Source organism: Geothrix sp. 21YS21S-2 (assembly GCF_030846775.1).
GTDB lineage: Bacteria > Acidobacteriota > Holophagae > Holophagales > Holophagaceae > Mesoterricola.
In genome coordinates this window covers 3698569-3756239 of the sequence record NZ_CP132910.1, presented here as the reverse complement: position 1 = coordinate 3756239, position 57671 = coordinate 3698569, and the positions used below count along the sequence as shown (strand labels likewise).

Below are 57671 nucleotides of genomic sequence, written 5' to 3'. Positions count from 1 at the left end.
GGCGGGCTCACCGCGGGCTGAAGGCAGAGAAAGGAGCACCACCATGAAGGAAATCCGGAACGTGGCCGTCATCGGCTCGGGGCTCATGGGCTGCGGCATCGCCCAGGTGTTCGCCTCCCGCGCGGACCACGCCGTGACGCTCTACGACAGTTTCACCCCCGGCAAGGCCGCCCTGGAGCGCATCCTGGGCAACCTGAACCTCCTGGAGGCCAAGGGCGTCATGACCGAGGAGGAGATCACCGCCATCCTGGCCCGGGTCGCGCCCTGCGAGACCCTGGCGCAGGCGGTGGCCGCAGCCGACCTGGTGGTGGAGTGCATCCCCGAGCAGATGGAACTCAAGCAGGACCTCTTCGCCGAACTGGAGAGGCTCTGCGGCCCGGAGACCATCTTCGCCACCGGAACCTCGGTGATGAGCGTCACCGAGATCGGCGCGAAGGTGCGCTCGCGGCACCGGCTGGTGGGCACCCACTTCTGGAACCCGCCCTACCTGATCCCCCTGGTGGAAGTCGTCCGGTCGGAATACACGGACCCCGCCGTGGTGGACGCCACCATGGAGGTGCTCCGCAGGTGCGGCAAGCACCCCGTGCGCGTCAACCGCGACGTTCCGGGCTTCCTCGCCAACCGCCTCCAGCACGCCCTCTGGCGGGAGGCGATCTCCATCGTCGAGAACGGAATCGCCGACGCGGCCTCCGTGGACGAGGCGATCCGGCTGGGCTTCGGCCTGCGCCTGCCGATCCTGGGCCCCATGGAGAACGCCGACATGGTGGGCACGGACCTCACCCTGGCCATCCACACCTACATCCTCCCCCACCTGGAGAACGCCCCCAGCCCGTCGCCTCTACTCGTGGAGCGGGTGCGGAAGGGGGAACTGGGCTTCAAGTCCGGCCAGGGGTTCCAGACCTGGTCCCCCCAGGACATCGAAGCCTCCCGGAAGCGCCTGATCAACTATCTGATCGACGTGCTGTACCAGAAGAACTAGCCCCCCTCCGCCTGATCAAGTCCTTTACTCCGTTTGAGGTTAACCATGCGTGAAGCAGTCATCGTCAGTGCCGTCCGAACGGCCATCGGAACCTTCGGTGGTTCCCTGGCCGGCCTATCCGCCGTGGAAATGGGCAGCATCGCCGCCAAGGAGGCTCTCCAGAGGGCCGGGGTCGACCCCTCCGCCGTGGATGAAGTGATCATCGGCAACGTCCTGTCCGCCGGCCTGGGCCAGAACGTGGCCCGGCAGGTGGCCCTGAAGGCCGGCCTGCCCGGGACGGTGAGCTGCTTCAGCATCAACAAGGTATGCGGCTCCGGACTGCGGGCCATCAGCCTCGCCGCCCAGCTCATCAAGGCCGGGGACGCCGACGTGGTCCTGGCCGGCGGCACGGAGAGCATGAGCAACTCCCCCTACCTGCTCAACAAGGCCCGTTTCGGCTACAAGATGGGCAACGACACCCTGGTCGATTCCATGATCTGCGACGGCCTGTGGGACATCTACAACGACTACCACATGGGCATCACGGCCGAGAACGTCGCCGCGCAGTACGGCATCAGCCGCGAGGCCCAGGACGCCTTCGCCCTGGTCAGCCAGCAGCGCGCCGAGGCCGCCGTCAAGGAGGGCCGGTTCAAGGACGAGATCGTTCCCGTGGTCATGCCCCAGAAGAAGGGCGAACCCAAGGTCTTCGACACGGACGAATTCCCCCGCTTCGGCTCCTCCCTGGAAGGCTTCGCCAGGCTCCGCCCGGCGTTCAGGAAGGACGGCACCGTCACCGCCGGCAACGCCTCGGGCATCAACGACGGCGCCGCCATGACCCTCGTCATGTCCGCCGAAAAGGCCCGGGAGCTGGGCCTCAAGCCCCTGGCCCGCATCGTCTCCCATGCCTCGGCCGGCGTGGATCCCTCCGTCATGGGCTACGGCCCCGTGCCCGCGTCCCGGAAGGCCCTGGCCAAGGCCGGCCTCACCGTAAAGGACCTGGGCCTCGTGGAGGCCAACGAGGCCTTCGCGGCCCAGGCCCTGGCCGTCAGCGCCGGACTGGACCTGGACCCCGCCTTCACCAACGTCAACGGCGGCGCCATCGCCCTGGGCCACCCCATCGGGGCCTCGGGCGCGCGCATCGCCACCACCCTCATCCATGAACTGAAGCGCAGGAACGCCCGGTTCGGCCTGGCCACCCTCTGCATCGGCGGCGGCATGGGCACGGCCCTGATCGTAGAGAACCTGCAGTAGCCCCGGAGGACGCCATGTCCGATCTCAGCAGCAAGGTCATCCTGACCGTCGCCCCCACCGGCGCCTGGCCCTCCAAGGAGGACACGCCCCACGTCCCGCTCCAGCCCGGGGAGATCGCCGAGGAGGTCTACGCCTGCTGGAAGGCCGGCGCCTCCATCGCCCACATCCACGTGCGGGATGACAACAACAAGTCCTCCATGAGCTTCGAGAAGTTCACCGAGACCGTGAACCTCATCCGGGCCACGGACTGCGACATCGTCCTGAACCTGACCACCTCGGGCCAGCTGGGACTGGCCGACGAGGACCGCATGAGGCACCTCATCGCCCTGAAGCCCGAGCTGGCCTCCTACGACTGCGGTTCCATGAACTGGCTGCACACCTCGGTCTTCGAGAACAGCCCCCGCTTCCTTGAGAAGCTGGGCACCTGCATGCAGGAGAACGGGGTCAAGCCGGAGATCGAGATCTTCGACGCCGGCATGATCAGCAACGCCGTCCACTACCTCAAGAAGGGCTTCCTGAAGGCCCCCCTGCACTTCCAGTTCGTGCTGGGCGCCGCCGGCGGCATGGACGCCACGGTCGAGAACCTCGTGTTCCTCAAGAGCCTGCTCCCCGCCGGCTGCACCTGGGGCGCCCTGGGCATCGGCAAGGGCCACCTGCCCATCATGTACGCCGCCCTCGCCCTGGGCGGGCACGTCCGGGTGGGCATGGAGGACAACATCCTCTACTCCAAGGGCGTGCTGGCCAGGTCCAACGTGGAGTTCGTCGACCGCACCAGGCGCATCGTCGCCGAGCTCAACAAGGAGATCGCCACCCCCGCCGAGGCGCGGGCCATTCTTGGCCTGCCCGCCAAGGCCTAGCAAGGCGAACGTTCCGCCCCGGGGATGGGAAGGCTGGCGCCGTCCGCGCCGCCCCTTCCCATCCCCGATCCATTCCAACGACCGGAGCCCCGAATGCCCCTTTCCCCCTTCGACGAAACCAGCATGGCCCCGTGGCATGCCTTCCATGCCGCGGCCCTGGACCGCCTGGATCACCTGGAGGAGGCCCTGGCCTCCCGGGACTGGCCGAACCTGACCGGCCTCCTGCGCTGGGTGGCCACCGACCTGTGCGCCCACAACCGGGCCGAGGAGCTGGAGCTCCTGCCCCTCCTGGAGGAGGTGGGGGCCGAGGCCCTGTGCGAGCAGCTCCTGTCCGACCACCAGGAGATCCGGGAGCGCGCGGAAAGCCTCCTGGCCACCGGCGGCGCCCGCATTTTCCCGGAGCTCGCGCGCGAACTGCTGGGCCTGATCCGGCAGCACATCGGCACCGAGGAGCACCTCATGCTCCCCCTGCTGCGGGGGAAATCCCTCAACGGGCGCGCCGACGTGGACGCCGAGGGCTACCGGATCCTGGAGAAGCGCCTCCTGGCCCCGGAGACCTGGAGCTTCATCGTCCAGGCCCCCATGGTGGCGCGGGGCCGCAGGCCCGGCCAGTTCCTCATGGTGGCCCCCTTCGAGAAGAGCGAGCGCATCCCCCTGACCCTGGCCGACGGCGATGCCCGCGAGGGCTGGATCCGCTTCATCATGGTGGAGGTGGGCGCCACCACCCGGGCCATGGGCAGGCTGAGCGCCGGCGACCTTCTGTACGCGGTGGCGGGCCCCATGGGGGAGCCCAGCGAGCTGGTCGAGGAGGGCACCGTGGTGCTGGTGGCCGGCGGCTACGGCAGCGCGGCCATCCTGCCCGCGGCCAAGGCCCTCAAGGCCAGGGGCCAGCGGGTGATCACCATCCTGGGCGGCAGGTCCAGGGAGCGCGTGCTGCTGGCCAAGGAGCTGGAGCTGGCCTCCGACGAGCTCATCGTCACCACCGACGACGGCACCCTGGGCCGCAAGGGCATCGTCACCCATCCCCTGGCCGAGATCCTGGAGCGCGAACCCGTGGCCGAGGTGGTGGCCGTGGGCCCCATGCCCATGATGCAGGCGGTCTCCGAGGCCACCCGGGAGCGCGGCATCTTCACGCTGGTGAGCCTCAACGCCCTCATGGTCGACGGTACGGGCATGTGCGGCGGCTGCCGAGTGTCGGTGGGCGGCGAGATGAAGTTCGCGTGCTTCGACGGCCCCGACTTCGACGGCCACAAGGTCGACTTCAACATGCTCCGCATGCGCCAGAACTGGTACAAGGAGGACGAGACCGCCGCCCAGGACCACGTGTGCAACCTGGGCCTGTCCAGCCACCCGGTGACGGACGCGGACATGCCCTTCATCGCGCCGGTGGCCGACCTGGACTGGCAGAACCTGGACCTGCCCTCCCTCAAGCCCGCCCAGCGCATGAAGATCTCCCGCCAGGTGGCGGCCTGCCAGGATCCGGCCATCCGCGTGGGCAACTTCTCGGAAGTGACCCTGGCGCTGAACGCCGAGCAGGCCCGGCTGGAGGCCGCGCGCTGCCTGGACTGCAAGGTGCCCAAGTGCATCGAGGGGTGCCCGGTCAACATCGACATCCCGGCCTTCGTCAAGCGCATCGAGGCCGGCGATCCCCTGGGCGCCGCCCGCATCCTCAAGCAGTCCTCGAGCCTGCCCGCCGTGTGCGGCCGGGTGTGCCCGCAGGAGAAGCAGTGCGAGGCCAAGTGCGTGGTGGGCATCAAGGGCGAGGCCGTGGGCATCGGGCGCCTGGAGCGCTTCGCCGCCGACGCGCTGCTGGCCGCCGAGCCCGAGACGCCGCCCATGGCGCCGGCCACGGGCCGCAAGGTGGCCGTGGTGGGCGCGGGCCCCGCGGGCCTCACCGTCGCCGGCGAGCTGGCCGGGAAGGGCCACGACGTCACGGTCTACGACGCCCTGCACCGCCCCGGAGGGGTGCTGCTCTACGGCATTCCCGAGTTCCGCCTGCCCAACGCCATCGTGGAGAAGGAAGTGGACACGCTGCGCCGCATGGGCGTGAAGTTCGTCCTGAACACCCTGGTGGGCCGCTCCATGACCCTGGCCGAGCTCCGGTCCGAAAACGACGCCGTGTTCATGGGCACCGGCGCGGGCCTGCCCGGCATGCTGGGGATCCCGGGCGAGGACTTCAAGGGCATCTACACCGCCAACGAGTTCCTCACCCGCATCAACCTCATGCGCGCCGACCTCTTCCCCGAATCCGGCACGCCGGTGACGGTCGGCAGGCACGTGGTCATCGTGGGCTGCGGCAACACCGCCATGGACGCCTCCCGCGCCGCGCGGCGCCTGGGCCCCGAATCGGTCTCGATCGTCTACCGCCGCACCATCAAGGAATCCACCGCCCGCAAGGAGGAGCTGGAGCACACCGGGGAGGAGGGCGTCCACTTCCACTTCCTCACCAACCCCCTGCGCTGCATCGGCAACGACAAGGGCTGGATCACCCACATCGAGTGCGCCGTCATGGAGCTCACCGAACCCGGCCCCGACGGCCGCCGGGGCGTGCGCGCCACCGCCGGGACCGTGACCCTGCCCTGCGACACCCTGGTGGTGGCCCTGGGCTTCTCCGTGAACCCGCTGATCGCCCAGACCGAGAACCGCCTCGAGACCCTCAAGGGCGGCGTGGTGCGGGTGGACGAGGCCACCGGGGAGACCACGGTGCCGGGCGTCTTCGCCGGCGGCGACGTCATCACGGGCGGGGCGACGGTGATCCTCGCCATGGGCCAGGGCCGCCGTGCGGCCGAGGCCATGCACCGGTATTTGGGCAAGGTGTAACCCTTGTAGTCAATAGGCCAATTCCTGGGTACCTGTTCCTGCCCATGGGCCGCCGGCGGGTGTAATGGTTCCGGGCATAGGTGTCAGGATCCGTGACAGCGTCGGCAGGCCCTCCCGCATCAGGGTCAAACCAATTGTTTGCTTTAGCTTACCCACCGGCCACGGCCCCTCCGGATCCTCGGGGCCGCCGTTGGACGGTGTCCCTTCCGTTACGATCGGGATCCCGGTCCGGGTTCCGGTCGGGCACCTCCTTCCCTGGGATCCCCATGTTTGGGGGGTTCTGGAGCATCCCGACGATCTCCAAAGGAATTGGCCCTTATCTTGCTCTTGCCATGGCCATCCCTCCTGGAGAACCCCATGACCTTGAACCTCGCAACCCGTCTGGACCTGCGCAAGGCAACGCCCGGGGATGTGCCCGCCTGCGGCCGGATCTGCTACGAGGCCTTCGCCGCCCTCAGCCGCGCCCACAACTTTCCCTCCGACTTCCCGAGCCCCGAGGCCGCAATCGGCATGCTCGGCGTGCCGTTCGCGGACCCGGGCTTCCACTGCATGGTCGCGCTCCGGGAGGGACGGATCATCGGCAGCATCTGCTTGGACGAACGCGCACCCGTCGTCTGCCTGGGGCCCATCACCGTCGATCCCGGGGCCCAGAACGCCGGGGCGGGACGCCTGCTGATGGAGGCGGCCCTGGAGCGCGAGCGCGGGCGAGGCGCCGCCGGGGTGCGGCTGGTCCAGGCCGCCTTCCACAACCGCACCATGGCGCTCTACGCGAGTCTGGGCTTCGATGTGCGGGAGCCGCTTTCCTGCATGCAGGGGCGGACCCGGACCCGCAGCCTTCCCGGCTGCACCGTGCGGCCGGCGCGGGCGGAGGACCTGGACGCCTGCTGCGCTGTGGCCCAGCGGGTTCACGGCTTTGAACGCCGGGGTGAGCTGGAGCAGATGATCCGCGCCGGTGAGGCCCGGCTGGTTTCGCGCGCCGGCCGGATCACCGGCTACGCCAGCGCCCTCGCCTTCTTCGGCCACGCGGCGGCGGAGGAGACCACCGACCTGAAGGCCCTGCTCGCATCCGCCGACGGCTTCCAGGGCCCGGGGGTGCTGGTGCCGACCCGGAACGCCGGGCTGTTCCGATGGTGCCTGGCCGAAGGGCTGCGGGTGGTGCAACCCCTGACCCTCATGAGCGTGGGCTTGTACCACGAGCCCAACGGGGCCTGGCTGCCGTCCATCTCATCCTGACCCCACCCGGTGTTCGGATGCGGTGGCGTGGGGGTGGCCATCGAGTCGTTCCGGGCTTTCGGCTTCCGTTTCAGGCGCAGCCAGAGGATCGGGGCGGGCAGGCATGCGCTCGGCCACGGCCAGTGCCCGGATGAAAGCACCCTCATGCCAGAGTTGGAGGTGGGTCCCGCCGATACCCTTCGCCCAGGCCTGGCGCGCCAGGTGCCCCCGGAGGCTCGCGGAGGCTCCGGCTTGATTGCCAAGCACCTCGATCTCGTTCAGGCGGACCCGGTTCCCGTCCATCCCAAGGCACTTGAACACCGCTTCCTTCCCGGCAAACGAAAAGGCGAGCATGAGGACGGGATCCCCATGCTCGCCCGCCTGCACCCGTTCCCCTTCCGTGAAGGTCTTCCGGTAGAACGGGTCGTCCAGGTCCCTCCCCAGGCACCTGAACCGCTCCAGAAGGAGCAGGTCCACGCCCACCCCGGCCACCTTCATGGCCGAGCCGGGGCGGATCAACGTGAGAAGTGGCTCCATACCGGGACACCCGTGTAGGTCTTGGCCTGCTCCTGGCCGGTCATGACGCGGTAGGCGCCGCTGGCCAGGGCCTCCATCTCGAACTCGCCCGGATAGGCGTGGACGGGGGCGATGTAGTTCACCCTACTCCGGATCTCGCCCACGAGGTAGTTCTCACGGGCGATGCCGCCGGTGAGGAGGATGGCGTCCACCTCGCCGCTCAGGACCGTCGCGTAGGCGCCGATGTACTTGGCGATCTGGTAGATCATGGCGTCGTACACCAGCTTCGCGTAGGCGTCCCCCTTCCCGATGCGCTCCAGGATCTCCAGGACGTCCGAGGTGCCGAGGTGGTCCACGAGACCGCCGTTCTTGGTGATGCGGTCGTACATCTCGCGCTCGGTGAACTTCCCGGAGAAGCAGAGCTTCACCACGCCGCTGGCGGGGACGGCGCCGCACCGGGTCGGGGCCATGGGCCCGTCGCCGTTGATCACGTCCACGGTGTCCACCATGCGGCCCTTCCTGTGGGCCGTCACGGAGACCCCGCCGCCGATGTGGGCGATGACGAGGTTGAGGTCCTCGTAGGGGGTTCCCACCCGCTTCCCGTGCCGGATCCCGACCTCCTTCTGGTTGAGCGGGTGGCCCCGGCTCTCCCGGGCCAGGTCGGCGAACCCGCAGACCCGGGCCACCTCGTCCATCTCGTCCACGTCGGGGGGGTTGACCACGAAGGCCCGGCCGCCGTACTGGGTGGCGAAGGCGTGGGCCAGCTGGCTCCCGAGGGTGGCGGGGTGCTTCACGGTGAACCCCACCCGGGCGTGCTCGAGGAGGATGTCGTTCACCGGGTAGGTGCCGCCCTCGAGGCCCACCAGGCCCCCGCCCCGGCCCACGAAGACGTCCACGGACGCCATGGCCAGGCCGCGCCTGGCCATCTCCGCCAGGATGGTGTCCCGGCGATAGTCGAACTGGTCGCTGATCTGGGCGAACTTCTTCAGTTCGGCGGCATCGTGGGTGACGTTGACCGAGAACACCTCGGTCTCGTTCCGGAAGAGGCCGATCTTGGTGGAGGTGGACCCGGGATTGATTACGAAGATGGTGTAGACCTTGTCCATGTCTTCCCCTATTCCCCGGCCCGGACCACGAGGATGGTCAGGTTGCCGACGATTTCGTCGATGGGCGCGCTGCGTGAAAAGTCCGTCACCGGCCTGGCGAACCCCTGCAGGAGGGGCCCGTGGGCCAGGGCGCCGCCGAACATCTGGATCAGCTTGACGCCGATGTTTCCCGCGTTGAGGTCCGGGAACACGATGATGTTGGCGCGGCCCGCGACCCGGCTGGGGCGCCGGACCTTCTTGGCGGCCACGGCCGGCTTGAGGGCCGTGTCGATCTGGAACTCGCCGTCGATGGCCAGGTCCGGCCTGCGCTCGTTGGCGATCCGGACGCCCTCCTTCACCTTGTCGGTGATCTCGTGCTGGCCGCTGCCGTCCGTGGAGAAGCACACCAGGGCCGCGCGGGGTTCCCACCCCAGGAGGCTCTTCATGGTGTCTGCGGTGGTGCAGGCGATGTCCGACAGTTCCGAGGCGGTGGGGTTCTGGCACACCGCGCAGTCCGCGATGGCGAAGAGGTTCCCCTCCGAGGTCTCGAAACCGGGCGCCTCCACGACCCCGAAGCTGGAGACGGTGGAGATGCCGTCCTGGAGCCCGATGAAGAGCTGGCTGGCCAGGACCACGTCGCCCGTGGAGCAGTCGATGCCCGCCGCGAGGCAGTCGGCCCGGCCCAGCTTCACCCAGGCGGCTGCGAAATTGAGCGGGTTCCTGAACTTCCGGTTCAGGGCCTTCTCGGAGAAGTCCTGGTTCACGGCCAGGAAGGCCGGGATGAGGTAGGCCAGGACGGCCTCGTCCTCGTTGTCCACGTAGTCGAAGCCCTTGGTGGACACCTGGAGTTCAGCGGCCCTGGCCTCGATGGCGTCCCTCTTCCCGACGAGGATGGGCCGGGCGATCCCGGCCTTCAGGAGCCGCTCGGAAGCCTGGAGGACCTTCTCGCTTCCGGATTCCGGGAAGATGATGGTCTTCGGATTCTGGACGGCCCGGGCGGTCAATTGGGCGATGAATTCACTGCTCATACCAGGATTCCTTTTCATGAATTTTCCCCGGCGCCTCTGCGTTTGATTTCCTTGCCAATGCATTCCCGACGATGGGGCAATGGACAGGCGCTCTGGCCAATCCAGGCAAGGAGCCAAACGCAGAGGCGCTGGGAAAAGCGGGACTAGCGCCGGGTGTACCCGCTCTTGGTCTTGTAGCGGGCCGGGATGACGGGGGCCTGCAGGTAGGACTCGTATTCCCCGCCGGTGTGGATGATGTGCCTGCCCTTGTTGTCGGTCTCCCAGATCAGGGGCTCGAACCAGCCTTCGCGGATGTAGCGGCCCGCCACCTGGACCCGCAGCTGCTGGCCCTTGTGGTAGAGCTTCGAGACCGGCACGATGGCGATGTCAACGGGGACGATCTGACCCTTGGCGAGCTTTTCTTCCTTCAACTGGGACTGCACGGGCTCGAACTTGGTGGTGAGCTTCTCGTCCAGGGCGCGGCGTGATACCCGCATCTTGCCCCAGGGGCCGGGATGGGGCTCGCCGAGGATGCTGGTGGGCAGCCAGTTGCCGTCCTCGTCGAGCTTCTGGACGTTGACCATGATGTCCATCTCGTCGTGGCCGTCGGCCTCCACCCAGAGGCGCAGCGACAGGTACCCGGTGATCTCGGTGTCCTCGTCGAAGGCCAGGTCGAAATTGGCCTGCTCGGTGGCGGGGTCATAGGAGACGCTGGACTTGACCGGCACGGGCTCCAGGGCTAGGGCGCCCTTGGCGGCATCCAGGTAGAAGCGCTTGTATTCGGTGCGGGCCAGGGGGAATTCCTTCTCCCCGCGGTAGGTCTGGTAGTCGAAGTCGTAGGCGTCCATGACCTCCAGGCGGTAGCGGGGGGTCAGCTCCCAGCCGTTGTGGATGTTCTTCAGGTACCGGTCGAAAAAGCGCTTGAGGTCCTCGATGTTGGCCGGGGTGCTGGCGTCGGGCCATTCCTGTTCCCGGTGGGCGCGCAGCCACTTCCGGGTGGACTTCATCTTGCGGAAGGAGTTGAAGGCGCCGTGCAGGTGGAAGTGGCTCCAGGAGGCGCAGGCGTAGACGGGGATCTTGACGTTGGCGAAGTTGGGAATCTTGTCTTCCCAGTACTTGTTCATGAAGGGGTAGGCCTTGGCGTTGGCCACCATGTCCTCCACCAGGGAAGGCCCGGTCAGGGACGCCACGACGAACTCGTTGAAGCCGAGCGCAGGGATGCCGCCCTCGTAGATGGACTCGCGGAAGATGTCGCAGGTGGCTTCCCAGGGGGCGATGCAGGCGAGGCTGGGGGGTTGCTGGGCGGCGATGCGGATCTGGGTCATGGCCACGAAGGAGTTGCCCGCCATGCCCACCTTGCCGTTGCACCAGTGCTGCTTGGCGACCCACTCGATGAAGTCGTACCCGTCCCGTGCGTCCTGGGTGCCCATGATGCAGATGTCGCCCTGGGAGTGGCCCACGCCGCGGGGGTCCACGTTGGCCACCGCGTAGCCCTGGTGGCACCAGTAGCCGGGATCGGCGGACTCGAACTTGCTCATGGTGGAGATGGTGCCGGGGGGAACGCCCATGACCTGCCATTCCGACATGCCGTCGCCGGGGCGCTTGCCGTAGGCGCTCCAGGACACCAGGACGGGGATGTTATCCTCGCCTTCCTTGCGGTAGATGTCGCAGTAGATCACCGTCCCGTCACGCAGGGTCACGGGGATGTCCTGCTCGCAGAGGATGCCGTCCTCGTTCTTGTAGGTGCGCTGGTTGAACTTGGCGCAGAAGCCGTGGGCCGTGGCGGCCAGGCCCTTCTCCTTGGAGAGGTCGAGGCCCTCGGCGGGGTCGATGGGCTCGCGGGCCTTGCGGTAGAAGACCTCGATCTCCTCGCCGTCGAAGACGATCTTCTTGGAGAACAACTGCGGTGCCGGACGCTGTTCGTGCATGCGGAATGCTCCTGGTTGGGTGGGGGTTTGAATCAGCCTTCGACGAGCTGTTCGACGTAGCCGGCGGCCTCGCCAAACGTCTTCTTGCGCTTGAATTCCATGTAGGGGATCTCCACGTCGAATTCGTCCTCGAGCACGGTGGTGATCTGGACGTAGTTGGCGGATTTGGCCTGCAGGTCGGTCTCGAACGACGTGCCGGCGGAAAGGGTGGCCGGATCGACCTTGAATACGTCGGCGGCGCGCTTGATGATCACGGCCAGTGCTTTGTCTCTAACGTCCATGACGAGTCCCTCGAAGTGGAACCGCGTGGTCATCGCGCGGTCTTATGCCTCAAGTCTCGGTCCCCGCTCCCCAGGGCGGAAATACCGTCTGGACATCAGAATCATTCGTTCCGGTTATCACCCGGGACGCCCGAGACCCTGTTGGTGAACAGCGGCACCACGTGGTTCAGGTTCTCCCGCTTCCAGGCCATGACCACGTCGATGGGCCTCTCGTCCAGCTCGCAGACCCGGAAGTCCTCGCTGTTGTAGATCCGGATCGTGGAGTCGAAAAGGCACACCCCCAGGCCGGATTCCACGCACATCAGCATGGATTCCACGTTGGGCAGCTGCTTGACGATGTTGGGGGTGAAGCCGTGGCGCCGGCACATGTCGATGGTCCCGTCGAAGGCCCTGGGCGATTCCTCCCGGGAGATGGTGACGAAGTTCTCGTCCTTGAGGTCCGCCAGGGTGAGCCGTTCCCGGGAGGCCATGGGGTGGGAGGCCGCCATCAGCACCACGGGCCTGGCCTGCTGGATGAAGTCGGAGAGGATCCCCAGGCAGTCCGCGATCTCGAAGGAGAGGGTGAACACCAGGTCCAGATCCCCGTGGATCAGCTTCTGGCGCAGGGTCTTGAAGGAGTGGCGCTCCAGCACCACCTTGACGCCCGGATAGCTGCTCTTGAAGTCGTTGATGGCCCGGCGCATGAAAACGCCGATCTCCATGGCCTCCAGGCAGCCGATGGTGATGCTGGCGTCCTGGCCCAGGTCCGGGTGCTGGGCCTTGGCCACGGCCGCCTCGATGCGCTCCTGGATGGAGGAGAGCTCCTTCAGGAGCACGATTCCCGCAGGGGTCATGCGCACCGAGCGCTTCGTGCGCAGGAAAAGCGGCACGCCGATGTCGTGCTCGAGCTGCGCCACCTGCTTGCTGATGGCGGGCTGGGACACGTAGAGGCTCTTGGCCGCCTCGGTGAAGTTCAGGTGGCGGGCCACGGCCAGGAAGTAGTCGATCTGCCGCATGCTGATCTGGTTGAGGTTCACGGATTCACCTAGTGCACAAGATACCGCGCCCAGAGGAAGGAAATGGGCATGATCAGCAGCAGGGCCGGCAGCATGTTGGCCACGTGGAAGTGCTTGATGCCGGCGATGCGGAACCCCGTGGCCACCATGATGAGCCCCCCGGCGGCCGAGAAGTCCGCGATCATGGCCGGGGACACCAGGGGCAGGATCCAGATGGACAGGAAGAACAGGGCCACCTGGATGAGGAAGTTGGGGATGGCCACCGCCACCAGGGAATACCCCAGGGCCGTGGCGAAGATCCCCACCGAGAACAGGTCCAGGACCGACTTGACGATGATCAGGGAGGTGTCCCCGGTCATGGCCTCGTTCATGGTCCCGAAGATCCCCGTACCGCTGGAGCAGATGAGCACCAGGATGGCCACGAACTGGTTCAGGAACTCCTCGTGGGAGAGGGCCTGGTTCCTCGGCTTGGCGATGCGGTCCACCAGGGTTCGGGTGTGGGTGGACAGCTTGATGATCCAGTCCTCCAGGTGGAGGAGTTCGCCCAGGGTGGTGCCCACCAGCAGGGCCAGGATGACCGCGGGGAAGTACTTCACGCGGATGATGGTGGCGATGCCCAGGCCCATGGCCGAGAGGCCGAAGACCATGGGAAGGCGGGTGCGCAGGTTCTGGCTGATCCTGTCGCCCAGGAAGGCGCCGGTGGAACTGCCGACGACCACCGTGGCAAGGTTGAGGTAGGGACCTATCATTCGGGACTCCAGTGTCGATTCAGGTTGGTGCCGTTCAACTTCAACTATTCCCAGCGCACGGCGGCGACCCGGAGCCTGTTCGTTGCGGGTCAGACGATGGACATGGCGGCCGTGTAGCCGTCCTGCACCGCCTCGCCCACCTTCCCGGGGCGGACGCAGTCGCCCACCTCGAACACCTGGGCCTTGCCCGCGGCCTCCCTCAGGAGCCGGGCGCTCTCGCTCCTGGCCGTGTAGCCCAGGCCGAGGACCACGGTGTCGGCCGGGAGGAAGGTCTCCCTGCCTTCGGCGTCGACGGCCGCGACACCGTCCTCCCGAATCTCCCTGCAGGTGGTGCGCACCAGGTTGCGGATGCCGACCTCGTCCATGCGGTCCAGGAGGGCCGTGCGGTGGATGCCGATGAACTCGGCCACCAGGCGCTCCTTCATTTCCACGACCACGACCTCGTGGCCCTTGTGGGCCAGTTCCAGGCCCACCTCGCAGCCCACGAGTCCGCCGCCGACCATGACCACGCGCCTGCCGATCCGCTCATCGGGCAGGAAGTAGGTGTCGAAGGCCTTCAGGGCCCGCTCCACCCCCGGGATGGGGGGCACGGCGGCCTCGGCGCCCAGGGCCAGGACCAGGGCGTCGGGGGCCATCTCCCGGACCACCTCGGGGGTGACCCGGGTGTTCAGGCGCACGGAGATGGCGCGCCTGCCCACCTCCCGCACCAGGAGTTCCTTGAAGTGGAAGAGGTCCTTCTTGTAGACGTCGTGGTCGGTGAGGCGCAGGGTCCCGCCCAGGCGGTCCGCCTCGTCCATGAGGATCACCTTGTGGCCGCGGTCGTGGGCGTCGATGGCGGCCTGCATGCCGCCGGGGCCGCCGCCGACCACCAGGAGCCTGCGGGACCCCTCGGGCCGGGGCCGGTCCTCGGGCAGCACCTTGTGGTGGGAGAAGGAATTCACGCTGTAGGGATTGATGGTACAGGAACCCAGGCCGGGGAAGTGGCGGCCCGGAGGGTCCGTCTCGTGCTCGCCGGAGGGGCCGGGGTAGCACACGCAGCAGCGCAGGCACTCGCGGATCTCGTCGCCCTTGCCCTTCACGGCCTTCATGGCGAAGTCGGGGTCGGCGATCATCTGCCGGCCCATGGATACGATGTCCGCCTTGCCTTCGGCGATGATGCGCTCGGCGTCGGCGGCGGTGGTGATGCCCCCCACCACGGCCACGGGGATGGTCACGGCCTTCTTGACGGCCGCGGCGTAGTCCGCGTTCAGGCCGTGGGGCCGGAAGATGGTGGAGAACTCGTTGGAGCGGGCCGGGCTGTAGTAGTGCCCGGCGGAGATGTGGATCAGATCCACCAGGCCCGTGCCTTCCAGCAGCCTGCAGAAGCCCACGGTGTCCTCGAGGGTGATGCCTCCGGGCAGGTTCTCCTGCCCGCTGAGCCGGATCTCGATGAGGAAGTCCGGCCCGCAGCGCTCGCGGATGGCCCGGAGGATGGCCATGGGAAACCGCCCCCGGTTGGCGATGCTGCCGCCGAATTCGTCGGTGCGGGTGTTGTTCCGGGGGGACAGGAACTGCCCGATCATCCAGCCGTGGCCGCAGTGCACGAAGACGCCGTCGAACCCGGCGGCCTGCATGAAGGCCGCGGCGGTGGCGAAGTCGTCCTGGACCTTGGCCATGGTCCCGGCGTCGAAGGCCCGCACCGGGGTGCCGTCGGGCCGGGTGAAGGCCACAGGCCCCAGGGGCTGGATGCCGTCCTCCAGGAGCGGCTTCTCGATGCCGAAGTGGGAGAACTCGGCCATGGCCACCGCGCCGTGGCGCTTGATGACGTCGGCGTTCTTCCGGAAGGTGGCGAAGGCCGGGGCCTCATGGTCCTTGAAATCGACCGTGAGGCGGATCATCTTCCCCTCGCCGGCCACGATGGGCCGGAGGGAGTCGTCGAAGTTCACGGAGATCTCCCCGTGCACCACGCTGGCGCACCCGCCCCTGGCGCGGTCCTCGATCATGCGGAGCACGCGCGCCGACAGGAACGGCACCAGGGTCAGGGACGAGAAGATCGTCGGCGCGGACTCGATGCGGTTGCGGAACGTGTGCTTGCCGATCCTGATGGGACTCGTGAGGTGCGGGTACGTCGTCATGGTGTCGGTCCTAGGCGTTGGCGGCGACGGCCGCGTTCTCGCCGGCGATGCGGCCGGAATTGAGGCAGAAGCCCATGGTGTTGCCGGGGAGGATGAAGGGGTAGCTCTGGCCGTAGATGGCGCAGGCGTCCACGCCCACGGCGTAGAGGCCGGGGATCACCTTGTGGTCGTCGGTCATGACTTCGGTCCGGTGGTTGATCCTGATGCCGCCCAGGGTGCCGTAGGCGCCCACGAACTGCCGGCAGGCATAGTACTTCGGCGAACCGATGGGCTGCATGAACTGCCGGTCCTTGTCGAAGAGGGGGTCGAAGTTCTTGGCGCATGAGGCGTTGTACTCTTCGACCGTCCGGGCCAGGCCCGCGGGGTCGATGCCCATCTTCTCCGCCAGCTCCTCGATGGAGTCCGCCTCGCAGACGTGGCTGTAGCCCTCGTCGGCCGCGGCCTTCATGGCGTTGTCGAACTGCTTGTAGAGGTCGTGGGGATGGACGTGGGACTGGATGTCCGGACCGTCCTTCTTGTAGTGCTTGAGCAGTTTGGCGTCGAAGATGGAATAGGCGATGTGGTCGGGCTGGGTGGCGATGGCGTTGCCGGTGAAGGTGGTGTTGGGGATGCCGTCCTCGTTCATGAAGCGCTCGCCCAGCTTGTTCACCCAGAGGCAGGGCTGGCGGAAGGCGCCGTCCAGGACGAAGTGGTTCATGTTGTCGGGAATCTGGTACATCAGCTCCAGGTTCATGTCCGTCCTGCCCGCGCCGGCTTCCCAGGCCATGCGGATGCCCTCGCCCACCATGCCCGGAACGGCGAAGGAGAAGAGGTTCTTGCCCCACTCGTAGCCCGTGGCCTCCTGGATCATCCTGGGGTTGGCGCCGAAGCCGCCGGTGGCGACGATGACGGCCCTGCCCCTGGCCTCGATCTCCTCGCCGTTCTTGTCCACGCCGAGGACGCCCACGATCCTGCCGTCCTCCACGAGGATCTTCTTCGCGGGGGTCTCCAGCAGGATCTCGACGCCCAGTTCCCTGGCCCGCTCCGTCATGCACTTGATCATGGCGCCGGCGGCGCGGGGGCCCGGCATGCCGCCGCCGATGGGCTTCACGAGGTGCCACACGGCCTCGGAGGTCGCGTAGCCCTTCACGGTCTCGGGCGCGGCGTAGGCGGGGGACACCCCCACGAACTCGACGCCCATCTCCTGCAGCCAGCCGATGGTCTCGCCGGACTTCATGTAGTAGTCCCGCACCAGGCGCGCGTCCACCTTCCAGTGGGTGAAGTTCATGTGCTTGCGGAAGGCCTCGAAGGGCGTGATGCTCACCATCTGGTGCTTCTGGACGCTGGAGCCGATGCCCAGGGGGCCCATGCCCATGTTGGCCGCGCCGCCGGTGGTGCCGGCCTTCTCGAAGGCGACGACCCTGGCGCCGTTCTCGGCGGCGGAGATGGCCGCAGCCAGGCCCGAGAGGCCCGCGGCGACGACGATGACGTCCGTTTCGATCTGCTTCATGGGGTTGCTCCTTGGAGGTGTGCGTTAACGCTTCTTCCAGGTGCCCACGGGAATGGGCTCCCTGGGGGTTCGGGGTTTCAGTGCGCCGGCCTTGGCCACGGCGGCCGCCTCCGGGGGACAGACGTCGAGGCAGAGACCGCACCTGGTGCAGGCCCCCGGGTCGATGACATGGATGTAGTCCTCCTCGCCTTCGATGGCGCCCTCGGGGCAGACCGCCAGGCACTTGCCGCAGCCCGTGCAGGTCTCGCCCAGGATGTGGAAGGTGACGTAGGCCCTGCAGACGAGGGCCGGGCAGCGCTTGCGCTTCAGGTGCGCGTCGAAGTCCCCGGCGAAGTGCCGGAGGCCGGAGAGGAGCGGATCGGGGGCCCGGCGCCCGATGGCGCAGAGGGACCCCTCCCGCAGGGCGGCGCCGAGTTCCTGGATCAGGGCCTCGTCGGTGCCCCGGGTCTCCCCCGAGGACGCGTCGGCCAGGAGTTCCTCGAGCTGGTGGCTCCCCTCCCGGCAGATGGTGCAGATCCCGCAGTTCTCGTAGGCGGTGAGGGCGAGGGCGCGGCGGGCCTGGTCCACCACGCAGTCCCCTTCATCCCCCACGGTGATCAGGCCGGTGGCCGGAACATCCAGGCCGTCCGCGGGGATGAAGCTTCCCTCCGCCAGCGCGAACTTGAAGGCCTTGGCGCCCCTCATCCCGCCGCACCGTTCGAAGATCACCGAACGCAGCGTCGTTCCGGGCGGAACCTCCAGCAGGCCGGGCCGGTTCACGGCGCCCCGCACCTGCACCAGCGAACCGGCCTCCCTCCCGGCGAAGCGGTGCGAGAGCGCGACCAGGTCCTCGATGGAGAAGACGGCCGCGGCCTTGCCGCCCAGTTCCACCCGGGGCGCCGACGCCAGGGCGGGCCGCCCTTCCAGGAGGCGAATCAGCGCCGTGTCCTCTGAGGCCATGAAGGCGCGCGGCACCACCGCCACCCGCAGGGCGGGCCCCCCGAGGCGCTCCAGGGCGGCGATCCCTTCCGCCAGTCCGGCTTCCGTCTCCACGGCAGCCACGGCCTCGGCGGCCCCCGCGGCGAAGGCGGCGAGCCACAGGCCCTCCAGGAACGCCAGGGGCGCGCGCTCCAGCAGCGCGGAGCGCACGGCGGCGCCCGGCAGGGTGTCCAGGGCCCGGGCCACCACGATGTCCGCGGCCCCGCCGCCCACCCGCGTCCGGGTGGCTTCGGGCCCCAGGGCCAGGGCCGCCAGGGCGCCGGGGAACTCCAGGCTCTCCCCGGAGAAGAGGGTCGAGCCGGAGCCCGGGATGCTTATTTCCAGCGACACGTCCATACCTCGATCAGTGGTGGGGATAGGAGCTCCAGAACCGGGGCTCGGAGAGGGTCAGGCGGAGGTCGCACTGGAGGCACCGCCCGGATTCCTCCAGGGCCTCCTCGCAGCGCCCCGCCGGGGCGAAGCCGTCCTTGTGGCCCAGGACGGATCCGGCCTCGGCCACGGGCGCGAGGACCTCCTCGATGCGCCCGTCGCCTCCCAGGAAGCGGTCCATGGACGCCGCGGCGGCGCGGCCCGCCGCTATGGCGGCGATGACGGACCTCGTGCCGTAGACCACGTCGCCCGCCGCGAAGACGCCGGGCCTGGCGGTGGCCAGGGTGGCGTCGTCCACCTTGATCCGGTTGCCATGCTCCAGGGGCAGGCCGAAGCCCTCGGAAAGGTCGGGGCGCTGGCCCACGGCCGTGATGAGGGTGTCGGCGGCCAGGACGAACCCGGACTCCGGCAGGACGTCCACCTCCACCTGGCCGCCGGGGCCGAAGCGGAAGGCGCTGATCGCCTCGCAGCGCACGCCGGCGATCCGGCCGTTCTGCCCCACGAGTTCGCGGACGTTCACCGACGTGTGGATCTCCGTGCCCTCCTCCAGGGCCTCGATGATCTCCTCGGCGCTGGCGCGCATGGCTTCGCGGGCCTCCAGGCACACGATGCGCACCTCCTTCGCTCCCAGGCGCCGCGCGACGCCGGCGCAGTCGAAGGCCACGTTGCCGCCGCCCAGGACCACCACCTTCTCGCCCACGGGCAGCGGTCCGCCCAGGGCGGCGGCCCGCAGGAAGTCGGTGTTCAGGAGGATGCCCTCCAGGCCGGAACGGGTGATGGGGAGCTGGATGCCCTGGTGGGCGCCGGCGGCGACCAGTACGGCGTCGTAGTCGTCCAGGAGCCCATCCACGGACTCGACCCTGCAGCCGGTGCGGATGTCCACCCCGGCGGCGCGGATCTCCTCGATCTCGGCGTCCAGGACGCCCGGGGTCAGCCTGTAGGCCGGGATCCCCACCCGCATCATGCCCCCCGCCTCCGGCAGGGCCTCCAGCACCGTGACGGCGTGGCCCTGCTTGGCCAGGTAGTACGCGGCGGTGAGGCCCGCGGGGCCGGAACCCACCACGGCGGCCTTCCGGCCTGTGGGCGGAAGGTGGCGGGAGCCGGCCTTCCAGCCGTCGTCGCCGTGCTCGACGGCGTAGCGCTTGAGGGCGCGGATGGAGATGGACTCGCTCAGCTCGCTGCGCCGGCAGGCGCCCTCGCAGAGGTGGTCGCAGATGAGGCCCAGCACGCCCGGGAAGGGCACCTTCTCCCGAATGACCGCCAGGGCCTCTCCGGGCTTGCCCTCGTGCACCAGGCGCACGTAGCGGGGGATGTCGATGCCCGCGGGACACGCCGTGCGGCAGGGGACGATGGCCAGCTTGCGGTTCACGTGTCCGTCCAGGAGGCCCTCCTGGTCCCGGATGGCGCCCGTGGGGCACACTTCGATGCAGCTTCCGCAGAAGCGGCAGTTCGCGTCCACCAGCGACAGGCCGTCCCGCACGCCCACCCGGAGGCGGCCGTCCTTCTTCACGAAGGTGAGGGCCCCGACGCCGCGGACGTCCTCGCAGACCCGCACGCAGCGGGCGCACAGGATGCAGCGGGTCATGTCGTGCATGACCAGGGGATTGGCCTTGTTGGCGGCCACGAGGTTGGGGCGCCTGCGCAGGCGCTGGTCGGAGACTTCCAGATACTGGATGAGGGACTGCAGCTCGCAGCTTCCGTATACGGGGCAACCGGTGCAGTCCGCGGGGTGCCCCGAGAGCATCAGCTCGATGGAGAGGCGGCGCTTTTGCTTCAGGCCCTCGGAGCGGGTGGTCACGACCATTCCCTCCCGGACCGGGGTGGTGCAGGAGGCGCATTGGGCGCCGCCCTCCTCCACGATGCACAGGCCGCAGGCCCCCAGCGGTTCGAGATCCGGGTGGGAGCACAGGTGGGGGATGTAGATGCCGGCGTCGAGGGAGGCCTTGAGGAGGGACGTGCCCGCCTCGGCTTCCACGCGAAGTCCGTCAATGGTGAGTTCGATCATGGTTCACACGCGCCGGAAGATTGAAAGGGGGGGAGCGGGCCCGGAGGCCCGCTCCCGGAAGTGCTAGTGACCGCCCAGGGCGAGGCCCCGTTCGCCCTTGACCGAGTTCCTGAAGATCTCGGGGGGGTTGAGGAACAGCGAGAAGAGGAAGCCGCAGAGGGCCACCAGGGAGACCGCGGCGATGGAGGCGTGGTAGAGGCCGGTCTTGTGGAGCAGGGTGGCGCCGACCACGACGCCGGCGGTGCCGCCGAAGATGCCCACGCCCATCCAGATGCCCGTCATCTTGCCCACGATGTTGCTGGGGAAGTGCATGGCGATGAAGGCGAGGGTGGTGGGGATGACCATGCCCTGGAAGAAGCCCACCAGCACGAGGCAGACGGGAAGGATGCCGAGGTTCCCGTAGACCAGGGGCGAGCGCACCGAAATGGAGAACACGGCGGCGCCGATGAAGCCCAGGCCGACCACGAGCTTGTTCTTCTCCTTGAAGACCTTGGTCAGCAGGAAGCCGCTGGCCACGGAGCCGATCATGAAGGAAACCTGCACCAGGCCCATGAACTTGCCGGCCAGGAGCACGCCGTGCCCGGCGCCCAGGGGCGACGGAGCGGAAAGGTACACCGGCGTCAGGTCATTGAAGGCCTGCATGACCCAGCTGAGGAAGAAGACGCAAAGGAGGCCCATGTAGAACACGGGGAGCTTGGCCGCGACGGCGAACTCGTGGCCGCCCCCGGCGGCTTCCGCGGCGACCTGCCGGGCGGCTTTGACGGGGGGCTTCCGGCCGAAGGCGATCACGGCCAGGAGGAGCACGCCCACGATGGGGAAGGCCGACATCCAGGAGGCCGCGGCCAGGAAGGAACCGGTCTTGACGAAGGCCATGGGCACGAAGACGAAGCCCAGGGCGATGCCCAGGGAGACGCCCATGCCCTGCACGCCCATGACGATGCCGCGTTCCTCGTGGGAGAACCACTCGACGCTCACCGCGCCCACCGAGGCCATGATGGGCCCGGCGCCGGCGCCTTCGAGGATGCGGGCCAGCACCAGCGTCCCGAAGCCGTTGCCGAACAGGGGCACCAGCAGGGTGGAGAGGGACAGGAGCACCACGCTCACGATCAGGGTCGGCACCCAGCCGAACCGGTCGCAGCAGAAGCCGCCGACGACGGCGCCGAGGGTGACGAAGAGCGTGAAGGCCACCATGAGCGCGCCCGTGGCCGCGCCCAGGCTCATGGCGTAGTGCTTGGCGATCTGCTCGAGGAGGGGGGCGGGCCAGATGAGCACCACGCCCTGGGCGACGGTCACGAAGACCAGTACGAAGAGGACGAACCAGCGGTATGCGGGATACGCGCGATCGGACATGTTTCTTCCTTTCTCGGAAGGAGGTTCGGGGAGTCCAGGGAAAGGGCGCCCGCAGGGGAGGGTTCCTCCCCGCGCAGGCGCCCGCGTTTCCCTAGAAGATGTAGAACGCGGCGCAGGTGAAGTACTTCTGGCTTTCCCTGTTCTTGGCCCCGGTCACCATCTCGACCACCGGAGCGGCGTTGGTGGGGGTCACGGAGGCGACCGCCATCAGGGCCGGCGACCCCAGGTCCAGGGTGGACCTCATGTTCACGAGCTTCATGTAGCCGGCCTGGGCCTTGAGGATGAGGCGGGGGAGCACGCAGATCTCGGCGCCCACTTCGATGCCCTTGTGGTTGTCGGCGCTGCCGCCGCCGGCGGGGGTGGTCCAGTTGAAGGGGGCGTTCCAGGTCGTGGGGGAGGCCATGCCCATGGCGTCGAAGCCCGCGTCGGCCTTGCGGAACTGCACGTAGAGGCCGCCGGTGCCGGGCATGAAGGGATTGGCGCCGAGCACCTGGGCCTTGACGAAGTAGGCCTTGGGGGCGTCGCCCTCGATGGTGGGGCTCAAGGGGTTGCCCACGCCCGCGACGGGGGTGTAGGTGCAGTTGATCTTCTTGGCCATGGCGCCGTTGTTGGTGGCGTACTCGCCGGTGAGCGTGAACCAGGGGGTGTGGTTCGTCTCGTACTTGTACTGGAACCCGAAGGCGGTGGACTTGTAGAGCGCGCCGCCCAGGTGGTCGGAGGCCACGGTCTGGTCGCTGGTCTCTCCGAAGTAGGCGGCGGACAGGGTCAGGCCGGCCACGGGCGTGAGCTTGACGTCGCCGGCGAGGTACGTGTAGGAGCTCTTGTCGGCCACGGCGGTGGTGCGCTCGCCGGGGTTGCCGAAGCGGGTGAGGAACGCCTGGGCCTTGACGTATTTGTTGCCGGTGGAGAGGTGCACGCCGTCCATGAAGGGCGCGCCGCCCAGGGTGCCCAGACCCACGTCGAAGAAGAACCGGCCCAGGGCGATCTCGGATGCGCCGAACTTGGCGGCCACGTACCCTTCCTTGATCTGGAGGTCGGTCTTGGTGGTGCGGCCGCCCAGGTGCTCGGCTGCGACGATGGCGTGGAAGCGGGTCTTGCCGTCGAACTGGTTGTCGACGTTGAACCACACCAGCTCGCGGGTCTCGCTCTTGTTGTAGGCCGGGCCGTAGTTGGCGACCTGGGCGAGGCCGGCCTCGGAAGCCGTCACGCGGGGATTCTCGATGGACTCGTAGCGGAACTGCATGAAGCCCGTGAACTTGAGACCGGGCGCTTCCGCGGGGGGAGCCTGGGCCATGCCGATGGCGGCGAAGCCGAGCGCGGTCAGGGCAGTGAGGGTTCTGTTCATTACAACCTCGTTGGTTGAAATTGAGTGGGGAGGGCCGGACAGGCTGTCCGGATGAGTTGGGAAGGGTGCGGGGATTCCAAGGCGGACTGGGGTGGTGCTCCTCCCGAGGCCGGAAGGCCATAGCCGGCAGGGCTACGCCGAATCGAGGGCGGCAGGCCTTCGAATTCCTGGGTCTTGAGGAGGGGTTGACAATCCCCGTGTTCAGATTTCACATTGACAATGCAGCAACTATGCCAAGTGTTTGCATATCCAAAAATCAATCAAAATCAATATTTACAAATTGGATGGGCCCACACGCGAATCGGCCGCCGGACCAACAGTGGACAATCGTTCACCGCACGTGTTCACATTCTTTACCATCTCATCGTCTTATCGGCGTGAGCGGATGGCAGCCCCCATGGAGAGACGCATCCGATGGCCCTTGAACTGTCCCTCAACGACCTCAAGACCCGCGGCGGCGTGCTGGACGAGCTCCTGGAGGAGGCCTTCGACGGGGCCGTGGTCCTGGACGCCAAGGGCATCATCCTCCACCAGACCCGCAAGTCGGTGGATCTCACGGGCGACCCGCTGGAGAACACCATCGGCAGCCACATCAGCATCAAGCACCCCGCCAGCCCCTTCGACAAGGTGCTGGCCACGGGGCGGCCGGAGCTGGGCATCCTGGTGGTGATCAACGGGCGCAAGTGCATGACCGACCTCCACCCCGTCTTCTGGAAGGGCGAGGTCACCGGCGCCATCGGCACCCTCCTCTTCCGGTCCATGAGCCGGCTGAAGAAGATCATCACGAGCCTCTCCGAAAGCAGCGACGCCGAGGGCCTGGACATCTACAACGCCGTGGCCCGCATCGACTCCAACTACACCTTCGACGACTTCATCGGGGAGAGCCCGGCCGCCCAGAAGCTCCTGACCCACTGCCGCAACGTGGCCCGCAAGCGGGTCCACCCCATCCTCATCCTCGGCGAGACCGGCACCGGCAAGGAGATCCTGGCCAGCGCCTTCCACTCCGGGAGCCTGGACCGGTCCTTCAGCCCCTTCGTGAAGATCAACTGCACCGCCATCCCCAACGACCTCCTGGAGTCCGAGCTCTTCGGCCACGAGAAGGGCGCCTTCACCGGGGCCGTGGCGGCCAAGAAGGGCAAGTTCGAGCTGGCGTCGGGCGGCTCCATCCTCCTGGACGAGATCGGCGACATGGACCTGCGGCTCCAGGGCAAGCTCCTGCGCGTCCTGGAGGAGGGCGAGTACGAGCGCATCGGCGGCACCCGGGTGATGCCCCTCAACGCCCGGATCATCGCGTCCACCAACCACGAGCTCAAGGAGGCCTGCCGGAGCGGCAAGTTCAGGCCCGACCTCTACTACCGCCTCAGCTCCGCCGAGATCCGCATTCCCCCCCTGCGGGCCCGGCGGGAGGACATCCCCCTTATCGCCCGCCACCTCATCGCCAAGGCCGGCCTGAACCTGTCCCTGTCCCCCGGGGCCATGGAGGTGCTCATGGGCTACCACTGGCCCGGCAACGTGCGGGAACTGCGCAACGTCGTGCGCTGGTGCAGCTTCCTGGAATCCGAGGCCCCCATCACCGCCGAGGAGGTCCTCCAGGTCCTGGCCGACCCCGACGACGACGAGGCCCAGGCCCCCCTGCCCCGGCCCGCCCAGGTCTCCCTGGGCGGATCGGAGCGGCGCGCCCTCATGGAGGCGCTGGAGCTGGACCGGTTCAACCTGACCCTGGCGGCCAAGCGGCTTGGAATCAGCCGCACGACCCTGTACAACAAGATCCGCAAGCACGGCATCCAGATCAAGAAGACCCAGCGCTAAACCTTGGCCTTCACCCGCTCGGGCTTGTAGTCCACGTACTTCTTGCGCCTCCCGTTGATGGTCTCCATGTTCATGAAGAACTTCTGCATGGTTTCCTTGATCTCGAAGAAGTGGTCCTTGGCGCCCATGCCGTTGAGCATGGAGCGCTCGCGCCCGTTGGCCTGCAGCACGAAGGTCCAGCGTCCGTCGGCGCCCTTCTCCAGGTCCCCGCCGCAGTGGCAGATGGGGCACTCGATGGGGAAGCCGCCGCCGTTCCAGAGCGGCTGGCCCAGGGACAGCACGTTGGAGTGGCACTCGGGGCACCAGCCCAGGCCGGGATCGCCCAAAAAGCCCGTGCCCTCGTAGTCCTTGATCCCCTTCACGACGTTCTCGCCCAGCTGGCGGGCCCGGAGGAGGGCCTCGTCGTCCAGCAGGATCTGGCCGGGGCGGGGCGCGCGGTTGGCCATCATCTGGTCCACCACCTTGATGTCCTGGCTCAGCATGTTGATGTTGATGCACTCCAGGGTCAGGGACATCCAGCTGCGGGTGGAACCGCCGTTGCCGATGATGGCGCCCACCCGGTGCCGGAAGTAGGCCTGGTTGCCCACCTGCTTATGGAAGTTGGGCTCATAGGCCAGGAAGCGGTCCGAGAAGACCCGCCAGATGCCCGCGGGCATGAAGGAGTACGCGGGCACGGCGACGATGACGCCGTCGGCCTCCAGCCACTCCTTCATGATCGCGTCCATGTCGTCCTTGTCCTTGTTCACGCACTCGGGGGCCTCGTGCTTCTGGGTGAACTTCACCGTGCAGGACTCGCACCCGGTGCAGGGGCGAATGTCGTAGTCGTGCAGGTTGAGGATCTTGACCTCCGCGCCGAGCTCCTCGGCCCGCATCAGGGCCTCCTTGGCGAGGATCTCGCCGTTGCCGCCGCGCCGTCCTGCCAGGACCGCCAGTACTTTCATGGGTCACTCCTTGAGTTAGGTTACTGTTTCTCAGCCTGGGACGCTTCGGCGGCCACGTTGAAGCCCTTCGGGAGCCGCAGGGCCAGCACGGCCGCCGCCCCGAACAGCGTGACGCCGGCCAGGACGTTCATGGACGCCCAGTAGTAGCCGGTCTTGTGCAGCAGCGCCGAGCTGACCCCCAGGCCCACGGTGGCCCCGAAGATGGTCAGCCCCATCACCAGGCCGCCGAGGCGCCCCGAGATGTTGGCGGGATAATGCTTGGCGATGTAGCCGTAGACGGTGGGGTTCACGAAGGACGAGAAGAAGAGGATCCCGCAGGGCACCAGGATGAGCAGGGCCGTGTTGGCGGGGTGGAGGCTCCGCACCGTCAGCACCAGCAGGCCGGCGATGCCGCAGCCGAAGAAGATGGTCGGCTTGGGGTTCCCCTTGAAGATCTTCTCGGTGATCACCGGCGCGAGGAGGGTGCCGATGGCCATGGCGTACGAGGCGTAGACCAGCTTCGAACCGGCGCCCATGGGCCCCAGGCCCAGGCCCACCGGCTGGGCGACGGCGTAGAAGCCGTTGGCCATGTCGTTGTAGGCCTGCTGGCACCAGGAGTCGATGAAGCCCATGAGGCAGAGGACGTAGAAGGTGATGTAGGTGACGGCCTTCCTGAAGTCGGCGGAGGAGGCCTGCTGGCTGTCGCGTCCTTCGCAGGCCGCGCTGTTGGGCGCCTTGGGGCCGAAGTGGACGATGAGGGCGAACACCAGCCCGATGGCCGGCAGCAGGGCCGTGGCCGCCAGGGCCAGCTGCCAGCTGTGGGTGACGTTGAACACGGCCGGGGCGTAGACCACCCCCATGGCGATGCCGATGGACACCGAGAAGCCCTGCACGCCGGCCACGTAGGTGCGCTCCTCGTACTTGAACCACTGGGCGCAGCACGTGGTGATGGAGCTGGAGACGGGCCCGTTCACCAGGCCCTGCACCGCCCGCAGGGCGATGAGGCCCCCGATCGTCTTGCCGAATACGGGGATCAGGAGGGTGGCCACGATGGCCACCACCGAGCAGATGATCCACATGGGCACCAGCCCGATGCGGTCGATGATGAACCCGCCGACGAGGGCCGAGATGGCCGTGCACAACACGAAGACCAGCATCGTCGAGGCCAGCACCACGCCCAGGTCCACGTGCAGGTCCCGGGCGATCTCGCCGGCGAAGGGCGTGGGCGCGATCATGATGGAGAGGGAGGCCGCCGTCACGATGAACATCGTCACCAGGACGAACCAGCGGTACTTCGTATAGATGATCTCTGCCATGGACGTCCTCGCCGAAGGGTGGGCAGGCCTCCGCCCCGTCCGGGGGACTGTTCAGGCTCTGCTCTTGGTTTCACATATACTTAGCAATAGCCTTGCCAGTTCTCGCACTGGATATAACTACCTTCTTATCCTTTGATTACGCCATCCGCCCCCCGGCCCCGCCCCGGCCGGCGGGTGCCAGGACTGGACGAACGTAAACGACCATTGTCCAGTTTCGTTACACAAAACGGGCCGCTTGCGCGGCCCGTTCCCGTTCCCGAGGTTCCGGGGCTACCAGAGGCCCAGCACCTTCCACCAGGCGCCGCCCACGAACACCCAGATGGCGATGTTCACGAGGCTGATGATGAAGCCCAGGCGCCACCAGGTCCCGATGGGCACGTAGCCCATGCCGAACATGGCCGCGGCGGGGCCGGTGCCGTAGTGGGTCATGCTGGCGTGCAGGTTCGAGAAGAAGCACAGCACCAGCGCGGCCAGCATGGGCGGAGCGCCCAGGGTGATCGACACGCCCAGGAACGCGGCATACATGGCGCCCACGTGGGCGGTCATGCTCGCGAAGAAGTAGTGGGCGTAGAAGTAGGTGAGGCAGAGCACCAGGAACCCGAAGATCCAGCCGTGGCCGGCCATGGACGCGCCCACGACCTTGCTGAACCAGGGGATCATGCCCAGCTTGTTGAGGAAGCCCGCCATCATGATGAGGCCGCCGGTCCAGATCAGCACGTCCCAGGCGTTGTGCTCGGCCAGCACGTCGGTCCAGTGCAGGACGCCGGTGAGCAGCAGGAGGCCCAGGCCCAGCAGGGCGGCGGTGGTGCCGTCCATGCCCAGGTACTTGTCGCCGAAGACCCACAGGAGGAGGACGATGGCGAAGACGCCGGTCATCAGCCACTCGGACATGGACAGGCGGCCCATCTCCCTGAGCTTGCTGGTGGCCATCTCCACGGCCTCGGGGGTCTCGGTGATCTCGGGCTTGTAGAGCTTGTAGAACACGTAGGGAATGACCAGCAGGCCCACGAGGCCGGGCACGATGGCCGCCACGAACCAGCTGCTCCAGGTGATGGTGATCCCGAAGTCGGCCGCGAATTTTTGCGCCATGGGGTTGGCGGCCATGGCGGTGAGGAACATGGCGCTGACGATGAGGTCGATGTTGAAGCAGGTCATGGTGAGATAGGCGCCCATCTTGCGCTCGGTGCCGTCCCCTGGGTTGGAGCCGTAGGCCCGGGCCAGGCTGCGCATGATCGGCATGATGATGCCGGCGGTGCGGGCCGTGTTGCTGGGCACCACGGGGGCCAGGCAGAACTCCGTGGCGGCGAGGCCGTAGGCCAGGCCCAGGGTGCGCCTGCCCAGGAGCTTCATGAAGAAGTAGGCGATGCGCGTGCCCAGGCCCGTCTTGATGAAGCCCCGGGCGAACATGAAGGCCACGATGATCAGCCAGAGGGTCTTCTCGGAGAACCCGCTGAGGCTGTCCCCGATGGACAGGGTGCCGGTGATGGCCGTGAGGCCCACGCCGATGATGGCCACGGCGCCCATGGGCAGGGGCCGCAGGATGATGCCCAGGATGGTGGCCACGAAGATGGCGAAGAGGTGCAGGGCCCGGACCCAGTCCTCCTGGCGCAGCTTCTCGGCGGCCGCCTTGGCCTTGGCGTCGGCCTCGGCCTTGACCTTGGTTTCGGCGTCGGCCTTGGCCTTGAGGCCGGCCTCCACCTTGGCCTTCACTTCGGCCTCGATCTGGGCGGCGGCCAGCTCCTTGGCGGAGGGTGCGGGCTTCTTGACCGCCTTGTCGGCCACCGGGGCAGCGGCCGGAACCTTGGCCGCCTTGTCGGCCGGAGCGGGCGCGACGGTCTTGTCGCCGGCGGGCTTGGCGGGAGCCTTGTCCTTCTTGGCGGAAGCGGCCTTGGCTCCCGCGGAACCCGCGAAGAGCTTGGCGTCCGGCACCGGAGCGAACCGGGGCAGGACGAAATAGAGGAGGCAGCCGACCAGGACGGTCGCCAGCAGCTGGAAGGGTTTTGCGCCCTGCCATCCGCTCTTTTCGGGCGTTGGATTCGACATGTGGGTTTCCTTTCGACCGGCGCTACAGCGCGGAAATCCGGAGGCCGACGCCGTACTCGGCCTGGTTGTCCTTGAGGATGGTCGTGGACAGCTTGTAGGCGTCGTGCAGCTTCTGGTAGTCGTAGATGGCGTAGGCTTCGATCTTCCTGCTCAGGTGGCGCCGCACGCCGGCGTAGTAGGAGTCCTTGCTGCCGGTGGTGTAGAAGGCCAGGTTCGCGCCGTTGGCGAAGGCGTTGGGGATGGTGCCGATGGCGGTGGCCATGCCCGCGTGGTCGACCTTGATGGTCTGGACGCCCGCATACAGGGTCCACTTGGGGTTCACCTTGTAGGAAGCGGACAGGGTGTAGGCGTTGTCGGAGCGGTCGGGATGCGCGCCGCCCTGTTCGGCGGTGTAGTGGAAGTAGCCCGCGTTGACCTTGAGGGCCGGGGTGAAGAGGACGTTGCCGCCCACGGACATGGACTTCTGGGTGAAGCCGGCGTTGTTGGCCTGGGTGTAGAAGGCGGACATGTGCCAGTTCCTGGCGTTCCAGCCCAGGGCCACGGCCCCGGTGGAGTTCTTCACGGTGGTGTTGGTCTCGTAGTTGAGGTTGTAGGAGGCGCCGAAGCACAGGCCCTCGTCGTTCATCTTCTTCCAGACGATGCCCTTGTCCTGGCGCGTCTGGGCGGGGCCGCCGGTGGTGGGGCTGAGGCTGACGGCGCCGGCGTAGTACACCAGGGACTTGAAGAAGGAGTTGTTGGTCCAGCCGCCCTCGTCGTAGTTCACTTCGGCGTGGTTGAAGGGGTCGCAGTAGATCACGGAGAAGTCCCGGGCCAGGGTGTTCTGGCGCCCGATGGTGAGCTTGCCGATGGCCTTGCCGCTGATGCCGATCCAGGCGTCCCGGTTGAAGAGCACGTTGGTCTTGCCCTGCTCGCCGTCGAAGAGGAAGTATTCGCTTTCCAGCTTGTAGATGATGTCGAGATCCTCGACGTTGGTCTTCAGCAGGCCCTTGAGACCCCAGCGGTTGCCGCTGAAGAAGGGCTCGCCCATGTCGAACTTGTTGCGGCCGTCGGCGGTGGCGTTGGTCTTGTTGACCAGGGTCAGGTCGATGAGGATGTAGGGCGTGAGGGCCTCGGGGAAGGTGAGGGGACCGGCGGCGGGCTTCTGGGGGGCGACCTTCTTCTCCAGCTCGGCGATGCGGGCCTTCTGGGCGGCCAACTCGGCCTGCACGTCGACGGTCTGGGCCTGGAGGCAGCCCGCCACGAGCGTGGTGGAGAGGCCGAGGATCCGGGTGAAGTTCATGGGGATTCCTTTCGGAAAGGGGGCGTTTCGGACAAAGCCCAGGCCTCCGGCGGAGGCCGGAAGGTCGGACTTCAAGGCAGACGGATGACAGGTTCTGGTATTGAATTTAGGTACCGGACCTTTCGGTCAGCTTTCAGCGGCCGTCCCTGTGACAACCATCACGCGACCCGACCCTTTCCCCCGGAAATCGGCCATCCTGGCATGGGGCCGGCCGCCCCACCCGCCCGGCAGGAGCCGCCATGGATTCGAGATTCTTGCAGTGCCTGCTCGCCCTTGCCCTGGCTGCCGGCCCGGGCCGCGCGGCGGCCGGCGAGCGCATCACCCTGATGGTGGGCGGGGTCGAGAAGATCATCTACCTGCCGGTGAAGCTGGCCGAGCAGCTGGGCTACTTCGGGGCCGAGGGCCTGGACGTGGAGCTGCGCAGCGAGTGGTCCGGCATCCACGGGGCGGACGTCCTGCTGGTGGGGGCCGTGCAGGGGGTGGTGGGCTTCTACGACCATACCCTCTACATGCAGTCCAAGGGCAAGGCCCTGGTGAACGTCATCCAGTTCTCCCAGGCGCCGGGCGAGGTGGAGCTGGTCTCGGCCAAGGTCCCGGGCAGCGTCCGGTCCATGGCCGACCTCAAGGGCTGCACCCTGGGCGTGACGGGCCTGGGCTCCTCCACCCAGTTCCTGACGCGGTACCTGGTGCTGGCCGCAGGGCTCAAGGCCGGCCAGGTGAACTACCTGCCCGTGGGCACGGGGGACAACTTCATCAACGCCATGACCCGCGGCGCCATCCAGGCCGGGATGACCACGGAGCCCACGGCCTCCCGGATGCTCAATTCCGGCCAGGCCCGGGTTCTGGTGGACCTGCGCACTCCCGAGGACACCATCAAGGCCCTGGGCGGCGTCTACCCCTCGGCCTGCGTCTACATGCAGACCGCCTGGGTGGCCCGCCACAAGCCCGAGGTCCAGAAGCTCGTGAACGCCCTCGTCAAGGCCCTGCGCTACATCCAGACCCACACCGCCGCGGAGATCGCCGCCCACATGCCCGCGGACTACTACGGGGGGGACCGGGCCACGTACGTGAAGGCCCTGGGCCGCAGCAAGGCCATCTTCATCCCCGACGGCCGCATGCCCGAGGGCGGCCCCGCCCACGTGCTCAAGGTCCTCCGAAGCACCGAGAAGAGCCTCCAGGGCAAGACCATCGACCTGGCCAGCACCTACACCCTCGAATTCGTCACCGCCATCCGCTGAAGGAGCCCGACGCCCCATGAAGATCCTGCTGGTCGAGGACAACCGCGCGCTTTCCGAATGGCTGGCCCGGACGCTCCACGCCGACGGCTACACGGTGGAGTGCACGTACGACGGCGCCGACGCCGACCTGCGCCTGACCACCGAGACCTACGACCTGGTCATCCTGGACCTGGCCCTGCCCGGCCTCCACGGCCGGGAGGTGCTCAAGCGCCTTCGGAGCCGGCGCAACCCCGTGCCCGTGCTGATCCTGACCGCCTTCGACGGCACCAGGGACCGCGTGGACGGCCTGGACATCGGCGCGGACGACTACATGGCCAAGCCCTTCGAGGTCCACGAGCTGGAGGCCCGCATGCGGGCCCTGCTGCGGCGCTCCAACCAGCAGAAGAACCCCGTCCTCACCTGCGCCTCCCTGGCCTACGACACCAATTCCCGGGTGTTCACCCTGGCGGGCGCGCCCCTTTCGCTCACGCCCCGGGAGCACTCGGTGCTCGAGATGCTGATGATGAAGGCCGGCAAGACCGTGAGCAAGCGCGGGCTGGCCGAGAGCCTCTTCTCCCTGGACGAGGACGTCAACCCCGACGCCATCGAGATCTACGTGCACCGGGTGCGCCGCAAGCTCGAGCCCGGCGACGCCGTGATCGTGACCCTGCGGGGGCTGGGCTACCTGCTGAAGCCGCGCCATGTCGATTAGACTGACCAGCCTGCGCAGCCGCATCCTGGCGTGGCTCCTGGTGCCCCTGGCGGGAAGCGCGGGCCTGGGCATCCTCCTGTCCCGCCGGGACGCCGCGGCCATGGCCACGGTCGTGCAGGACCGCCTGCTCCTGGGCTCCGCCCGCACCATCGCCCAGCAGATCAGCTACGAGGACGGCATCATCGAGGTGGCCATCCCCCCCTCGGCCCTGGAGCTCTTCCAGGGCGACACCGGCGACCGGGTCTACTACCGCATCGCCTCCAGCCGGGGCGTGCTCCTGTCGGGCTACGCGGAGGTGCCCGCGCCCCCCGGGGACCTGCGTCCCGAGGAGTCCCTGCACTTCACCACCCGGGTCCGAAACGAGCCCGTGCGCGTGGTGGCCTACGCCCAGCCGGTCTTCGGGGCACCCGGCGAAGGCCCGGTGGTCATCGAGGTGGCCGAGACCTTCCAGGCCCACGACAGCCTGGCCCAGCGGGTCTGGCTCGGCAACATCCGCCAGGAGCTGCTCACCCTGTCCCTGGTGGCCGTCCTGGTGTGGCTGGCCCTGCGGGGGGCCCTGAAAAGCATCCTCCTGCTGCGGGACCGGGTGCAGGAACGCCACGCCGGCTCCCTGGAACCCCTGGACCCCGGCCCCGTCCCCACGGAGCTGCAGCCGCTGGTGGGGGCCATCAACGGCTACGTGGAGCGCCTGGACACCCAGATGGCGGTGCGCAGCCGCTTCATCGCCAACGCCGCCCACCAGCTGCGCACCCCCTTCACCGTGCTGCAGACCCAGGTGAACTTCGGCCTGCGCAACCCCGATCCCGCCCAGAAGGACCAGGCCCTCACCGCCATCTTCCAGGGCGTGCGCGCCGGCACCCGCCTGGTGAACCAGCTCCTCAGCCTCTCCCGGGCCGAAGCCTCATTCCTCCCCTTCCGGAACCGCGTGGACGTCGCCGCGCTGGCCCAGCGGGTGCTGGAGGAGCAGGCCGCCCTGGCCCAGTCCAAGGACATGGACCTGGGCCTGGAGGTCCGCACGGACCAGACCGAGGTGCCGGGCTCCTCCTCCATGCTCCACGAGCTGCTGGCCAACCTGGTGGACAACGCCCTCCACTACACCCAGGCCGGCGGCGTCGTGACGGTGTCGGTGGACCGCCCCGGGGTGGGCCTCGTCCTGAAGGTGGAGGACAACGGCCCCGGCATCCCCGAGGCCGACCGGCAGAGGGTCTTCGAGCGCTTCTGCCGCCTCCAGGTGGACGGCACCCAGGGCTGCGGCCTGGGCCTGTCCATCGCCCAGGAGGTCACCCACGCCCTGGGGGGCGTGATCGAATTGTCGGATCCAAAGGAAGGAACCGGCCTGGTGGTCACCGTCACCTTCCCCTGATCCTTTCCCGGCGAACCTCGGCCCTTCGGCCACCTCGGCGATGCCTTCCTTTTCCTTGAACCTGCGGCGCGCATCTTAATTGCGCCGTTGAGGCTTGAAACGGAATGCATCGCCGAGGTGGCCGAAGGGCCGAGGATCGCCGAGGGAATCCTAGGCTTCTTCGGGCACGCCCGCGATGGCGGGGACCCGGGACAGCTCGTACTCCTCCTCCTCCACGACCTTGGGGTTGTCCAGGAAGTATTTTGCCCGCTCCAGGTCCAGTTCCCCCTCCCACTTGGACACCACCACCGAGGCCACGCCGTTGCCGATGAGGTTGGTGATGGCCCGGCATTCGCTCATGAACTTGTCGATGCCCAGCAGCAGGGCCAGGCCCGCCACGGGGATGTTGCCCACCACGGAAAGGGTGGCGGCGAGGGTGATGAAGCCGCCCCCGGTGACGGCCGCCGCGCCCTTGGAGGTCAGGAGGAGGATGGCCAGGATGTAGAGCTGCTGCGCGAAGGTGACGTGGGTGTTGGTGGCCTGGGCGATGAAGAGGCAGGCCAGGGTGAGGTAGATGGAGGTGCCGTCCAGGTTGAAGGAGTAGCCCATGGGGATGACCATGCCCACCACGGACTTGGAGCAGCCCAGGCGCTCCATCTTCTCCATCATCAGGGGCAGGGCGGATTCCGAGGAGGAGGTGCCCAGCACGATCAGGATCTCCTCGCGGATGAAGCGGAGGAACTTGAACATGTTCAGGCCGGTCCAGGACAGCACCGCCCCGAGGATGAGCACGACGAACAGGGCGCTGGTGAAGTAGAAGCACGCGATGAGCCTGCCCAGGGGAATCAGGCTCTTGAGGCCGTAGGCGCCCACGGTGAAGGCCATGGCGCCGAAGGCGCCGACGGGGGCCAGCCGCATGACCATGGCCACCAGGCGGAAGAAGACCTTGTTCAGGCCGTCGATGACCTTCATGACCAGGGTGCCGTCGGCCTTGAGGTAGGCCAGCGCCACGCCGAAGAGGATGGCGAAGAGCAGGATCTGCAGGATGTCGCCCTTGGCGAAGGCGTCGGCCACGTCCTTGGGGATGATGTTCATGACGAAATCCACGGTGGAGAGGTGCTTGCCCGTGGTGTAGATGGAGATGGCCTTGGTGTCGAGGGTGGCCGGGTTGATGTTCATCCCGGAGCCCGGCCTGAAGAAGTTGGCCACCAGCAGGCCCAGGGCCAGGGCGACCGTGGTGAAGATCTCGAAGTAGAGGATGCCCTTGGCGCCGACCCGGCCCACCTTCTTGAGGTCGCCCATGTGGGCGATGCCCTGCACCACGGTCAGGAAGATGATGGGCGCGATGAGCATCTTCACCAGCTTGATGAAGCCGTCGCCCAGGGGCCGCATGGCGGAGCCCAGGTGGGGGTTGTAGTGCCCCAGGAGGATGCCGATGATGATCGCGGCGATGACCTGCACATAGAGACTTTGGGTAAGTCGACGCATGGGCGCTCCTGGCTGAGGCTGGAAACGTGGAGGTATCAACCGGATTCTAGGGGGGGTGCCTTTCAGTTGCCTTTCAGTCCGGCCCCTTCTCCCAGGAGGGTGGATTTCAGGGAAGTTAGGGTAGGGTTGAGGCAGGGAGGCGAATCATGGAGGACCTGATCCGCGTCGGCGACTTCACCGCGCCCCAGAAGGCGGCCATCGACCTGGAGTTCGCCTGCCACACGCCGGAGGAGGCTGGCCGGGACGCGGCCCTTCGCGCCTCCGTGCGAGGCTTCCTGACCCGCAGCAACATGAAACTTTCAACCGAGGTGCTCGAAACCCTGCCCGCCCTGAGGATCATCGCCACCTCCGGCGTGGGGTTCGACGGCATCCCCGTGGCCTGGGCCCGGGAACGGGGCATCGTGGTCACCAACACCCCGGGCGTGCTGGACGCGGCGGTGTGCGAGCTGGGCGTGGGCCTGCTGCTGGCGCTGCTGCGGGAGATCCCCCGGGCGGACCGGCACGTTCGCACCGGCGCCTGGCGCGGGGGCATCTACCCCCTGACCACCGGTCTCGCCGGCAAGCGCGTGGGCATCGTGGGGCTGGGCCGCATCGGCAAGGGCATCGCCGAACGCCTGCTCCCCTTCGGCCCCAGCCTGGCCTATGCCGGGCGCCCCCAGGCGGGCATCCCCTTCCGCCACTTCCCCGACGCCCGGGCCATGGCCTCCGAAGTGGACGTCCTGATCCTCACGTGCAAGGGCGGGCCGGACACCCACCACCTCGTCAACGCCGAGGTGCTGGCCGCCCTGGGTCCCGGCTACCTCGTGAACCTCGCCCGGGGTTCCGTGGTGGACGAGGCCGCCCTGTGCGACGCCCTCGCCCGGGGCACCCTGAGGGGCGCGGCGCTGGACGTGTTCGAGGAGGAACCCCTCGGGGCTTCTCCCCTGCTCGACCTCCCCAACGTCCTTCTGTCCCCCCACGCCGGTTCCGCAACCCACGAGACCCGTGCCCTCATGCTTCGCATGGCCCTGGACAACCTGCATGCGGTGCTGGGCGGGGGCGAGGCTCTCACCCCCGTCTAAAGGAGATGTGATGGAATTCGGACTCAGCGGGAAGACAGCCCTGGTGCTCGGCGGCGGAGGCGGCATCGGCCGCGCCGTGGCCACGACCCTCGCCCGGGAGGGCGCCCGGGTCGCCGTGGCGGACGTGAGCCCGGAAGCCCTCGACCAGACGGTAGCGGAGATACGTTCGCTGGGCGGCACGGCCCTGGGGATCCTCTGGGACCTGGGCGACCTGGCCGCCATCGACGCCCATGTGACGGCCCTGGAAGGCGCCCTGGGCCCCGTGGACGTCCTGTTCAACAACACGGGCGGCCCGCCGCCGACCCCCGTGGCCGGCCAGGATCCCGCCCAGTGGGCGAGGTTCTTCCAGTCCATGGTGCTGTCGGTCATCGCCATCACCGACCGGGTCCTGCCGGGCATGAAGGCCCGGGGCTGGGGCCGGATCATCACCAGCACCTCCTCCGGGGTCCTCGCCCCCATTCCCAACCTGGGTCTGTCCAACGCCCTGCGGGTCGCCCTGGTGGGCTGGTCCAAGACCCTGGCCCGGGAAGTGGCCAGGGACGGCGTCACGGCCAACATCATGGTCCCCGGCCGCATCGGCACCGGCCGCACCCGGTTCCTGGACGAACAGAAGGCCAAGCGTGAGAACAAGGCGGTGGAGACGGTCACCGCCGAGAGCACCGCCGCCATCCCCATGGGCCGCTACGGCGAGCCCCAGGAGTACGCCAACGTCGCCGCCTTCCTGGCCAGCACGGCCGCGTCCTACGTCACCGGCTCCACGATCCGCGTGGACGGCGGCTACGTGGCGGGGGTCTGACCATGGCAGCCCTGGACGTCGCGGACGTGGAACTGCTCATCCAGCGCCAGACGAAGCGCCTGCGGGAGCGTGGCTGATCCTTTCTTTTCCCGGCGTGCCTCGGCCCCTCGGCCACCTCGGCGATGCCAGCTGTTTCAATGCCTTCCGGCGCATCCGATCCTTGCGCCGATGAAGGGGAGAACAGGAAGGCATCGCCGAGGTGGCCGAAGGGCCGAGGCTCGCCGAGGAGGGGCTAGGGCATGCCGACCAGGTCGTTGGCGGTGCATTCGGGACTGGCGGTCTGGAGCAGGTTGACGTACTTCTTCAGCCCGCGCCGGTAGCCGTCCGAAGCGCCCAGGAAGAGCACCTCGGCCTCCCGGTAGCCTTCGCGTGCCGGGCCGTTGGCCCAGATGACCCGGGCCTGGATGGACTCGGCGGGGAGCAGGGGGTGGCTCAGAGACCAGCCCTCCACCACGGAATCACCGGAAACCTTGGCCTGCTCGGGGACCTCGATGTGGCAGCCGTCCGTGCCCAGGTTCAGGATCTGGATGTTGCCGTAGGTCGTGCCCTCGGACTGGAAGCTGGCTTCGCAACGGTTCAATACGGAGACTCGGTTCGTCATTCGACACCTCGTTTACCGGCGTGTGGCCGGATGGGTTGCAGTGCGCCGGGGTCCCCCGGGGGCGTCCCCCGGCTCCTTGGCTTGCTATAGTCTCGGTCCGGTAAACCATCGGCGCCAACGAATCGATTTGATTGCTAGAATCGATTCAACCGATGAGGAGCCCCGTGGAGACCAAGACCCTGCTGACCTTCCGGACCGCGGCCCAGTCCCTCAGCTTCACCAGGACCGCGTCCACGCTGGGCTACGCCCAGTCCAGCGTCACGGCCCAGATGAAGGCCCTGGAGGAGACGCTGGGCTACGCCCTCTTCAACCGCGTGGGCAACCACCTGCAGCTCACGGAGCCCGGGCGGCGCTTCCTGGTCTACGCGGACCGGATCCTGGCGCTCACGGACGAGGCCATGTCCTCCAACATGGAGACCGAGGACGTGGGCGTCGTGCGCTTCACCGCCACCGAGACGATCGGCACCTACCTCCTGCCCCCGGTCCTCAAGGCCTTCACCAAGGCCTTCCCCAAGATCCGCCTGCAGTTCCTTCCCGGCTTCTCGCGGGACTTCAAGCGCCAGGTGCTGGAGGGCGCCGTGGACTTCGCCTTCATCCTGGAGGCGTCCTTCCCCTCCAAGACCCTTGCCGTCGAGAAGCTGCGGGACGAGGAGATCCTGATACTCGGCTGCTCCGGCCACCGCCTGGCGTCCAGCGCTTCCGTCTCCAGCGGCGACCTGGTGCGGGAACCGGCCCTCCTCAAGACCAACGGCTGCAGCTACCGCGACCAGTTCGAGCGCCAGCTCATCGCCGCCGGCGCCCGCCCCGGCAACGGCATGGAGTTCCAGCACGTGGAGACCATCAAGCGCTGCGTGGAGGTGGGCCTGGGCATCGCGCCCCTGCCCCGCATGGCCGTGGAGGACGAACTGGAATCCGGCCGCCTGGTCCCCCTGCGGTGGGACGGTCCCAGCCTTCAGGTCTCCACCTACCTCGTGTGGAACCCCCAGCGCCACCTGGACGCCGCGGGGCACGCCTTCCTGGAGCACGTGCGGGGGATGATGCACAGCGTCCGCGAACCGGCCAATGAAGATGCGCCCTCGCCAACGGCGACGTTCCGGACGCAGGCCGGGAAGTGATGAAAAAGGGAAGCAACGGCACGTGGTTGTATAAATGCTCTTAGTGGCCGTTCATCCGGCCTGACCGGGGGCCGTCCTGGCCATTTCCCGGACCGTTTCAACGAGCCCGGCCATGGCGCCCTTGAAGACGAACGCATCGGCGCCGCAGGCCGCCATCGCCTCCACCACGGCGGAGTCGCGGCTGGTGGAGATGGCGAGGATCCGAACGCGGCCGAACGTCTCGTCCCGCTTGAGGATCACCGCCAGGGTCTCGGCGTTGCAGCGAGGCAGGTGGTAGTCGATGATCGCCAGGTCGGGTGCGAATTCCCGCGCCAGTTTCAGGACCTCGAAGACGGACGCCGGATCCAGGGAGCGGACTTCGAAACCCGCCTCCTCGAGGACCCGGGTGGCCAGGGTCCTGAACATGGCGTTGTCATCCACCAGGAGGATCTTCATTCCAGGCATGCCACAGGGTATCAGCTTGCATGGATCTGTCTGATAATTTAACAATATAATAAAAATTCACCGTTTATTGCAACTTGTCGACCTGGATGATTCATGGCGGCAAAATTTCGGGCGGTATCGTGATCAGGATCTTTCGTTTGAGAAATTTGAGGCGAATTTTTAATCCCGGCAAGCTGATTTCCTTATTCGGCGAACCTCGGCCCCTCGGCAACCTCGGCGATGCCTTCTGTTTCAAGCCCCAACGGCGCATTTACTATATGCGCAGCAGGTTCAAGGAAACGAAAGGCATCGCCGAGGTAGCCGAGGGGCCGAGGTTCGCCGAGAAAAAGGGATTTCAGAGGCTGCTTAGGATTCCCGGAAGCTTCAGCAGACACCCGGAAAGGGCATCCCGGTGGCGCTGCTGGAGGGCCACCAGGGCCGCGCGAGGTTGGTCATGCAGGTCTGGACCTCGCGGTGGTAGCTCTCGGTCGCGCCCAGGAACTGCACTTCGGCCTCCACGAAGCCGGCCCGGTCCGCCTGGCGGGTCTCGAGGACCCTGGCCTGGATGAGATCCATGGGCAGGAGCGGGTGGATGAGGGACCAGCCTTCCAGCACGGAGTCGCCGCTGACGCGCTCCAGGAGGTACTCGGGCATCTCCACCCGGCATCCGTGGGTGCCCAGGTCCAGGAGGCTGATGTTGCTGTGGGTCTTGCCGCCGGAGCGGACGCTGGCCTTGCAGCGGTTCTTCACGGAAACACGATCGTTCTTCTGGCTGACCATCGACTATCTCCCATGCCGGCTGGGGCCGGCCAGGTTGCTGGAAACGCCCGTGACGGGAATGCCCCGACCCCTTGGCATGTTCCAGTCTCGGCCAGGCATGCCATCGCCGCAAACGAATGGTTCTGATCTTTAGAATCGATGGAACCGATGACGCCTTCAACCCCGTCCGATGAAGGGCATCTTGGTCGCCATGATCGTCATGAACTGCACGTTCGCTTCCAGGGGCAGCTCCGCCATGTGCACGACCCCCTGGGCCACCTGCTGCACGTCCATCATCGGTTCCGGAGCGATGTCGCCTCCCGCCTGCTTCACGCCCACCGTCATCCCCGCCGTGAAGCCCGTCAGCGCGTTGCCGATATCGATCTGGCCGCAGGCGATGTCGTATTTCCGGCCGTCCAGGGAGATGGACTTGGTCAGGCCGGTGACGGCGTGCTTGGTGGCGGTGTAGGGCGCCGAATCGGGCCGGGGCACGTGGGCGGAGATGGAGCCGTTGTTGATGATGCGGCCGCCGCGGGGAGCCTGGTCCAGCATGACCCTGAACGCCGCCTGGGCGCAGAGGAACATGCCCGTGAGGTTGACGTCCACGACCCCGGTCCAGTCCTCGTAGGTCAGGTCCTCGAAGAGCTTGCCCCGCACGTTGATGCCCGCGTTGTTGAACAGGAGGTCCACCCGGCCGAAGTCCTGCTTCACCGCCGCGAAGAGCGCGGCCACGGAGTCCGGCCGGGTGACGTCGGTGGGGACGGGCAGCGCGCGCAGTCCCGCGCCGGATTCCGCGGCCACCTCCAGCAGGACTTCGGGCCTGCGTCCGGCCAGGGCGACCCTCCAGCCCGCGGCCAGCAGCGCCAGGGCGGTTGCCTTGCCGATGCCGCTTCCGGCCCCGGTGACGACGGCGACCTTGCCGGGATCGATCATGGTGGACCTCCTGTCGGTTGGGCGGCCCCGTCAGGCCGGGCCGCCGATCTTGAATGATGGTGCTCCCATTCCGCTCCTCCGGCGAAGCTTGCGCCCGAAAGGCGGTGCCTCAGGCCATCGCCTTCAGGTTCTGGAGCTTCCCCACCAGCTCCTCCATGGAGTAGGGCTTGGTGATGGCCAGCATGTGCCCGTCCCTCTCCAGCAGTTCGAGGATCCGGGCGTCCAGGTGGCCCGTGGCCAGGAGGATGGGCAGGTCCGGCCAGCGGCGGCGGATGTGCGCGTGGGTCTCGATGCCGTTCATCCCGGGCATGTTCAGGTCCAGGATCACCAGGTCCACCGGGGGGCCGGAGCCCAGGAGCACCAGGCCCTCGGCGCCGCCCGACGCGATGGCGACGCTGTGGCCGCGGGTCTTGAGCATGCTGGGCACCGCGGCCCGGATGAGGTCGTCATCGTCCACCAGCAGCACGTTCAGGGGGGCCTCCCCGGGCGCCGGGCCCGGCGGACCCTGCAAGGGGGCGACGTCCCCGGCGGCCGCGGGCAGGCGCAGGCTGACGGTGGTGCCCCGGCCCTTCTCGCTGCGGATGGCCAGGGTCCCCCCGTGGGCCTTGGCGGTGGCGTAGGCCATGGCCAGGCCCAGCCCCGTGCCCTTGCCGATGGCCTTGGTGGAGAAGAAGGGGTCCATGGCCCGGGCCGCCACCTCGGGAGGCATGCCGGTGCCGGTGTCCTCCACGGCGACCTCCACCTGGGCCCCGGGCAGGTTCCTTGTGCGCAGGACGAGGGTGCCGCCCTCGGGCATGGCGTCCATGGCGTTCACGCAGAGGTTCATCAGGAGGTTGGCGAGGGAGCCGCGCTCGCCCGAAACGGGGAGGAGCCCTTCCTCGAGATCGGCCACCAGCCGGTATTTCTGCAGGGTGGTGCGGTTCAGCAGATCGAGCTCGTCCCGCACCAGGGCGTTGAGGTCCAGGACCTCGGGCTGCTGCAGGTTCTTGCGGGAGAACTTGGTCAGGCCCATGACCAGGTCCCGGCCGCGGGTGGAGGCCTTCTCCACGAGGCCCAGGGCCTCGGCCAGGGGGGCGTCCCCGGCGTGGGTCAGCTTGACGGTCTCGATGACGGCCTGGATGGCCGCCAGGATGTTGTTCATGTCGTGGGCCACGCCGCCCGCGAGGCTGCCCAGGCTGTCGAGCTTGTGGGACTGCTGGATCTCGGCGTCGAGTTTGCGCTGGAGCTCCTCCGCCTGCTTCCTGAGGCTGACGTCCCGGAGGATGTGGCTGGTCCGGGTCTGGCCGTGCTTGTCGATGAAGAGCACGGAGGCGGTCTCGCACGGGAATTTCGTTCCGTCCCGGCGGAGGAAGGTCAGCTCGCCGGTCCAGCGCCCGGTGCGCGCCCGTTCCTCGATGGCCACGGGCACCCTGGGATCGGTCATGTCGACGATGCCGTCCCGGCCCACGGCCCGGATCTCCTCCACCGTCCGGCCGAGCATGGCGCAGGCCGCGGGATTGACGTCCAGGATGGCGCCGTCCGGGGCCGCGAGCATGATCCCGTCCAGGCTCCGGTCGAAGAGCAGCCGGTATTCCGCCTCGCTTTCGCGCAGGGCCAGCTCCAGCTCCCGGTGGGCGGTGATGTCCCGCGTGATGGAGAGCTGCACCGGTTCCCCGTCCCAGGTGATGATGCGGGTGGAGACCAGGCAGGTGACAGGCGTGCCGTCCGCCCTGCGGAAGTCCAGCTCCAGGTTGTCCACCCTGCCCTCCCGGTCCAGCGCCCCGGCCCACCGTTCCCGGTCCCGGGGATCCGCCCAGACACCCAGTTCGAGGGAGGTGTGGCCCAGGACGTCGCCCATGGACCGGCCCAGCAACTGGACATAGCGCTCGTTCACCAGCAGGTAGAGACCGTCCGCCAGGCGGGTGATGGCGATGGCGTCGGGACTGGCGTTGAAGATGAGGGCGAAGCGCTCCTCGGAGCGCCGCAGCACGGCTTCGGCCTCCTTGCGGCCCGTGACGTCGTGGGCCATGCTCATGACGGCCCGGCGCCCGTCCACCAGAGGCCCCAGGGACACGGAGGAGAAGTCCCAGATCCGCGTCGAGCCGTCCCGGCACCGGATGGGGTACTCGATGCTGCCCTCCCGCCGGGGCCGGTCGAAGAGGTCGCGGGCAATCTCCAGGATGGCCTCCCTGCGGGAGGGGTGGGCCAGCTCCGCCCATTTCCCCAGGGTCGGGACCTCGGCGCGGGAGTAGCCGCTCAGCTCCGTGAAGACGCGGCTCACCATGAGGATCTCGCCGTCCTCGGCGAAGATCATCATGGGGAAGGGCACCTCCTCCACGGCATGGCGGAAGCGGGTTTCGCCCTCGCGACGGAGCCGCTCGGCTTCGAGCTGCGCCCGGAAATCATTCGCCCGTCCGTTCCGCCAGTGGGCCGCGGCCGCGGCCAGCACCGCGAGGGCCGAGGCGAGCGCCAGGAGGATCGTGTCCCTCCGCCGCCGCTCGAACAGGGCCATGGCCTCCCCTTCGTTCACGCGGACCACCAGGAACCACGGGGAGGCGGGAATCGGCCGCACGTCCGCCAGGAGCCTCACGCCCCGGTAGTTCCGGGTCTCCACGATGCCCTTCCGGCCGAGGATGGCCAGGACCGAGGCCCGCGTCCGGTCCGCCATCGGGACCCGCTCGGTGAGGGCGGTCCCGGCGCGGGTCCGCATGTCGTTGAGGACCACCGCCTCCTCCCCCTCCCGCCGCACCAGCAGGGTCTCCGCGGACGCCGAGGGGGTGGGCCAGCGCAGGACGATGGGATAGAGGGTCCGGGTGGGGTCGATGCGCAGCAGGAACAGACCAAGCGTCCGTCCCATCCGCCTGGCGTCCAGCACGGGGATGAGGAGATGCATGTGGATGCCCGGACCGTCCGCGTCCCGGGAGAGATCCAGGAAGCGCGGGCGGCCGTCGGCGAGGGCTTCCCGTGCCTCGCGTTTCAGGCCGCCGGGAAGGGGCGGCCGCCCCGGGGGTATCGCCAGGCGCTCCTCGCCCCGGGTGTCCAGCAGGCGCATCTCGTCGTACTGGCTCTGCTCCCTGAGCCAGTCCTCGAGCAGCGGCGTGGCATCCGGAAGACCTGAACCCTCCGCCGGTCCCATCAGGCGGGTGAAGGCGGAGATGCGCGAGAGGGTCGAGGCGTCCGTCAGCCGCTCCTCGCGCCAGAGGGCGATCTCGCTGGCCTTCAGCGCCCCCACGGTGGAGAGGTGGCTCTCCGCCTTGGCCCGCTCCAGGTTCCACAGGGTGCGGACATGCCGGACGGCCCCCACCGCGATGCCCGCAACCAGGAGCCCCGCCAGGACGATGAGGAGTGCCGGCGGACGCCATTTCTCTGGAGAACGGGAGGCCATGGATCGAATCTCCCACCGCGGATGTCGAATCGGGATTCCGGGTTCGTGGCCTAGGTTATCGTTTTCCCGTGGCGGTTGATGGAGATTTCAATCACGCCCCCTTCCGGGTCCGGGGCGGGATCCGCGCCTCGCAGGCGACGCCGGTCTGGCACTCGCCGCAGCCGTAGCGCGGGGTGTAGAGGCGCCGGGCGGCATCGACATGAACCTTGCATGTGGTAGTGTCCCTGCCATTGGCCAGATTGATCGCCCGGCATGGGCAGCGGGGGATCCGGGCGCCGCATCAGGCGCCTCCCGGTCCCTGCACCCGGCGGCTGGCCCTGAGGATGGCCTGGAAGACCCCCTCCACCACCTCCGGGTCGAGGCCATCGGCCTGGGCCCAGGCCCTCCGGTCCCGCATGAGCGACGCCTCCCGGCCCGGATCCAGCACGGGGGCGCCCAGCACCGCCTTGGCCCGGCCGGCCCGGCGGCTCAGCTCGGCGCGGCGGGCCAGGAGCTCCACCAGCTCGCGGTCCAGGTCGTCGATCATCGCCCGGGCCTCCACCAGGGCCGGGGACCGCTGACCCAGGTCGGGCATCGACAGCAGGGGCGGCACCTCGTCCCCGCCCCCGGGCCCGGCCAGTCCCGCGTCGATGGCCTGCAGGGCCTGGAGCAGCCTGGACCGGGCGTCCCCGGCGAAGGGGTTGAGGTTCTGGATGGACGTGAAGAGATGGCTGGCGTCCTCCCGCACCGCGTCCAGGGTGCGCTGGATGGCGTGGAAGGAGGGCGGGGCGAAGGGCAGGTCCGCCCCCGCGCCCATCTCCAGCAGGCCCTTGGCCAGGAAGAAGGTGAGGGCGTGGGTGCTGGCCATGAGCCGGTCGTGGTCCTCCGCGCTCTGCTCCAGCACCTCGCAGCCCAGGTTCCGGAAGAGCGCGGCCACCTGGTCCGCCGCGCCCTGGAACCCGGGGACGGCGCACACCACGGTGCGCAGGGGCCGCTCGGCCCGGGCGAGGCTCACGGGCCCGAACAGCGGGTGGACGCCCACGTGCGGCCCCTTGAGCCGCTCGGCCATCCATTTCGCGGGGAGCACCTTGACGCTGGCCACGTCGAAGACGATCTGCCCGGGCCCCACCCGGGGCGCCACCCGGTCCAGGGCCTCGGGCAGGGCTCCCACGGGCACGGCGAGGGCGAGGATGTCCGAGCCTTCGACCAGGGCCTCCAGGCTCGGGGCGCGGACCTCCGCGGGCACGGAGGCGACGGGATCCAGGGCCCGGAAGGCGCAGCCCCCCTGCTCCAGGAGCCCGCCGAGGGCCTGGCCGAACTTCCCGTAGCCCAGAATGCCGATTCGCACGGATCGCCCTCCAGGCCCCATTGTGACCTAGAAGGACTCCAGATGGGGATCCACGCCCACGGGCGTCACCGCCGCGCGGTCCTCCTCGCCGGTGCGGATGCGGTACACCTGTTCCAGGGGCACCACCATCACCTTCCCGTCGCCCACCTCACCCGTGCGGGCGCTGCGGAGGATGGCCTTCACGGTGGGTTCCACGAAGGGGTTGGAGACGCCGATCTCGAGGCGGACCTTGTCCGAGAGCTCCATCTTCACGGTGGCGCCGCGGTAGGTCTCCACGCGCTCGGTCTCTCCGCCATGGCCCTGGACCCTCGTGACGGTGAAGCCCTTCACGTCCAGGCGGTACAGCGACTCCAGCACGTCGGTGAGCTTTTCGGGGCGGATGAAGGCGATGATGAGTTTCAATGGACGGCTCCTTCGGAAGGCAGAAGGCTGATCTCGACGCGCGCCCGGACATCGGGCAGCAGCAGCAGGGCGCCGTCGCCCGACGCATAGGCCTCCTCGCCGTGCTGGCTGAAGTCCAGGCCCTGGCCCTCCTCGGCGGGCGTGGCCTTCAGGGCGGCGAACAAGGCCACCAGCTTGAGGAGGGCGAGGGTGGCCAGGGCCGTGAAGGCCACGGTGGCCAGCACCGCCAGGCCCTGCACGAGGAACTGCCTCGGGTTCCCGTGGAGCAGGCCGTTCACCGGCGCGCCCCAGGCCCGGTCGGCGAAGACCCCGGTGAGCAGCGCGCCCACGGTGCCCCCCAGGCCGTGGGCGGCCACCACGTCGAGGGAATCGTCCAGGCGCGTGCGGGCGCGCCAGAGGATGGCGAAGTGGCTGGGCACCGCCGCCAGGCCTCCGATGAGCAGGGCCGACACCGGCGACACGTAGCCCGCCGCGGGGGTGATGGCCACCAGGCCCACCACGATGCCCGTGGCGCCGCCGGCGGCCGTGGCCTTGCCCGAGCGCGCCAGGTCCAGGCCCATCCACACCAGCAGGGTGGCCGCGGGGGCCGCGAGGGTGTTCACGAAGGCCAGCACGGCCTGGCCGTTCACCGCCAGGGCGCTGCCGCCGTTGAAGCCGAACCACCCGAACCACAGCAGCCCGGCCCCCAGGATCGTGAAGGGCACGTTGTGGGGCAGGATGGCCTGGCGCGCGAAGTCCTTGCGGGGACCCAGGAAGGTCGCGGCCACCAGCGCCGCGGTGGCCGCGGTGATGTGAACCACGGTGCCCCCGGCGAAGTCGAGGGCCCCCATGCGGGCCAGCCAGCCCCCGCCCCACACCCAGTGGGCCACGGTGCCGTACGCCACCAGGCTCCAGAGCGTGATGAAGACGGCGTAGGCCAGGAACTTCATGCGCTCGACCACCGCGCCCGAGATGAGGGCCGCGGTGATGATGGCGAAGGTGCCCTGGTAGGCCATGAACAGAAGCCTGGGGATGGTTGCCCCCGGAGCGCAGTCCAGGCCCACGCCGCGCAGCAGGACGAAGGAGAGGTCCCCCAGCGCCTGGCTGCCCGGGCCGAAGGCCAGGGAGTAGCCCAGGAGGAACCACGCCACCCCCACGCAGCCCAGGGACACCAGGCTCATCATCATGGTGTTGAGGGCGTTCTTGGCGCGGACCAGGCCCCCGTAGAAGAAGGCCAGGGCCGGCGTCATCAGCAGGACCAGGGCGGTGGAGACAAGTATCCAGGCGGTGTCGGCAGCGTTCACGAGCCCCTCCTTGGTGGCTAATTCTCATCGAATTTGGCATTATTTACATGATTTTTATTTTTCATTTTGTATTTTTTATATCAAAATAACCATTTTTTATATTAACCGATCCGGGTCGCGTTCGATGTCCGAATCCAGCTATAACCTTTACAAATAACCGGTTCATGCCTCCGGCACCTTGCTACGGTTGAGCCATGCAGCATGAACGGGGCCATCCGGCCTCCGCACGGCTACACCCGAGGAAATCGAAATGTCGCTGCCGCCCCGCCAAGGACTCTACGATCCCTCCTTCGAGCACGACGCCTGCGGCCTGGGCTTCGTGGCCACCCTCAACCGCGAGGCCTCCCACGACATCGTGGCCAAGGGCCTCGAGATCCTCGCGAACCTCACCCACCGCGGCGCCGCGGGCAGCGATCCCCTCACCGGGGACGGCGCCGGCATCCTGCTCCAGATCCCCCACCAGCTCTACAAGGAGGAGATGGCGGCCGAAGGCGTCGACCTGCCCGAGCCGGGCGACTATGCCGTGGCCATGTGCTTCTTCTCCGCGGACCCGGCGGAATGCCGCCACCACTACGCGATCCTCGAGGCGGCGGTGATGCACTACGGCCAGACCGTCATCGGCTGGCGCACGCCGCCCACCGTCACCTCGGCCCTGGGCCCCACGGCCGTGGCGTCCATGCCCAGCTTCCGGCAGCTCTTCATCGGGAGGCGGTGCCAGCCCGAATCCTTCGAGCAGGTGCTCTGCACCATCCGCAAGATGGCCGGGCGCAACGCGAAGTTCGAGCACTTCTTCATCTGCTCCTGCTCCTCCCTCACCGTCGTGTACAAGGGCCTGATGCTCGCCGAGCAGCTGGCGGCCTTCTTCCCGGACCTGGCCGACCCCCGCACCCGCAGCCGCCTGGCCATGGTCCACTCGCGCTTCTCCACGAACACCTTCCCCGCCTGGAAGCGCGCCCACCCCTACCGCCTCCTGGCGCACAACGGCGAGATCAACACCCTGCGCGGCAACCTCGCCTGGATGTCCGCGCGCGAATCCAACCTCGCCGGACCCGCCTTCTCCCAGCAGACCGTGGACGCCTTCCGGCCCATCGCCAGGCCCGACGCCTCGGACTCCCAGGCCCTGGACCAGGTGGTGGACTTCCTGCACCAGGGCTCGGGCCGCAGCCTGCCCCACGTCATGATGATGCTGGTGCCCGAGGCCTGGACCCACGACCCGGACATGTCGCCGGAGAAGAAGGCCTTCTACGAGTACGCGGGCTGCCTCCTGGAGCCCTGGGACGGGCCCGCGGCCCTGGCCTTCACCGACGGCCGCCTCATCGGCGCCACCCTGGACCGCAACGGCCTGCGCCCGGCCAAGTACGTCGTCACCTCGGACGGCCTGGTGGTGGTGGCCAGCGAGTTCGGGGTGCTGGACCTCGACCCCGCGACGATCGTCCAGAAGGGCCGCCTCCAGCCCGGGAAGATGTTCCTGGTGGACACCCTGGAGGGGCGCCTGGTCTCGGACGAGGAGATCAAGCACCAGGTGGCCTCGGCCAAGCCTTACGCCGCCTGGCTCGCCCAGAACAAGATCGACCTGGCCTCGCTGCCCCCCGCGCCCGCGTCCAGCCCCGCCCCGGGCCCGGCCTTGACGGCGCTGCAGCAGGCCTTCGGCTACACCGAGGAGGACCTGCGCATCATCCTGGCCCCCATGGGGGCCGGCGGGGAGGAGCCGGTGGGCTCCATGGGCGTGGACATCCCCCTGGCGGTGCTCTCGGCCAGACCCCAACTGCTGTTCCGGTACTTCAAGCAGCACTTCGCCCAGGTCACCAACCCGCCCATCGACCCCATCCGGGAGGAGATCGTCATGTCCTCGGTGACCTGCGTGGGCGGCGAGGGCAACCTCATGGAGGAGTCCCCCCGCCAGTGCCGCATGCTGGAGCTGCCCCACCCCTTCCTCACCGACGGCGACCTGGCCAAGCTGCGGGCCAACCCCCTCGGCGACTTCAAGAGCGCCACCCTGCCCATGTTCTTCCACCTGGAGGGGGACCCCGAGCGCAACCTCTTCGAGGGCATCCGCACCCTCTGCCGCGCCGCCAGCCGGTGCGTGGCCGACGGCATCAGCATCGTCATCCTCAGCGACCGCGGACTGGACGAGCGGCGAGCGCCCATCCCCAGCCTGCTGGCCACCGCCGCCGTGCACCACCACCTCATCCGCGAAGGCACCCGCACCCGCGTGGGCCTCATCGTGGAGTCGGGGGAGCCCAGGGAAGTGGCCCACATGGCGGCCCTCGTGGGCTTCGGCGCGGGCGCGGTGAACCCCTACCTGGCGCTGGCCACCCTGCGGGACCTGTGCGCCCGCGGCGTGCTCGCCGAACCCGGCCCCAAGGCCGAGGCCAACTACATCAAGGCCCTCAAGAAGGGCCTGCTCAAGACCATGGCCAAGATGGGCATCAGCACGCTGTCCAGCTACCAGGGCGCCCAGATCTTCGAGGCCATCGGCATCGACCAGTTCGTCATCGACGAGTACTTCACCGGCACCGCCTCAAGGGTGCGCGGCATCGGCCTGCGCGACCTGGCCGAGGAGACCCTGGCGCGCCACGCCGGGGCCTTCGACCCCGACGCCCCGGGCGTGCTGGAGCAGGGCGGCCACTTCCACTACCGCGTGGACGGGGAGCGCCACCTGTGGAACCCCGAGACCATCGCCAGCCTCCAGAAGGCCGTGCGCCTGGAGGACGCGGGCAGCTACGAGGCCTTCGCCCGGGCCATCAACGACCAGGTGGAGTACCCCGCCACCCTCCGCGGCCTGTGGGACCTGGTGCCCGCGGGCGACCCCGTGCCCCTTTCCGAGGTGGAGCCGGCCTCGGAGATCGTGCGCCGCTTCGCCACGGGCGCCATGTCCTTCGGCAGCATCTCCAAGGAGGCCCACGAGAACATCGCCATCGCCATGAACCGCATGGGGGGCCGCTCCAACACCGGCGAGGGCGGCGAGGACCCGGCGCGCTTCGCCCCCGATCCCAACGGGGACCTCAGGCGCAGCGCCATCAAGCAGGTGGCCTCGGGCCGCTTCGGCGTCACCGCCGAGTACCTGGCCGATGCCGACGAGATCCAGATCAAGATGGCCCAGGGCGCCAAGCCCGGCGAGGGCGGCCAGCTCCCCGGCGCCAAGGTGGACGCCACCATCGCCAAGGTGCGCCACAGCATGCCCGGGGTCACCCTCATCTCCCCCCCGCCCCACCACGACATCTATTCCATCGAGGACCTGGCCCAGCTCATCTTCGACCTGAAGAACGTCAATCCCAGGGCCCGCATCAGCGTCAAGCTGGTCTCGGAGGCCGGGGTGGGCACCATCGCCGCGGGCGTGGTGAAGGCCCACGCGGACGTCGTCCTCATCAGCGGGGACAACGGCGGCACCGGGGCCTCCCCGCTCACCGCCATCCACCACTCCGGCGTGCCCTGGGAGCTGGGCCTGGCCGAGGCCCACCAGGTGCTGGTCCTCAACGACCTGCGCAGCCGCGCGGTGCTCCAGACCGACGGCAAGCTCAACACGGGCCGGGACGTGGCGGTGGCGGCGCTGCTGGGGGCCGAGGAGTTCGGGTTCTCCACCGCGCCCCTGGTGGCCTCGGGCTGCATCATGATGCGCAAGTGCCACCTGAACACCTGCCCCGTGGGCGTGGCCACCCAGGACCCCGTGCTGCGCGCGAAATTCGCCGGACAGCCCGAGCACGTGATCCGCTATTTCTTCTACGTGGCCGAGGAGCTGCGCGGACTCATGGCCAGCCTGGGCTTCCGGGACGTGCGGTCCATGGTGGGCCGCTCGGACTGCCTGAAGCCCCGCAGGGAGGGCCTCAATCCCAAGGCCCGCAAGGTGGACTGCTCCGAGATCCTCCACCGCTCCTCGCGCGCCACCAAGCTCTCCGGCGCCTGCGCCGAGGCCCAGGACCACAAGCTCGACGACGTGCTGGACCACGAGCTCATCCGCCAGGCGATGCCGGCCCTGGAAGCGGGCACGCCGGTCGTGCTCGAGACCCGGGTCCGCAACAGCGACCGCGCCACGGGCGCCATGCTCAGCGGCGAGATCGCCAGGCGCCTGGGCGGCGGGGGCCTGCCCCCCGACACCATCCGCATCCGGGCCGCGGGGAGCGCCGGCCAGAGCTTCGGCGCCTTCGCATCCCCCGGCATGACCCTGGAGCTGGTGGGCGACGCCAACGACTACGTGGGCAAGGGCCTCTGCGGCGGCGTCGTGGCCGTGCGGCCCCACCCGCGGGCGCCCTTCAGGGCCGAGGACATGGTCATCGTGGGCAACGTGGTGCTCTACGGCGCCACCTCGGGCCGGGCCTTCTTCAACGGCCGCGCCGGGGAGCGCTTCGCCATCCGCAACAGCGGCGCCACCACGGTGGTGGAGGGCGTGGGCGACCACGGCTGCGAGTACATGACCGGGGGCCTGGTGGTGGTGCTGGGCACCGTGGGCCGGAACTTCGCCGCGGGCATGAGCGGCGGACTGGCCTACGTCCTGGACGAGGACGGGACCTTCGCCGGGCGGTGCAACAAGGAGATGGTGGAGCTCCTGCCCCTGGGCGGGGAGGACGCCCTGCGGGTGCGGAACCTCCTGGCCGAGCACGTGGAGCGCACCGGCAGCGTCAAGGCCGCGGAGGTCCTGGCGGACTGGGATGCCCGGTCGGCCCGGTTCGTGAAGGTCTATCCGAGCGAGTACCGCAGGGCCCTGGAGGCCGCCGCCTCCCCCGCCACCAACGGCCTGGCCGACCTGTCCGTGGGGGTGAAGTGATGGGCAACGTCCGCGGCTTCCTCGAAGTCTCCCGCCTGGAACACGGCAAGCGCCCCGTGGCCGAGCGCGTCAAGGACTGGAGCGAGTTCGAGCTCCTGACCCCCCTGCCCCTGCTCAAGGACCAGGCCTCCCGCTGCATGGAGTGCGGCATCCCCTTCTGCCACGGCGGCTGCCCCCTGGGCAACGTGATCCCCGAGTTCAACGACCACGTGTACCGGGACCACCCGGACCTCGCGCTCGCCATCCTCCACTCCACCAACAATTTTCCCGAGTTCACGGGCCGGGTGTGCCCCGCCCCCTGCGAGGCCTCCTGCACCCTCAACCTCGAGGACCACCCGGTGACCATCAAGGACATCGAGCGCAGCATCGTCGACCGCGCCTGGGATGCGGGGGCGATCCTGCCCCGTCCCGCCCGGGCGCGCTCCGGGCGCACCGTGGCCGTCATCGGCTCGGGCCCCGCGGGCCTGGCCGCGGCCCAGCAGCTGGCCCGCAAGGGCCACGCCGTCACGGTCTTCGAGAGGGACGACCGCGTCGGCGGGCTCCTGCGCTACGGCATTCCCGACTTCAAGCTTGAGAAGACCCTCATCGACCGCCGCGTGGCCCAGATGGAGGCCGAGGGCGTGGTCTTCCGCACCGGCGTCCACGCCGGTAAGGACGTGGACGGAGCGGAGCTGCGCAGGAGCTTCGACGCCGTCCTCCTCTGCGGCGGCGCCCGCAGGCCCCGGGACCTCCCCGTGCCGGGCCGGGCGCTGCGCGGCGTGCACTTCGCCATGGACTTCCTGGCCCAGGCCAACCGCCGCGTGGCCGGCGAGACCCCGGCGGACCCGATCCTGGCCACCGGCAAGCGCGTGGTCGTCATCGGCGGCGGCGACACCGGCTCCGACTGCCTGGGCACCTCCATCCGCCAAGGGGCCGCCCGCATCCACCAGCTCGAGCTGCTCCCCAGGCCCCCCGCCACCCGCGACGCCGCCAACCCCTGGCCCGCGTGGCCCCAGGTGCTTCGCACCTCCTCCTCCCAGGAGGAGGGCGGCGAGCGGGACTGGGGCATCGCCACCACCGCCTTCCTGGACGACGGCAAGGGCGGCCTGCGCGCCCTGGCCGCCGTGCGCGTGGGCCCCGCGCCCACCTTCACGCCCATTCCCGGCACCGAGTTCGAGCTCCCCTGCGAACTTGTCCTGCTGGCCATGGGCTTCACCGGCTCGGAACGGGAGGGCCTCCTGGAGCAGCTGGGCGTGGAGATGGACCCGCGCGGCAACGTCCGGACGTCCAACTTCCAGGCCAGCGTGGAAGGGATCTTCGCCGCCGGGGACCAGGCCCGCGGCCAGAGCCTCGTGGTGCACGCCATCGCCGACGGACGCAAGGCGGCCAAGGCCGTGAACGCCCATTTGAAAATGATGAAATGACTCATTTAATCTTTTCCCGGCGATCCTCGGCGAGAAAAGATGATGAATGCAGTTCAGGCTCGGGTTGTCAGATGACCGCAGATGCCCCTGAGTGCCAATTCATATCCCGCCACCCCGAACCCCGCCACCACCCCGAGGCTCACCGCCGCCGTCTGGGTCGCCGGCCCCCTCCGGATCGGGTTGCTGATGTGCACTTCGATCACCGGGAAGTTCGCCTGCGAGAGCGCCGCCACCAGCGCGGGATACCCCGTGCCGAAGCCGGCGGGGTTGAAGATGGCGGCGTCGAAGCCCTCGCCGCAGGCGTCGTAGATGCGGTTGATGACCTCGCCTTCGATGTTGGAATGGAAGATCTCCACCGCCACGTCCAGCTCCGCCGCGTAGCCGCGGATCTTCGCGTCGTAGTCCGGCAGGGTCATGGGGCCGAAGGTCTCGAGCTGGACCTTTCCGCGCATGTTCATGCCGGCGCCGTGGAGCACAAGGATCTTGGTCATGGATGGAACCTCCACGCTCAGAATACCCAGGAGGCTCGGCTGGAAAGCCATCCCCCGCTACGCAAAGGGAGGGGACTTCCGTCCGCTCCTAGTTCCGGTAGCTGCCGCAGCAGAAGACGAAGCCTTCGTGGGCTTCCACGTAGGTCGCCTTGGGTTCCACCTTCCGGGTGATGGGGTTCACGAAGTGGTAGTCAACCCAGCCTCTGCCCTTGGTCCGGGCCACCTTGATGAACTCCCGCACCTGGTAGAGGCCCTTGGCGTCCTTCACGTCCCATCGGCTGGTGCCCACCAGCTCGGACTGGAACCCGTTGGCCTTGGCGACCCCCTTCAGGTCGTACACGAAGAGGTACAGGTCGCTGCCGCTCCCCACGTGGAAGATGCCGTGCGGCAGGTTGGTCTGCAGGATCAGCTTGTCCATGCCGTCCTGCCTGGCGTAGGCGATGGCCTTCTGGACGATGCGTTCGGCCTGGGTCCGTTCGGAGGTCTGGGCGTTCGCGACCAGGCAGGTGAGGGCGAGGAGGGGGGCGGCAAAGCGCATGGTTCAATCCAGTGAGAGGCGGGATCCAGGGACCCGGAGATTGGAACAGCTTCCGGTATCAGTCTGGATCCCGCCCCTTCACGTGCCCATACGGTGGATTACCTACTGGACCTTGGTCTCCTGCTTGCGGACCTCGACCTGGGCGTCGGCGACCTTGACGTCGATCTCCACGCGGCGGTTCTTGGCCTGGCCTTCCTTGGTCTTGTTGTCGGCGATGGGCTTGTCGGGGCCCACGCCCACGGTGGTGATCCGGGCTGCGGGAATCCCGCCGGCCACGAGGATCTTCGCCACGGCGTCCGCGCGGCGCTTGCCCAGGGACGTGTTCAGGGCCTTGCCGCCCACCGAGGAGGTGTGGCCGCTCACCACCAGCGTGTACTCGCCGGGGTAGGCCTTGAGGCCCTCGGCCACCTTGGCCACGGCGGCGGCGCCTTCGGCGTCGATGTCCACCTTGCCGTTGGCGAAGTGCAGCATCGCCTCATCCAGCACGATCTTCGCCGGCGGGGGTGGCGGAGGAGGAGGGGGCGGCGGGGGAGGCGCGACGGGCTTGATCTCCTCCTTGGGGGGTTCGGGAACCGGGGGCGGGGGCGGGGGCGGCGGCGGTTCGGGCTTGGCCACCGGCGCGGGGGCGGGGGGCGGAGGCGGCGGAAGGGCAGGCGCGGCCTTGCGGCCTCCCCACGTGTAGCCGATGCCCGCCAGCGCGAGCACCTCGCTGGAATGGCCGCCGTTGGTGTTGACCCGCAGGGCCTTGAGATCCCCCTGGAAGATGACCCGCTCCGTCAGGTGCACCATGAGGCCCACGCCCGCGTGGTAGTTGATCTTGTTCTTGTCGCCGTCCGCCAGCGGCGGGTGCAGGCGGGTCATGCCCGTGCCCGCGGCCAGGTAGGGGTACCAGTTGGGCGCGCCGGGATTGAGGTTGTAGAGCGCCGACACCAGGCCCTGGTACTCATGGGTCCCCGTATTCGTCACGCGGATGTCCTGGTTGGTGCGCAGCGCCTTCAGGTCCAGCGACCAGGTGTCGGAGAACCAGTGCCCCGCCCCCAGGCCGAAGGTGGCGCCGTCGTTGAAGTAGTTCGAGACCTTCCGGAAGGCCGCGCCGCCCTGGATGGTGCCGTAGGACTGCCCCTCCTGGGCCATGAGGCCGACCGCCGACGCGGCCAGGATGAAGAGAAGTGCTTTCCGCATATCGCCTCCTGGGATGGGTTACTGAAAATATCATACATCAGTCGCGGTTATTGCCCAGGACCACCTTGGCCGGAAACGAGAATTCCGGTCGTTCCGAAGGGCCGGCGCATGGCCCGGGCCCCCCCCGCGCCCGGTTCCGTTCGGCAGTTCCGGAAGGGCTCGTGCCTTCACGCCTCCCGTTGTGCGGATCTAGGCCTCATCCAGGCCGGGGCCCATTCCGCCTTCGCGGATGTTCGAGATGTCCCTCATCGGCGCGTTCCCGAAGAATCGGCCGTACTCCCGGCTGAACTGGGACGCGCTCAGGTAGCCCACCTTCCGGCTGGCCGTGCCCGCGTCCATCATCCGGCTCAGCATGAGCCGCCGGGCCTCGTGGAGCCGCAGGACCTTCTGGTACTGCAGGGGGCTCATGGAGGTTACCGACTTGAAGTGCTGATGGAACGTGGAGACGCTCATGTGCACCAGGGTGGCCAGCCGCTCCACGTCCAGCGGTCGGTCGTAGTTCATGCGCACCCAGGAGACGGCCTTGGCCACCCGCTGCACCCGGGAGCCCTCCTGCCCGATCTGCGCCACCCGGGCTCCGATGGGGCTCCGCAGCAGGCGGATGAGGATCTCCTCCACCACCAGGGGCGCGATCCATTCCGCGTCGCCGGGCCGGGCCATGAGCTCCACCAGCCTCGCGGAGGCCGCGATGATGGCGGGATCGGCCTGGGTGACGCAGACCGCGAGGTTCCTGGAGCTCTGGGGCAGGCCGGCGGGGTACACCCTCAGGGCCAGGTCGGCCACGCGCTCCGCGTCCAGGTCCACCTTGAGGCAGAGGAAGGGTTCCTCGGCGCTGGCCCGGGTGATCTGGCCCGAGATCGGCACATCCACCGAGTAGACCAGGAGGCGCGAGGCGTCGTAGTCGAAGACCTCGCTGCCCAGGAACACCTTCTTGGCGCCCTGGGCGACGATGCAGATGCCGGGCTGGGCGACGCCGTGCGCCAGCTCCTGGCTGGCCCGGGAGGCCCGGACCACCTCCAGCCCGGGCTGGCGGAGCTTGAAGTGGCCGTCGTAGGGCGCATGGGCCCGGATGAGCCCGGCGAGCCGGGCCAGGTCCTGCGCTGCCGCCTGGGTGTCCATGGTCGCTCCTCAGCGTCCGGTCAGGCGTTCCAGGGCTTCGGGATACCGCGCCCCGTGCACGTCGATCGCCTTCAGGGCGGCCTCGAGGTCGTGGAGATCCCCGGCCGTGAGCTCCAGGTCGGCGGCCCCCAGGTTCTCTTCCAGGCGCGCCAGCTTCGTGGTGCCGGGGATGGGCACGATCCAGGGCCTCTGGGCCAGGAGCCACGCAAGCGCCACCTGGGCGGGCGTCGCCCCCTTCCGGGCGCCGATGCGGCCCAGCAGCTCCACCAGGGCCTGGTTGGCCTTCCGGGCCTCCGGTGCGAAGCGCGGGAGGCTGTTCCGGAAATCCCCGGGGACGAAGGCGGTCTTCTCGTCCAGCGCCCCCGTGAGGAAGCCCCGCCCCAGGGGGCTGTAGGGGACCAGGCCGATGCCCAGCTCCTCCAGGACCGGCAGGATCTCCGGTTCCACCCGGCGCTCCCAGAGCGAGTATTCGTTCTGCAGCGCCGTGACCTTCTGGACCGCGTGGGCCCGGCGGACGGTGGCCGCGGACGCCTCCGACAGGCCGAAGTGCCGCACCTTGCCCGCCCGGATCAGGTCCTTCACGGCCCCCGCCACCTCCTCGATGGGCACGGCCGGGTCCACCCGGTGCTGGTAGAACAGGTCGATGACGTCGGTGCGCAGCCGCCTGAGGGAGGCCT

Annotated in this window: 46 protein-coding genes (2 of these 46 only partly in view); 15 read left to right on the top strand and 31 right to left on the bottom strand. The window is 68.5% G+C overall.

The window, feature by feature from the left end:
• The 6 genes from RAH40_RS16555 to RAH40_RS16530 form a co-directional block, all read left to right on the top strand.
• Nucleotides 1–21 carry the 3' end of an SDR family NAD(P)-dependent oxidoreductase gene (locus RAH40_RS16555; RefSeq protein ID WP_306598683.1) on the top strand. The gene continues 768 nt to the left of window position 1, outside the view, so the window shows 21 of its 789 coding nt (coding positions 769–789); its start codon lies off the left edge, out of view; it ends in the stop codon at nucleotides 19–21.
• Nucleotides 22–43: 22 nt separating this feature from the next.
• Complete coding sequence (locus tag RAH40_RS16550; RefSeq protein WP_306598682.1) at nucleotides 44–979, top strand: 3-hydroxyacyl-CoA dehydrogenase family protein; 936 nt, start codon at nucleotides 44–46, stop codon at nucleotides 977–979.
• Nucleotides 980–1024: 45 nt separating this feature from the next.
• Nucleotides 1025–2209, top strand: coding sequence for an acetyl-CoA C-acetyltransferase (locus RAH40_RS16545; protein ID WP_306598681.1), 1185 nt, complete (start codon nucleotides 1025–1027; stop codon nucleotides 2207–2209).
• 14 nt (nucleotides 2210–2223) lie between these two features.
• Nucleotides 2224–3066 carry a 3-keto-5-aminohexanoate cleavage protein gene (locus tag RAH40_RS16540; RefSeq protein ID WP_306598680.1) on the top strand — a complete coding sequence of 281 codons (843 nt, stop codon included), beginning with the start codon at nucleotides 2224–2226 and terminating at the stop codon, nucleotides 3064–3066.
• Between the two features lie 93 nt (nucleotides 3067–3159).
• Entirely contained in the window at nucleotides 3160–5886 is a 2727-nt protein-coding gene (gene gltA / locus RAH40_RS16535) for an NADPH-dependent glutamate synthase (protein ID WP_306598679.1), read from the top strand.
• 357 nt (nucleotides 5887–6243) lie between these two features.
• The gene (locus tag RAH40_RS16530; RefSeq protein WP_306598678.1) at nucleotides 6244–7119 is read left to right on the top strand and encodes a GNAT family N-acetyltransferase; all 876 of its coding nucleotides are present in this window, start codon (nucleotides 6244–6246) and stop codon (nucleotides 7117–7119) included.
• On the opposite strand, the gene RAH40_RS16525 is transcribed toward RAH40_RS16530, so the two are convergent.
• From RAH40_RS16525 to RAH40_RS16465, 13 genes are all read right to left on the bottom strand, one after another.
• The gene (locus RAH40_RS16525; protein WP_306598677.1) at nucleotides 7111–7635 is read right to left on the bottom strand and encodes a holo-ACP synthase; all 525 of its coding nucleotides are present in this window, start codon (nucleotides 7633–7635) and stop codon (nucleotides 7111–7113) included. The genes RAH40_RS16530 and RAH40_RS16525 overlap by 9 nt on opposite strands.
• Nucleotides 7614–8720, bottom strand: a complete 1107-nt coding sequence (gene buk, locus RAH40_RS16520; RefSeq protein ID WP_306598676.1) for a butyrate kinase — start codon at nucleotides 8718–8720, stop codon at nucleotides 7614–7616. The genes RAH40_RS16525 and buk overlap by 22 nt, the downstream gene beginning before the upstream one ends.
• Before the next feature lie 8 nt (nucleotides 8721–8728).
• Nucleotides 8729–9727, bottom strand: a complete 999-nt coding sequence (locus tag RAH40_RS16515) for a phosphate acyltransferase (RefSeq protein WP_306598675.1) — start codon at nucleotides 9725–9727, stop codon at nucleotides 8729–8731.
• Between the two features lie 143 nt (nucleotides 9728–9870).
• Nucleotides 9871–11634 carry a CocE/NonD family hydrolase gene (locus RAH40_RS16510; protein WP_306598674.1) on the bottom strand — a complete coding sequence of 588 codons (1764 nt, stop codon included), beginning with the start codon at nucleotides 11632–11634 and terminating at the stop codon, nucleotides 9871–9873.
• A gap of 32 nt (nucleotides 11635–11666) precedes the next feature.
• Nucleotides 11667–11915, bottom strand: coding sequence for an acyl carrier protein (locus tag RAH40_RS16505; RefSeq protein WP_306598673.1), 249 nt, complete (start codon nucleotides 11913–11915; stop codon nucleotides 11667–11669).
• Nucleotides 11916–12016: 101 nt separating this feature from the next.
• Entirely contained in the window at nucleotides 12017–12931 is a 915-nt protein-coding gene (locus tag RAH40_RS16500; protein WP_306598672.1) for a LysR substrate-binding domain-containing protein, read from the bottom strand.
• 8 nt (nucleotides 12932–12939) lie between these two features.
• Nucleotides 12940–13659: a DUF554 domain-containing protein gene (locus RAH40_RS16495; RefSeq protein ID WP_306598671.1), complete on the bottom strand. Its 720-nt coding sequence runs from the start codon at nucleotides 13657–13659 to the stop codon at nucleotides 12940–12942.
• An 89-nt stretch (nucleotides 13660–13748) separates the two neighbouring features.
• Entirely contained in the window at nucleotides 13749–15773 is a 2025-nt protein-coding gene (locus RAH40_RS16490; RefSeq protein ID WP_306598670.1) for an FAD-dependent oxidoreductase, read from the bottom strand.
• Nucleotides 15774–15783: 10 nt separating this feature from the next.
• Nucleotides 15784–17262, bottom strand: coding sequence for an FAD-dependent oxidoreductase (locus tag RAH40_RS16485; RefSeq protein ID WP_306598669.1), 1479 nt, complete (start codon nucleotides 17260–17262; stop codon nucleotides 15784–15786).
• Nucleotides 17263–17286: 24 nt separating this feature from the next.
• The gene (locus RAH40_RS16480) at nucleotides 17287–18576 is read right to left on the bottom strand and encodes an NADH-ubiquinone oxidoreductase-F iron-sulfur binding region domain-containing protein (RefSeq protein ID WP_306598668.1); all 1290 of its coding nucleotides are present in this window, start codon (nucleotides 18574–18576) and stop codon (nucleotides 17287–17289) included.
• Nucleotides 18577–18583: 7 nt separating this feature from the next.
• Nucleotides 18584–20614, bottom strand: coding sequence for an FAD-dependent oxidoreductase (locus RAH40_RS16475; RefSeq protein ID WP_306598667.1), 2031 nt, complete (start codon nucleotides 20612–20614; stop codon nucleotides 18584–18586).
• A 63-nt stretch (nucleotides 20615–20677) separates the two neighbouring features.
• Nucleotides 20678–21964 (bottom strand): MFS transporter, encoded by a 1287-nt coding sequence (locus RAH40_RS16470; RefSeq protein WP_306598666.1) that lies wholly within the window; start codon nucleotides 21962–21964, stop codon nucleotides 20678–20680.
• Nucleotides 21965–22055: 91 nt separating this feature from the next.
• On the bottom strand, nucleotides 22056–23309 hold the full coding sequence (locus RAH40_RS16465; RefSeq protein ID WP_306598665.1) for a hypothetical protein: 1254 nt from the start codon (nucleotides 23307–23309) through the stop codon (nucleotides 22056–22058).
• Nucleotides 23310–23723: 414 nt separating this feature from the next.
• Between RAH40_RS16465 and RAH40_RS16460 the strand changes: the two genes are divergently transcribed.
• The gene (locus RAH40_RS16460; RefSeq protein WP_306598664.1) at nucleotides 23724–25118 is read left to right on the top strand and encodes a sigma-54-dependent Fis family transcriptional regulator; all 1395 of its coding nucleotides are present in this window, start codon (nucleotides 23724–23726) and stop codon (nucleotides 25116–25118) included.
• On the opposite strand, the gene RAH40_RS16455 is transcribed toward RAH40_RS16460, so the two are convergent.
• From RAH40_RS16455 to RAH40_RS16440, 4 genes are all read right to left on the bottom strand, one after another.
• Complete coding sequence (locus RAH40_RS16455) at nucleotides 25115–26059, bottom strand: flavodoxin family protein (protein WP_306598663.1); 945 nt, start codon at nucleotides 26057–26059, stop codon at nucleotides 25115–25117. The two genes, RAH40_RS16460 and RAH40_RS16455, sit on opposite strands and share 4 nt — an antisense overlap.
• 20 nt (nucleotides 26060–26079) lie before the next feature.
• Complete coding sequence (locus RAH40_RS16450; RefSeq protein WP_306598662.1) at nucleotides 26080–27354, bottom strand: MFS transporter; 1275 nt, start codon at nucleotides 27352–27354, stop codon at nucleotides 26080–26082.
• Nucleotides 27355–27624: 270 nt separating this feature from the next.
• Nucleotides 27625–29397: an anion permease gene (locus RAH40_RS16445; protein ID WP_306598661.1), complete on the bottom strand. Its 1773-nt coding sequence runs from the start codon at nucleotides 29395–29397 to the stop codon at nucleotides 27625–27627.
• Nucleotides 29398–29419: 22 nt separating this feature from the next.
• Nucleotides 29420–30676 carry a porin gene (locus RAH40_RS16440; RefSeq protein ID WP_306598660.1) on the bottom strand — a complete coding sequence of 419 codons (1257 nt, stop codon included), beginning with the start codon at nucleotides 30674–30676 and terminating at the stop codon, nucleotides 29420–29422.
• A gap of 239 nt (nucleotides 30677–30915) precedes the next feature.
• Here RAH40_RS16440 and RAH40_RS16435 point away from each other — a divergent pair, with 239 nt between their 5' ends.
• The 3 genes from RAH40_RS16435 to RAH40_RS16425 are packed head-to-tail and all read left to right on the top strand — an operon-like array spanning nucleotide 30916 to nucleotide 33968.
• A complete protein-coding gene (locus RAH40_RS16435; protein WP_306598659.1) occupies nucleotides 30916–31914 on the top strand; it encodes an ABC transporter substrate-binding protein in 999 nt (332 codons plus the stop codon).
• Between the two features lie 16 nt (nucleotides 31915–31930).
• Nucleotides 31931–32605: a response regulator gene (locus RAH40_RS16430; RefSeq protein WP_306598658.1), complete on the top strand. Its 675-nt coding sequence runs from the start codon at nucleotides 31931–31933 to the stop codon at nucleotides 32603–32605.
• Complete coding sequence (locus RAH40_RS16425) at nucleotides 32595–33968, top strand: sensor histidine kinase (protein ID WP_306598657.1); 1374 nt, start codon at nucleotides 32595–32597, stop codon at nucleotides 33966–33968. The genes RAH40_RS16430 and RAH40_RS16425 overlap by 11 nt, the downstream gene beginning before the upstream one ends.
• A 150-nt stretch (nucleotides 33969–34118) precedes the next feature.
• Here RAH40_RS16425 and RAH40_RS16420 read toward each other — a convergent pair whose 3' ends face one another.
• Nucleotides 34119–35435, bottom strand: a complete 1317-nt coding sequence (locus tag RAH40_RS16420; protein ID WP_306598656.1) for a dicarboxylate/amino acid:cation symporter — start codon at nucleotides 35433–35435, stop codon at nucleotides 34119–34121.
• Nucleotides 35436–35581: 146 nt separating this feature from the next.
• Here RAH40_RS16420 and RAH40_RS16415 point away from each other — a divergent pair, with 146 nt between their 5' ends.
• Entirely contained in the window at nucleotides 35582–36496 is a 915-nt protein-coding gene (locus RAH40_RS16415; protein ID WP_306598655.1) for a 2-hydroxyacid dehydrogenase, read from the top strand.
• Between the two features lie 10 nt (nucleotides 36497–36506).
• A complete protein-coding gene (locus RAH40_RS16410; RefSeq protein ID WP_306598654.1) occupies nucleotides 36507–37292 on the top strand; it encodes an SDR family oxidoreductase in 786 nt (261 codons plus the stop codon).
• Between the two features lie 232 nt (nucleotides 37293–37524).
• On the opposite strand, the gene RAH40_RS16405 is transcribed toward RAH40_RS16410, so the two are convergent.
• Entirely contained in the window at nucleotides 37525–37893 is a 369-nt protein-coding gene (locus tag RAH40_RS16405; protein ID WP_306598653.1) for a hypothetical protein, read from the bottom strand.
• Nucleotides 37894–38057: 164 nt separating this feature from the next.
• Here RAH40_RS16405 and RAH40_RS16400 point away from each other — a divergent pair, with 164 nt between their 5' ends.
• Nucleotides 38058–39008 carry a LysR family transcriptional regulator gene (locus RAH40_RS16400; protein ID WP_306598652.1) on the top strand — a complete coding sequence of 317 codons (951 nt, stop codon included), beginning with the start codon at nucleotides 38058–38060 and terminating at the stop codon, nucleotides 39006–39008.
• Between the two features lie 51 nt (nucleotides 39009–39059).
• Here RAH40_RS16400 and RAH40_RS16395 read toward each other — a convergent pair whose 3' ends face one another.
• The 7 genes from RAH40_RS16395 to RAH40_RS16365 all read right to left on the bottom strand — a co-directional run bounded on the left by RAH40_RS16395 (nucleotide 39060) and on the right by RAH40_RS16365 (nucleotide 47499).
• Complete coding sequence (locus RAH40_RS16395; RefSeq protein WP_306598651.1) at nucleotides 39060–39443, bottom strand: response regulator; 384 nt, start codon at nucleotides 39441–39443, stop codon at nucleotides 39060–39062.
• A gap of 372 nt (nucleotides 39444–39815) precedes the next feature.
• Nucleotides 39816–40211 carry a hypothetical protein gene (locus tag RAH40_RS16390; protein WP_306598650.1) on the bottom strand — a complete coding sequence of 132 codons (396 nt, stop codon included), beginning with the start codon at nucleotides 40209–40211 and terminating at the stop codon, nucleotides 39816–39818.
• Between the two features lie 156 nt (nucleotides 40212–40367).
• On the bottom strand, nucleotides 40368–41123 hold the full coding sequence (locus RAH40_RS16385; protein ID WP_306598649.1) for an SDR family oxidoreductase: 756 nt from the start codon (nucleotides 41121–41123) through the stop codon (nucleotides 40368–40370).
• A 109-nt stretch (nucleotides 41124–41232) separates the two neighbouring features.
• On the bottom strand, nucleotides 41233–44487 hold the full coding sequence (locus RAH40_RS16380; protein ID WP_306598648.1) for a PAS domain S-box protein: 3255 nt from the start codon (nucleotides 44485–44487) through the stop codon (nucleotides 41233–41235).
• 280 nt (nucleotides 44488–44767) lie between these two features.
• A complete protein-coding gene (locus RAH40_RS16375) occupies nucleotides 44768–45814 on the bottom strand; it encodes a prephenate dehydrogenase/arogenate dehydrogenase family protein (RefSeq protein WP_306598647.1) in 1047 nt (348 codons plus the stop codon).
• 27 nt (nucleotides 45815–45841) lie between these two features.
• On the bottom strand, nucleotides 45842–46216 hold the full coding sequence (locus tag RAH40_RS16370; RefSeq protein ID WP_306598646.1) for a P-II family nitrogen regulator: 375 nt from the start codon (nucleotides 46214–46216) through the stop codon (nucleotides 45842–45844).
• A complete protein-coding gene (locus tag RAH40_RS16365) occupies nucleotides 46213–47499 on the bottom strand; it encodes an ammonium transporter (protein ID WP_306598645.1) in 1287 nt (428 codons plus the stop codon). The genes RAH40_RS16370 and RAH40_RS16365 overlap by 4 nt, the downstream gene beginning before the upstream one ends.
• A gap of 250 nt (nucleotides 47500–47749) precedes the next feature.
• Between RAH40_RS16365 and gltB the strand changes: the two genes are divergently transcribed.
• Nucleotides 47750–52261 carry a glutamate synthase large subunit gene (gene gltB / locus RAH40_RS16360; RefSeq protein ID WP_306598644.1) on the top strand — a complete coding sequence of 1504 codons (4512 nt, stop codon included), beginning with the start codon at nucleotides 47750–47752 and terminating at the stop codon, nucleotides 52259–52261.
• The gene (locus tag RAH40_RS16355; RefSeq protein WP_306598643.1) at nucleotides 52261–53664 is read left to right on the top strand and encodes a glutamate synthase subunit beta; all 1404 of its coding nucleotides are present in this window, start codon (nucleotides 52261–52263) and stop codon (nucleotides 53662–53664) included. Before gltB ends, RAH40_RS16355 begins: the two co-directional genes overlap by 1 nt.
• A 53-nt stretch (nucleotides 53665–53717) precedes the next feature.
• Here RAH40_RS16355 and RAH40_RS16350 read toward each other — a convergent pair whose 3' ends face one another.
• The 5 genes from RAH40_RS16350 to RAH40_RS16330 form a co-directional block, all read right to left on the bottom strand.
• On the bottom strand, nucleotides 53718–54155 hold the full coding sequence (locus RAH40_RS16350) for a type II 3-dehydroquinate dehydratase (RefSeq protein ID WP_306598642.1): 438 nt from the start codon (nucleotides 54153–54155) through the stop codon (nucleotides 53718–53720).
• Between the two features lie 88 nt (nucleotides 54156–54243).
• On the bottom strand, nucleotides 54244–54693 hold the full coding sequence (locus RAH40_RS16345) for a cache domain-containing protein (RefSeq protein WP_306598641.1): 450 nt from the start codon (nucleotides 54691–54693) through the stop codon (nucleotides 54244–54246).
• A 102-nt stretch (nucleotides 54694–54795) separates the two neighbouring features.
• Nucleotides 54796–55875: an OmpA family protein gene (locus RAH40_RS16340; protein WP_306598640.1), complete on the bottom strand. Its 1080-nt coding sequence runs from the start codon at nucleotides 55873–55875 to the stop codon at nucleotides 54796–54798.
• A 189-nt stretch (nucleotides 55876–56064) separates the two neighbouring features.
• A complete protein-coding gene (locus tag RAH40_RS16335) occupies nucleotides 56065–56994 on the bottom strand; it encodes an AraC family transcriptional regulator (protein WP_306598639.1) in 930 nt (309 codons plus the stop codon).
• Between the two features lie 9 nt (nucleotides 56995–57003).
• Nucleotides 57004–57671 carry the 3' portion of an aldo/keto reductase gene (locus tag RAH40_RS16330; RefSeq protein WP_306598638.1) on the bottom strand. Its footprint extends 322 nt past the window's final position, so 668 of the gene's 990 nt are visible here — the last part of the coding sequence; the start codon falls outside the window, past its right edge — the gene reads right to left on this strand; the stop codon is at nucleotides 57004–57006.

Excerpts from the sequence above, each read along its gene's own strand:
- RAH40_RS16550 (WP_306598682.1), top strand. The coding sequence starts at position 44 with ATGAAGGAAATCCGGAACGTGGCCGTCATCGGCTCGGGGCTCATGGGC.
- RAH40_RS16545 (WP_306598681.1), top strand. The coding sequence starts at position 1,025 with ATGCGTGAAGCAGTCATCGTCAGTGCCGTCCGAACGGCCATCGGAACC.
- RAH40_RS16540 (WP_306598680.1), top strand. The coding sequence starts at position 2,224 with ATGTCCGATCTCAGCAGCAAGGTCATCCTGACCGTCGCCCCCACCGGC.
- gltA (WP_306598679.1), top strand. The coding sequence starts at position 3,160 with ATGCCCCTTTCCCCCTTCGACGAAACCAGCATGGCCCCGTGGCATGCC.
- RAH40_RS16530 (WP_306598678.1), top strand. The coding sequence starts at position 6,244 with ATGACCTTGAACCTCGCAACCCGTCTGGACCTGCGCAAGGCAACGCCC.
- RAH40_RS16525 (WP_306598677.1), bottom strand. The coding sequence starts at position 7,635 with ATGGAGCCACTTCTCACGTTGATCCGCCCCGGCTCGGCCATGAAGGTG.
- buk (WP_306598676.1), bottom strand. The coding sequence starts at position 8,720 with ATGGACAAGGTCTACACCATCTTCGTAATCAATCCCGGGTCCACCTCC.
- RAH40_RS16515 (WP_306598675.1), bottom strand. The coding sequence starts at position 9,727 with ATGAGCAGTGAATTCATCGCCCAATTGACCGCCCGGGCCGTCCAGAAT.
- RAH40_RS16510 (WP_306598674.1), bottom strand. The coding sequence starts at position 11,634 with ATGCACGAACAGCGTCCGGCACCGCAGTTGTTCTCCAAGAAGATCGTC.
- RAH40_RS16505 (WP_306598673.1), bottom strand. The coding sequence starts at position 11,915 with ATGGACGTTAGAGACAAAGCACTGGCCGTGATCATCAAGCGCGCCGCC.
- RAH40_RS16495 (WP_306598671.1), bottom strand. The coding sequence starts at position 13,659 with ATGATAGGTCCCTACCTCAACCTTGCCACGGTGGTCGTCGGCAGTTCC.
- RAH40_RS16490 (WP_306598670.1), bottom strand. The coding sequence starts at position 15,773 with ATGACGACGTACCCGCACCTCACGAGTCCCATCAGGATCGGCAAGCAC.
- RAH40_RS16485 (WP_306598669.1), bottom strand. The coding sequence starts at position 17,262 with ATGAAGCAGATCGAAACGGACGTCATCGTCGTCGCCGCGGGCCTCTCG.
- RAH40_RS16480 (WP_306598668.1), bottom strand. The coding sequence starts at position 18,576 with ATGGACGTGTCGCTGGAAATAAGCATCCCGGGCTCCGGCTCGACCCTC.
- RAH40_RS16475 (WP_306598667.1), bottom strand. The coding sequence starts at position 20,614 with ATGATCGAACTCACCATTGACGGACTTCGCGTGGAAGCCGAGGCGGGC.
- RAH40_RS16470 (WP_306598666.1), bottom strand. The coding sequence starts at position 21,964 with ATGTCCGATCGCGCGTATCCCGCATACCGCTGGTTCGTCCTCTTCGTA.
- RAH40_RS16465 (WP_306598665.1), bottom strand. The coding sequence starts at position 23,309 with ATGAACAGAACCCTCACTGCCCTGACCGCGCTCGGCTTCGCCGCCATC.
- RAH40_RS16460 (WP_306598664.1), top strand. The coding sequence starts at position 23,724 with ATGGCCCTTGAACTGTCCCTCAACGACCTCAAGACCCGCGGCGGCGTG.
- RAH40_RS16455 (WP_306598663.1), bottom strand. The coding sequence starts at position 26,059 with ATGAAAGTACTGGCGGTCCTGGCAGGACGGCGCGGCGGCAACGGCGAG.
- RAH40_RS16450 (WP_306598662.1), bottom strand. The coding sequence starts at position 27,354 with ATGGCAGAGATCATCTATACGAAGTACCGCTGGTTCGTCCTGGTGACG.
- RAH40_RS16445 (WP_306598661.1), bottom strand. The coding sequence starts at position 29,397 with ATGTCGAATCCAACGCCCGAAAAGAGCGGATGGCAGGGCGCAAAACCC.
- RAH40_RS16440 (WP_306598660.1), bottom strand. The coding sequence starts at position 30,676 with ATGAACTTCACCCGGATCCTCGGCCTCTCCACCACGCTCGTGGCGGGC.
- RAH40_RS16435 (WP_306598659.1), top strand. The coding sequence starts at position 30,916 with ATGGATTCGAGATTCTTGCAGTGCCTGCTCGCCCTTGCCCTGGCTGCC.
- RAH40_RS16430 (WP_306598658.1), top strand. The coding sequence starts at position 31,931 with ATGAAGATCCTGCTGGTCGAGGACAACCGCGCGCTTTCCGAATGGCTG.
- RAH40_RS16425 (WP_306598657.1), top strand. The coding sequence starts at position 32,595 with ATGTCGATTAGACTGACCAGCCTGCGCAGCCGCATCCTGGCGTGGCTC.
- RAH40_RS16420 (WP_306598656.1), bottom strand. The coding sequence starts at position 35,435 with ATGCGTCGACTTACCCAAAGTCTCTATGTGCAGGTCATCGCCGCGATC.
- RAH40_RS16415 (WP_306598655.1), top strand. The coding sequence starts at position 35,582 with ATGGAGGACCTGATCCGCGTCGGCGACTTCACCGCGCCCCAGAAGGCG.
- RAH40_RS16410 (WP_306598654.1), top strand. The coding sequence starts at position 36,507 with ATGGAATTCGGACTCAGCGGGAAGACAGCCCTGGTGCTCGGCGGCGGA.
- RAH40_RS16405 (WP_306598653.1), bottom strand. The coding sequence starts at position 37,893 with ATGACGAACCGAGTCTCCGTATTGAACCGTTGCGAAGCCAGCTTCCAG.
- RAH40_RS16395 (WP_306598651.1), bottom strand. The coding sequence starts at position 39,443 with ATGAAGATCCTCCTGGTGGATGACAACGCCATGTTCAGGACCCTGGCC.
- RAH40_RS16390 (WP_306598650.1), bottom strand. The coding sequence starts at position 40,211 with ATGGTCAGCCAGAAGAACGATCGTGTTTCCGTGAAGAACCGCTGCAAG.
- RAH40_RS16385 (WP_306598649.1), bottom strand. The coding sequence starts at position 41,123 with ATGATCGATCCCGGCAAGGTCGCCGTCGTCACCGGGGCCGGAAGCGGC.
- RAH40_RS16380 (WP_306598648.1), bottom strand. The coding sequence starts at position 44,487 with ATGGCCTCCCGTTCTCCAGAGAAATGGCGTCCGCCGGCACTCCTCATC.
- gltB (WP_306598644.1), top strand. The coding sequence starts at position 47,750 with ATGTCGCTGCCGCCCCGCCAAGGACTCTACGATCCCTCCTTCGAGCAC.
- RAH40_RS16355 (WP_306598643.1), top strand. The coding sequence starts at position 52,261 with ATGGGCAACGTCCGCGGCTTCCTCGAAGTCTCCCGCCTGGAACACGGC.
- RAH40_RS16350 (WP_306598642.1), bottom strand. The coding sequence starts at position 54,155 with ATGACCAAGATCCTTGTGCTCCACGGCGCCGGCATGAACATGCGCGGA.
- RAH40_RS16345 (WP_306598641.1), bottom strand. The coding sequence starts at position 54,693 with ATGCGCTTTGCCGCCCCCCTCCTCGCCCTCACCTGCCTGGTCGCGAAC.
- RAH40_RS16340 (WP_306598640.1), bottom strand. The coding sequence starts at position 55,875 with ATGCGGAAAGCACTTCTCTTCATCCTGGCCGCGTCGGCGGTCGGCCTC.
- RAH40_RS16335 (WP_306598639.1), bottom strand. The coding sequence starts at position 56,994 with ATGGACACCCAGGCGGCAGCGCAGGACCTGGCCCGGCTCGCCGGGCTC.